Raw genomic sequence first — 49,609 nt, forward strand, 5'->3', positions numbered from 1 at the left:
TCACCTGAAAAGCACGAGCGTTGCAACGACCCTCAGAATCCGCCCTGCCCTGGGAATGGGCAAAAGGCCCCCGCTCCGGTGGATTCCGGTGCGGGGGCCTGGCTCAGACCGAGAAGGTCTTAGGCGTTGACGGTGGCCTTCTCGCCGACCTGGACGAGCTCAGCGGCGACAGCCTCGAGCAGCTCGGCGGTCTTCTCGTTCGGCGCGAACTGGAAGTCGACGAAGTGGTCCTCGAAGGAGAAGCTGGCCTGCGCATCGAGCGGCAGCATGCCCACGTTGGCCACGATGTCGCGCCAGTGGTTGACCGCCCGGACGCCACCGGCGGCACCGTAGGAGAGGAAACCGACCGGCTTACCCTCCCACTCCACCTTGAGCAGGTCGAAGGCGTTCTTCATGGTGCCCGGGACAGACGCGTTGTACTCCGGGGTGACGAAGACGAAGCCGTCGAAGGAAGTGATGGTCCCGGACCAGGAGGTGGTCTTGGTCTCGTCGTAGGTGCCGTTGGCCATGGCGGGCGGGACGGCAGCGGTCAGCTGGTCGAGGTCCTGCTCGATGAGGTCGACGAGCTCGTAGGTGTTGCCGTCGCCGCGGGCCTGGAGCTGCTCCAGGGCCCACTGGCCGATGGTGCGGCCGTGACGGCCGTTGCGGATGGAACCGACGAACACTGCGATCTTCATTACTGGTGTATCTCCTTCATTGCTGCCTTGATGACATGCACACATTAACCCGAACCTTGTGGATGCGTCAACATTGTGCGGGGCATTTGTGTCACGATCGCGCACGCACATGGCTATGTGAGCCGACACACGGTTGAATGGGGGCATGGCAAAGGTAGCGGACCATCCTGCTCTGACCCTGCTCGCGCGGGGCGGCTACATCGTACTGGGTCTCGTCCACATCCTCATCGGCTGGATCGCCGTTCAGATCGCCACGGGCTCCGGCGGTGGCGAGGCCTCCAACACCGGCGCACTGGCCACCATCGCGCAGGCCCCGGGAGGGCAGTTCCTGCTCTGGGCCGCGGTCCTCTGCCTGGCCGCCCTGGCCCTGTGGCGGGCCAGCCAGCTGTTCACCGGCAGGGATCTCAAGGAACGCGCCAAGGGCGGGGTCCTGGCGGTGGTCTACCTCTCGCTGGCGTTCACGACGGCCACCTTCGCCCGGGGCGGGAGCACCTCCGACAGTGAGACGGCCACGGATGTGACGGCCACGGCACTGGCCCAGCCCTGGGGCGAGATCGCCGTCATGATCGCCGGCGCCGTCGTGGTGGCCGTGGGGCTGTACAACATCTGGCGCGGGGCGACGAAGGGCTTCCGGGAGGACCTGGAGGCCGGCGCGGGTTCCGGCCAGGTCGGCTCGGCGATCATCATCGCCGGAATGGTCGGCTACATCGCCCGCGGCATCGCCTTCGCCGTCCTGGGCGGGCTGATCTTCTGGGCCGGTTGGGCCAACGACCCGGAACAGGCGGCGGGTCTCGACGCCGCGCTGCGCACCCTCGGCGAGCAGCCCGCCGGCAGCGTGCTGCTCATCGTCGTCGGTGCGGGCCTGACCCTCTACGGGTTGTACTCCATCGCCCGGGCCCGTTACATCCGGATGTGAGGCCCCGGTAGGGCCTCAGCACTCCTCGTGTGGGCTGTCGAGGAAGATGCTGCCCGGTTCGTGCAGCTCGCCGAGGTTGTAGGCCTCCCGCAGGTTCGCCTCGGTGAGGACCTGCTCCGGCGGGCCGTAGGCCACCACGCGCCCCGACATGAGGACCACGTGGTCTGCGGCGCGTGCCTCGTCGAGGTCGTGGGTGGTGTGCACGACGGTGCGTCCTGCATCGGTTTCGTCGTGGATGATGTCGTCGATGATGCGGGCGGAGACGATGTCCAGGCCGGTGAGGGGTTCGTCGAGAAGCAGGACGTCATGGTCCTGCGCGAGCCCCTGCGCGACGTAGACGCGTTGGCGCTGGCCACCGGAGAGCTCCTCGAGGTGGCGTCTGGCCAGCGCGGTGACGTTGAGGCGTTCCATGACCTCGTCGACGCGGCGCTTGTCGGCCGCGCGGAAACGCCCGAACCAGCCGGCCGAGGGGTAGCGGCCCATGCGCACGACCTCACGCACCGACAGGGGCACGCCCTCCGGGAAGCTGACCGACTGCATGACGTAGCTGATCCGGTGCCGGGCGGCGCTGGCCGGCCCGCCTGCGACGGTGAGCTGGCCGGCCTGCGGGGTGATCAACCCGCCGATGGCGTGCAGCAGCGTGGATTTTCCGGAGCCGTTCGGCCCGATGATGGCGGTGAGCTTGCCGGCAGGGATGGCCACGTCGCAGGGTGCGACGGCGACGACGCGTTCGTAGCCGAGCTGGAGCTGCCTGCCGACGGCGAGGTCCCCGGTCATTGCGGTGCTCATGCCGCCACCTCCTGACCGTTGGCGCGGTTGCCGCGGCGGCGGAACCGGCGGCTGAGGTACTGGTACTCCATGATCAGCAGGAAAGCGGCGATGGGCACCAGCGCCATGGTGGCGGCCGCGGCGGTGCCCAGGTGGAAGGACAGGATCAGGCCGATGACCACCGAGGAGGCGCCGATGAGCGCGGAGACCACGATCATCGTCGGGATGGAGCGGGTGAGCAGCGCCGCGGTGGCCGGCGGGGCCACGAGCAGACTGAAGACGAGCATGGTGCCCACGGCCTGGAAACTGCCGATGACGCTGGTGGCGATGAGCACCAGCAGCAGGGCGTGGGTCAGCTTGGGGCGCATGCCCAGGGACTCCGCCTTGACCGGGGAGAAGGACAGGGCCAGCAGCGGCCGGTAGAGCAGGAGCGAACCGGCGATGACGATGACCGCGAGGATGGCCTGCTGGCGGATCGCCTCCCAGGACACCCCGAGGGCGTCGCCGAAGAGGATGCTGGTCAGCGAGCCGCTGTAGGAGTCGGAGCGGGAGATGATCACCACGCCGAGGGCCATCATGCCGACAAACAGCAGGCCGATGGCGGTGTCCTCCTTGAGGTGGGTGTGCCGGTGGATCACCTCCACGGCCCCGACCATGACGGCGGCCGCGACGGCGGCGCCCAGCAGCGGATTGAAATCGAAGACGACGGCCGCGGCGATGCCGGGCAGCACGCCGTGGACGAAGGCGTCGCCGAAGAAGCTCATGCCGCGCAGCACGAGCCACACTCCGACGGTGGCGCTCATCACCGCGGCGATGAGCCCGCCGATGAGGGCCCGCTGCTGGAAACCCAGCAGGAACGGGTCAAGAATCCAGTCGATCACGGGTTAACTGTAGTCCTCGTCTGCTCAGGACAGGGCCTCGGTGACGAGGCGGGCGTTCTCCCGCATCATGCCCTGGTAGTCGGCTGCCGGGGAGTCCTCCGGGCCGACGGAACCCTCGTACAGTGCCACGACCTGCACGGATTCGCCGACCTCCGCGGCGAGCGCCTCGACCAGGCCGGGGTTGAGCGCGACGTTGGAGAAGATCACCGGCACACCCTCCTCCCGGATGGCCCCGGCCAGCTCCGCGAGGTCGCGGGAGGAGGGCTGCGCCTCCGTCGAGCCGCCGGGGACGACGACGCCGACGGAACGGAAGCCGTAGGCCTGGTTGAAGTAGCCGAAGGCCTCATGGTCGGTGACGATGGCGCGGCGTTCCTCCGGGATCACGGCGAGGGTCTCGCGGAGCTCCCCGTCGAGGGCGTCGAGTTCTTCAGCCAGCTCGGTGCCGCAGTCGGCCCATGCCCGGTCCCCCGCCTGTTCCGCGACCCGCTCACCGATGATGCGGGCGGCCTCGGCCATGCGGGCGGCGTCGAGCCAGAAATGCGGGTCGAGGTCGCCGTGGTCGTGGGCCTCGTGGTCCCCGTGTTCACCGTCGCCGTGCTCGTGGGCGTGGTCGCCGAAGGGCAGCGGATTGACGAGTTCGGCGACGTGGAGCACCTCGGTGCCGTCGGCCTTGACCTGGTCGAGGGCGGCGCCGAGCCCGGCCTCCAGACCGAGCCCGTTGGCGATGACCAGATCCGCCTTGACCATGTCGGCGACCTGCGCCGAGGAGGCGGAGAAGTCGTGGGGATCGGCGTTGACCGGCATGAGGGTGGTGGCGGTGCCCCCGGCACAGGTGGCGAGCTGGGAGGTGACGCTGCCGAGCGGGGTGGTGGTGACGACGAGGGAAACATCCCCCTCCCCCTCTGCGTTGCTGGCACTGTCGGCCGAGCAGGCCCCCAGGATCAGGGTGGTGGCGGCGGTCAGGGCGATGGTGGCGGCGAAACGAGCCCGCATGAGGGGCCTCCTGGTCTGTGGGGACGTTAATGAAAAACTATTGAAAACCATTGTCAATAATACTCCCGATTCCGGGGCCCGACAACACGGGAGAGAGCCCTGGCAGAATGGCTCCATGCATCTCCGACACGGCACCATCACCACATCTGACGGCACCGAACTCGCCTATTCCCGGGCAGGCGAGGGCCCTGCGATTGTCTTCGTCCACGGCTCAGTCTCCACCCGCCACCCCTGGTTCCCGGTCATCGAAGCACTCGCCGACAACTTCACCTGCCTCATCCATGACCGCCGCGGCCGCGGCGATACCCGGGAGAGTGATGCCTCCGTCGCCAGTTACGGTCCGGAGACGGAACTCACCGACATCGCCACCATGCTGGAGCTGGCCGGGCCCGGCGCCCACCTGTTCGGCCACTCCTACGGGGCGGTGTGCGCGCTGGAATTCGCCCTGCGCAACGAGCTGCCCGGCCACCTCATCGCCTTCGAACCACCCCTGCCGGTCTCCGGCCCGGTCGCCGGGGACACTCTTCCCCGCTACCGGCAGGCCATCGCGGAGGGTGACCCCGATGCCGCGCTCACCCTGGCCCTGCGCGAGATCGTCCGCAGCCCGGAGTCGGCCATCGGCGGGCTGCGCAACTCCCCCGCCTGGCCCGCACTCACCGCTCTGACCCCCACCTGGACCCGGGAGCTGGAGGCCATCGACTCGCTCGGCGCGGACGCCGGATCCATCGACCGCTTCCGCGCACTATCGGGCCGTCCCGTGGATATCCTGCTGGGCACCGCCACCACGCAACCACACATCGACGCAGCTCAACGGCTACACGAGACGATCAGGGGCTCCCGATTGCAGGAGATGGACGGCCTCGACCACTTCGGGCACGTGGCGGCGCCAGCGGTCGTCGCCAGGCACATCCGGGAAGCCCTCACCCAGGCCCCCGTTCAGGGGTAGCGGATCTGAAAACTTTCCCACCACCAGATTTTCCACACCTCACCTTGACTTATCCCTGATATCGCGGAGATTAATCACCCCATAAGCAGTGAATCCGCCCCGACCCGCAGGTTTTGCTTATGTATTCTCGTGGGTTGAAGACATCACCGCGCAAGATGCAGTTTCGGGTTTTAGGGCGGTCCCCGTCTTCAGGGCGCCGCCGTTGCGGCGTGCCCGGGAGCGTCACCTGAACCCGTTTGGAAAGGTATATGTGAGTTCTCCCTACGCAAACGCCCCCCGGATTGACGTCCTCTGGCTGTCCGAACAGGACATGATCGACGCGGGGGTGACGGATTCCGCCGCCTGCGTGGACACGATGGAGGAAACTCTCATCCTGCTCGCTGACGGTGACTACCGGATGGCGGGCGCGTCGGCGAACTCCCATGGCGCGCAGATCAACTTCCCGAAGAACCCCGAGCACGAGGGCATGCCCGCTGACGGCCCGGACCGTCGTTTCATGGCCATGCCCGCCTACCTCGGCGGACGTTTCCGCTCGGCCGGCGTGAAGTGGTACGGCTCCAACACGGAGAACCGCGACCATGAGCTGCCGCGTTCCATCCACGTCTTCGTGCTCAACGATGCCGTGACCGGTGCACCGCTGTCCATCATGTCGGCCAACCTGCTCTCCGCCTACCGCACGGGTGCGGTGCCGGGTGTGGGTGTCAAGCACCTGGCCATCCAGGACGCGGAGACCGTGGGCATCATCGGCCCCGGCGTGATGAGCCGCACGATCTTCGCCTCCGCCCTGTCCCAGCGACCGGGTATCAAAAACCTGAAGATCAAGGGCCGTTCCGCCGGTTCCACCCAGCGCGTGGTCGAGTGGTTCCGGGAGAATTACCCGCAGCTGGAGTCCGTCGAGGTCGTCGACACGGAGCGGGCCGCGATCGAGGGTTCGGACATTCTCATCGCCGGCACGTCCACCTCGCCGGACGGCCCCTCCGGTTTCCCGTACTTCAAGCGGGAGTGGATCAAGCCGGGTGCGCTCATCCTGTGCCCCGCCGCAGCGCGTTTCGACGATGACTTCATCACCTCCGAGGAGGCCAACCTCGTCGTGGACTACACCGGCCTGTACTCCGAGTGGTTCCACGAGAACGGCCCCGACGTCACCTACGAGCAGCTGCTAGGTATCCCCGGCAACCGCTGGTGGGACATGAGCGTCGAGGGCACCCTGGCCAGTGACCGCCTGGTCAACATCGGCGACATCGCCGCCGGGCGGGCCCCGGGCCGGGTCAACGACGAGCAGATCTTCTGCTACTCCATCGGCGGCATGCCCGTCGAGGACGTCGCCTGGGCCTATGACGTCTACCACAACGCCCTGGAGAAGGGCATCGGCACCTCGCTGAATCTGTGGGACGTCCCCGCCCTGAAATAACCACCATCCCCTTATTAGGAGCCCTGACACCTGTCGTGTCTTTCACATCCACCACTGACCTGATCACGTACATCCGCGATGAGGAGGTGGAATACCTGGACATCCGGTTCACCGATGTCCCCGGGATCGAACACGCACTGACCGTCCCCGCTTCAGCCTTCACAGAGGAGGCTGCGGCGGAGGGCTTCGCCTTCGACGGCTCGTCGATCGCGGGTTTCACCTCCGTCGACGAATCCGACATGACCCTGCTGCCGGACGTCTCCACGGCCTACCTCGACCCCTTCCGGCGCCGTAAGACGGTGAACATGCAGTTCTTCGTCCACGACCCCTTCACCCGGGAACCCTTCTCCCGGGACCCGCGCAACATCGCCCGCAAGGCCGAGGAGTACATGCGTGCCAGCGGCATCGCCGACGAATGCTTCATCGGCGCGGAGGCCGAGTTCTTCGTCTTCGACTCCGTGCGCTACTCCACCGACGTCCACCGCAGCTTCCACATGGTCGACTCGGATGAGGGCTGGTGGAACTCGGACGCCGAGACGATGATTGACGGTTCGCCCAACCTGGGTAACAAGATCCGCGTCAACGACGGTTACTTCCCCACCGCCCCCTACGACAAGACCATCCCGGTGCGCGACGAGATCGCCCACACGCTGGCGCAGACCGGTTTCGAGATCGAGCGTTTCCACCACGAGGTCTCCACCGGCGGTATCCAGGAGGTCAACTACAAATTCAACACCCTCCTGCATGCGGCGGATGACCTGCAGAAATTCAAGTACATCGTGAAGAACACCGCCGATGCCCACGGCAAGGTGGCCACCTTCATGCCGAAGCCGCTTCTCGACGACGGTGGTTGCGGCATGCATGCCCACCAGTCCCTGTGGAAGGACGGCAAGCCGCTGTTCTACGACGAGGAGGGTTACGCGGGTCTGTCCGACATGGCGCGCCACTACATCGGCGGCCTGCTGGCGCACGCCCCGGCGGTGCTGGCCTTCACCAACCCGACGGTGAACTCCTACCGCCGCCTGTACTCCGGTTTCGAGGCCCCGGTCAACCTGGTCTACTCGCAGCGCAACCGTTCCGCCGCGATCCGTATCCCGGTGACCGGGCCGTCGCCGGCGGCCAAGCGCATCGAGTTCCGCGCCCCGGATCCCTCCGGCAACCCCTACCTGGGTTTCGCGGCGCAGCTGCTCGCGGGCCTGGACGGCATCAAGAAGCGCATCGAGCCGGGCGAGCCGATGGACAAGGACCTCTATGAGCTGGAGCCGGAGGAGGCGGACAAGGTCCCGCGCGTGCCGTCCTCTCTGGAGGGCTCGCTCTTCGCCCTGGAGAATGACCACGATTTCCTCACCGAGGGCGATGTCTTCACCGAGGACCTCATCGAGGCCTACATCGGCTTGAAGTACGACAACGAGATCAACCCGATGCGCCAGGGCCCGACCCCGAAGGAATTCGAGCTCTACTTTAACTGCTGACGCCGAGCCCGGTAGGTGCCTGTTGTCCAGCAGGAGCAGCTCGTGGGTCTCCGATCCCCGCACCGCCCACATCTCCTGCGCTGTGGCGGTGAGCAGATTCACCGCGTAGACCGGCGCCTTCTCTGCCGGCCCGTGGAGTTTCCCCGGTGATCAGCGCGAAGACATGCTCGGAGTCGGTCTCCCCCTGCGCCCGGCCCAGGCCGGCGCCGAGGTGTTGCCGGAGCAGCGGCAGGTCACCCACGATCCCGTTGTGGGCACACAACCGGCCGTCAATCTCGAAGGTGCGGGTGGCCAGCGCCACGGGCGCGCCGGGGCCGTAGGGCAGATGCGCCCGGAAAGTGCTGCTGGAGGGGTGCCTGGTCTGCCGGGCGAAATCAGTGTCCCGGTAGGTCGCGACGGGGGCTTTCTCCGCGCGGGGGCAGCTGTCCTCATCGAATGTCCCCAGCCCTGTGCGCCGTCCGGGTCGCGGCAGGACTGCAGCAGAAGACTGCCAGGGGCGTCGAGCAGCCAGAACGACACGCGGATGCGCTGTCTCCCGCCTGCTCCCCTTCTCACCCGACCCCCGAATGATGCAGGTCATTGACCGGTGGGTGGGTTCATCCCCAGAGGCACAGGTGTGGTGTACATCATATTGGGGGGTTAGACTGGGTGGTGTCTCCACTGGGCATGCACTGCGGGTAATTCTCACCCGTCTTCCGTAGAGGAACATGAAACGCCCGGACGGCCCGGCGGGCCCGGACTGTCCCCCTAGCCAGGAGGAACTATGACCGCTGTGGCACCAAGGCTTGATGACTACGTCGAACCGACCCGTCCTCAACCGACAGGCAGGCCCCTCAAGGGTTCACGCGCCTGGGACATGCTGATCACCACCGACCACAAGCAGCTGGGCATCATGTACATCATCATGTCCTTCGGCTTCTTCGCTCTCGCCGGACTGATGGCCATGCTGTTCCGTGCGGAGCTGTTCACCCCGGGTCTGCAGTTCCTGTCCAACGAGCAGTTCAACCAGCTGTTCACCATCCACGGGACCATGATGCTGCTGGCCTTCGCCACCCCCATCGTGTGGGGCTTCGCCAACTACGTCCTCCCCCTGCAGATCGGCGCCCCGGATGTCGCCTTCCCCCGTCTGAACGCCTTCGGCTTCTGGATCACCACCGTCGGCGGCCTGACCATACTGGCGGGCTTCCTCACCCCGGGCGGGGCCGCCGACTTCGGCTGGACCATGTACTCCCCGCTGTCCGACGCCACCCACACGCCGGGCGTCGGCGCTGACCTGTGGATCATGGGCGTCGGCATGCTCGGCGTGGGCACCATCGCCGCCGCCATCAACATGCTCACCACTATCCTGACGATGCGCGCCCCGGGCATGACCATGTTCCGCATGCCGATCTTCACCTGGAACATCTTCATTACCGCGATCGTGGCACTGATGGCCTTCCCGGTACTCACCGCCGCGGCTCTCGGCGTGTTCTACGACCGGAATCTGGGCGGCCACATTTTCGACACCGCCAACGGCGGCGCCATCATGTGGCAGCACCTGTTCTGGTTCTTCGGCCACCCGGAGGTCTACATCATCGCCCTGCCGTTCTTCGGCATCGTCTCCGAGGTCATCCCGGTCTTCTCCCGTAAGCCGATGTTCGGCTACATCGGTCTGGTCTTCGCCACCCTGGCCATCGCCTCACTGTCCATGGCCGTGTGGGCCCACCATATGTTCGTCACCGGGGCCGTCCTGCTGCCGTTCTTCTCGTTTCTGTCGTACCTGATCGCTGTTCCCACCGGCGTGAAGTTCTTCAACTGGGTCGGCACCATGTGGAAGGGCCGCATCACCTGGGAGACCCCGATGATCTGGGCTCTGGGTTTCATGGCCACCTTCCTCTTCGGTGGCCTGACCGGTGTCATGCTGGCCTCCCCGCCGCTGGACTTCCACCTGGCCGACACCTACTTCCTGATCGCCCACTTCCACTACACCGTCTTCGGCACCGTGGTCTTCGCCACCTACTCCGGCATCTACTTCTGGTTCCCGAAGATGACCGGGCGCATGCTCGACGAGCGGCTGGGCAAGATCCACTTCTGGCTCACCTTCCTCGGTTTCCAGGGCACCTTCCTCATTCAGCACTGGCTGGGCAACATGGGTATGCCGCGCCGCTACGCCGACTACCTCGATTCTGACGGCTTCACCCTGCTCAACCAGATCTCCACGATCTTCTCCTTCCTGCTCGGCGCCTCCGTCATCCCGTTCGTCTGGAACGTGTTCAAGTCCTGGCGCTACGGTGAGATCGTCACCGTGGATGACCCGTGGGGTTACGGCAACTCACTTGAGTGGGCCACCTCCTGCCCACCACCGCGTCATAATTTCTTCTCCCTGCCGCGTATCCGCTCCGAGCGTCCCGCCTTCGAGCTGCACTACCCGCACATGGTTGAGCGCATGCGCCACGAGGCGCACGTGACCTCCACTGATGAGCGCTCCGAGATCCAGCAGTCCCCCTCCCCGGAGGAAATGCAGCGCGCTGAGGGGCAGCCGCAACGATGAGAACCTCAGGGGACCAGCAACCTGTCACCGTGCCGGAGGCGCTTCCTCAGAGCAGCTCCATCGCCCGGGCACGGTATTTCGGGCGGAAGGCGTAGACGCACACCAGTCTCACGGTGGTGGCGTACTGGTAGGCCTCGAGGGCCTGCTCATCGACGCCCACCCGGTCCAGCTCCTGGAGCACGGCCCGGGTCTGTTCTGCGTTCCACACCCCCTGCCGCTGACGCCAGAGCGCATGCGCCCGCAGGTTGCCCACATCGAGGGCCGGGTCTGCCCGGCAGGCGGTGTCGACGTCGAGCAGCCCGGGGCCGGCCTCCGGTGACCAGAGCAGCTGTTTGCTGTGCAGGTCGCGGTGGCAGGCCACCAGCTCCGGCTCCGGCAGGGCCATCAGTCCAGCGCAGGCCCGCTCCGTGGCGGCGAGCAGATCGCCGGGCTCATTGACGAATGCCAGTGCCTTCTCGGCCCAGCCCCGCAGAACCTCGCATTCAGTGGCGGCCGCATGCACCGGCCCCTCCCCTGCCCCGGTTGCCCAGGTGGCCTGCAGTCCGGCGCTCACCTCGGCCCAGGCCCGGTGCCATTCCTCCTCGCTGAACAACTCAGGTCGGTGCAGGCTGCGCCCTTCCAGGGCCGCCAGGGTGACGGTGTCCGCCGTCGAAGCGAGGATCTCCGGCATCCGGAAGCCGGCCCGGAAGGCCTCCGCCCGGCGGGTGCCCTCAAGGATCGCGGCGGCCTTCCCGGCGCGCACGATCTTGGTGTAACTCTGCCCGTCGGTCGAGCGGATCACCGCACGTTTGCGCAGCCGGTGGGAGACGATCTCCCCTTCCGGGATGGCCAGTTTCGGGTCGGTGCCCGGGGCCTGGGCGGTGAGTTCCCCCATCGACCAGCTGGCGGCGCGCAGTTGCCCGGTGGCCGGGTTCTTCAGCTCCACGGCCAGTCCGTGCCCGCTGTCCGGCCAGGCCCGGTTGACGGTCCAGTTCTGCCCGGCCAGTTCCACCTGCGCCGGTGGAGCCAGCTCGAGGGCGGCCTCGGCCAGGTCCAGGGTGTCCGCCAGCTGCTGTTCCCAGTCGTCCCGACCATGGCGCAGGGCATTGAGTGCCGAGCTGAGGTGGGCGTAGGCCTCCCATACGGCGACGTGCACCGGGTCGACCACCCCACCGGCCTGCCGGTAGCCGCGGAGGAATTCCTCCGCCTGCTGGCTCCGGCGGGCCCTGCGGCAGGCGGCGCGGAAACTGCCCAGGTCGCGGGAGGCTGGCCCGGCCCCGGCGCGGTCGAAGTCGATGAGGCGGATCTGACCGGCCTCGTCGACCAGCACCTGGTCCGGGGAGAGGTCCCCGTGCAGCTCGGTGGCCGGTTCGCGCCGGCTCAGCTCGGGCAGCAGCACCGCCAGGCGCTCGCCGAGCCTGCCCACCCGCCCGGCGAAGCGGGGGGCGGATTCGGCGACGGCGGCCACGGACGTCGATACGCTCACCGGGACCTCGGGCAGGCTCTCCGGTTGACCTGCGGCGTGCAGTTTCGCCACTGCCGCCCCGGCGGCGCGGGTCCCGGCCACGGAGGGGCGGGCCGCCAGGTCGGCGATGCCCCACCAGGGGCTGACGGCGACGTGCCCGTGGCCGAACATGCTGATCGCGGGCACGCCGTAACCCTGCCAGCGGGTGCTGATGGCACCGAGGTGTTCCGCGGAGGTGGCGTGCACGCGCACGACCAGGCCGTCCCCGGTGACGGCGACCAGGCGGCGCTGGGGGTTGTAGCGCAGCACCTGCCAGCCGGAGCCCGGGAGATCACGCAGTGGCCGGGCAAGTTTCCGGTCGGCGGCCACCGCCCCGGAGAAGACCATCACCTCACCCTGCTGGTGCACGGTGAGGGGATGACCCACCCGCTCGGCGCGGCGCAGCGCGTTGGCGAATTTATCGGGGTCCACGGTCGCTTCAGTCCAACCGTGCTCGCGGGTGTCCACATCCTGCCAGGCCACGAGCACGTTGTGGCCGGGTTTGATGCGCAGGTGGACGATCTCCACGCGGCGGCCGAGCAGACCGGTGAGGAAGGTGGCGTCGAGAAGCCCGTTATGGACGAGCAGGTGTTCAGGCAGGTTCAAGGCGGTGCTCCTGGGCGGTACGTTCGGCGGCCTCCTGGGCGCGTGCCCAGTGGGCGATGCGGCTGCCGGGGGTGGCCAGCAGCTCGTCGGGGTGGCCGTCCTCGACGATGCGGCCGTCCTCCAGCCACAGCAGGCGGTCCAGGCCGCGGATCATGGCGAGGTCGTGGGTGATGGCCAGGGTGGTGCGGCCATGGGTGAGGGTCTCCAGGGACTCCTGGACCAGTGCGCGGGCGGCGGGGTCCAGGCCGGTGGTCGGTTCGTCGAGGATGATCACCGGTGAGTTGCGGACCATGGCGCGCGCGATGGCGATGCGCTGGCGTTGGCCACCGGAGAGGGTGTCGCCGCGCGCACCGAGTTCGGTGTCGTAACCGTCGGGCAGAGCCATGATGAACTCATGCGCCCCCGCGGCGCGGGCCGCGGCCTCGACCTCCTCGTCGGTCGCGTCGAGGCGGCCGTAGCGGATGTTCTCGCGCACGGTGGTGGTGAACAGCACCGATTCCTGCAGGAGGATCGACACCTTGGCGCGCAGCTCCTCGAGTGCCACTTCGCGGGTGTCGTAGAACTCAATGCGCACGGTGCCCTCATCGACATCGGCCAGACGCAGCAGGTAGCTGGCCAGGGTGGATTTGCCGGCTCCGGAGGGGCCGAGCAGACCGACGCGTTGGCCCGCGGGGATGTGCAGGTTGAGGTCGCGGAACAGCGGGCGGCCGTGACCGTCGCGGGCGGAGATGTTCTGCAGGAAGACGTGCCCGCGGACATCGGTCATGGGTTTGGGCTCCGGCGGGTCGGCGATGGCGACGGGCACGTCCATGAGGTCGGCGATGCGCTCGCCGGAGGCGGAGGCACGTGCGATGCGGCCGGTGTATTTGGCCATGTCGCGCAGGGGTTTCATGGCGGTTTTCAGGTACATCATGAACAGGACGATGTCCCCGGGGGTCATGTGCCCGCGCAGCACCTGCCAGCCGCCGAAGCCCAGCACCACGGCGGTGGCCAGGCCGACGATGAGGTCGGTGGAGCGTTCCAGGCGGGCGGCCAGGCGCCGGGCCCGGATGCCGGCCTTGAGGGCCTTCTGGTTGCCGGCGGCGAAACCGGTGGCCACCACGTCCTGCAGTCCGTAGGCCTGGACGACGCGGATCGCACCCAGGGCCTCGGCGGCATCGCCGACCAGGCGCCCCTCCCCCTTGCGTGTGGAACGTGAGGCCGAGGTGATGGCAGGGGTGGCGAAGTGCGAGATGACCAGGTAGGCCGCACCGGTGCACAGCACCACCAGGGACAGCACCGGGTTGAGCCACATGACCACGCCGAAGAGCACGATGACGGTGGCGACGTTGCCCACCAGGGGCAGGCCGGCGGTGATGGCCACCTCCTGGAGGCGGCCCATGTCGCCGACGAGGCGCTGGGAGGTGTCGCCCACCGAGGCGGTGGAGTGGTATTTCAGCGACAGGGACTGCAGATGGTCGAAGACGCGGGTGCGCAGGCGGGTGACCACCTTGACGCCGGTCTTGGCGAAGGCGATCGTCGAGATGTAGTTGCAGCCCGCCCGCCCCGCGACGATGACCGCGAGGGCCACGGACCAGAAGACCAGCGTGGTGGTGATGTTCTCCGCCATGCCGGTGGCTCCGGCGAATTCCGCGCCGAGGGACTGCGTGACCGCATCCACGGCGACCTTGACGGGCCAGGGTTCCAGCACCCGGAAGATCACATCACCGGCCAGGGCCAGCAGACCGACGATGATGAGCAGGCGGTGCTCGCCCACATACGGCAGCACCAGTTTCAGGGTGCGTTTCAGCGCGGTCGCGTTGAGGGAGTCCTTGTTCTTCTTGGTCATGGGGATGGTCAGCTCCTGACGGTCACCGGCAGCTGGGCGAGCAGGTCGCCGCAGCGCTGGTTCCAGGTGTGGTGCTTGTCGACGTGCCCGCTGGCCGCCGCCCCCAGCTCTGCGCGCAGGGCAGGTTCTGCGGCCAGGCGGTCGAGTGCCCGGCTGAGCTGGCCGGTGTCGCCGGGCTCGACGAGCAGACCGCGCCCGCACAGCAGTGCGGGCAGCTCCCCGACCGCGGAGGCGATGACCGGCAGGCCCGCGGCCATGTACTCGTAGACCTTCAGGGGGGAGAAGTAGTGGCCGTCAGCCTGCGGGTAGGGCGCGCACGCCGCGTCCCAGCCGGCGAGCACCTGCGGGACATCCGCCGGGGCGACGGCGCCGTGGAAGCGCACGCGGTGGGCGATGCCCAGCTGCGCGGCCTGGAGCTCGAGTGCCTCCTGTTCGGGGCCGGTGCCGCAGAATTCCAGGCGCCAGGGGTGGGTGGCCCGGGCGACGGCGTCCAGAAGAATCCCGGTGCCGTGCCAGGGCTTGAGGGTGCCCACGAAACCGACGGTCAGCTCGCCCGCGCCCGGTTCAGCCGGGAGGAAGCGGGCGGTGTTCACGCCGTTGGGGATGACCGCGGTGCGTGCCTGCGGGGTCAGTCCGTGGACCCAGTCGGCGACGGGTCCGGAGACACAGGAGACCAGCTCGGCGGCCTCGAACATGGCGACGCTCAGGCGGTGCGCGGTGGCGACATCCGTGAGCGAGCGGTGTATGGCCTGCTCCTCGATGAGCGGGGCATTGACCTCCAGGATCAGCGGCAGACCGATGCGCACGCCGGCATCGGAGAACAGGGCATAACGCTCGTAGACCAGATCGAATTCGCGCGCCTGTACCGCCGCGACCAGGTCGTCGGAGACCCCGCGCAGCGCCTGCTCGCGCTCCGCTCCCCGGCCGCGTGGGCGGGGGACGTCGATGACCTCGAGATCGAGAAGATCCTCGGGGATCAGCTCGGTGCCGTCCTTCTCCCCGCGGCGTACACAGAAGACGGTGACGGTGTGGCCGTGGTGGCGCAGCGCCCGGATCATCTCCTGGACGTGCACGCTGGCACCCTTGGATCCGAAGACCCCGATGCCGGGGTCGGCGAGGATGTAGGCGATGTTCATGCGGGGGTTCTCCTTCAGTGGTTCTGCAGGTGCGCGAGCGCGGCAGCCTGGTGACGGGAGTCGAAATTCTCCTCGACCAGGCGGCGGGCAGTGGCGACCAGTTCGGCGGTGTCGGTGTGCAGGGCATCCTCAATGGCCTCGGCGAGCCTGCCGGCATCCCCGGTGGGCACCAGCCAGCCCGTGCGCCCGGTGATGATCACCTCGCCGACGGCGGTGACATCGCCTGCCACGCACGGGATGCCGCGGGCCATGGCCTCGAGCAGGACGGTGGGCAGGCCGTCGGCATTGCCGTCGGAACCGACGACGAAAGGCGCGACGAAAAGGCGGCGGGTGCCCAGCAGTTCGGCGACCTCGGCCTGGGTGAGCGGGCCGAGCAGGGTGACGGCGTCCCGGAGCCCGGCGGTGTTGATCTGGGCCTGCAGTTCCTCCCGCAGCGGTCCGTCCCCGGCGATCTCGGCGGTGACGTTGAGCCTGCGGGCGCGGAGGATGCGGACGGCGTCGACAAGGAGGGAAAAGCCCTTCTTCTCCACGAGGCGGCCGACGCCCAACAGCGTGAGCTCCGGTGCGCGTTCCGGCTGGAAGGGGAACCGCGCCAGCTCCAGGCCGTTGTAGACCAGCCTGATGCGCTCCGCGGATTCCGGGAAACGTGAGCAGAGATTGTCCAGGTTGTAGCGGCTGATGGTGATCGCGTGGTGGGCGTCGGCGAACTTCTCGCGCAGGTCCTCCTCCACCACCGATTCGTGGAAGATGTCCTTGGCGTGGGTGGTCATCGACCACGGCAACCCGGAGATCCGTCCCGCCAGACGCGCGACCGTGCTGGCCAGAGTGGCGAAATGCGCGTGCAGGTGGCTCACCCCGTGCTCAACGGCAAGCTGCGCCACCTGCACGGCCTGCGCGGCGTCATCATGACGGTGGCGCAACAGCTCCTCCAGGTGCGGCCCGGCCTCCGGGGTGAGCATCTCCCACAGGCGGGAGGCGCTGCCCGGACGCGGGACGTGGATGACCGGGGCCTGCACGCGCGCCAGCTCCGGATGGAAACGGGCATCGGTGCACGGACGCAGGGAGAAGATGACCACCTGCTCACCACGGGCCTCCCGCGCCAGGATCTCAGAGACGATGAAGGTCTCCGAGAACCGCGGGTACATCTTGAGCACATAACCGATGACGGACTTATCCTCAGGCATGCTGCTTGACCTCCAGGAGCTCGCCGGCCAGCGCACCGACCGTGGCCAGACCATCGAGATTGATGTGTCCGCGGCAGACACGGCGATGCACCGCCTCGTGCATCCAGGCCGACAGATCCGCCGAGGTCACCTCATGCGGGGAGATCACGTCGATCCCCCCGGCCCGCTCCACCGCCCGCGCCCGGATCTTCTGCTCCGCGCGCCGGGCATCCCGCGGCACGACGAGTGCCGGGGTGTCGGTGGCGAGCACCTCCGTGATTGAGTTGTAGCCGCCCATGCAGATCACTCCTTCGGTGTGCCCGATCAACTCGGTGAGTCCGGGCAGGAAACGTACGACAGTGGTGGTCACTGTATTGGCGGCCCGGTTGAGGCGCTCGACATGCGCATCCGGCATCTGGGGGCCGGCGACGATGAGGTGGCGGTGCCCGGGTGGGACGGTGGCCTCCGCCGCGGCCAGGGCCAGCCGGCCGCCGTCGGAACCGCCGCCGACCGTGGTGAGGAAGCAGGGCTTCTCCGGCAGGGCGGCGGGCACGGTGGTGCAGGTCGGGCGCGGGGCGAGGTAGCCGGTGAACACGGCCGTGCTGGCAAGCTCGGCCGGCACCTCGCCACTGGCGACGGGGTCGTGGACCTGCTGGTCGCCGTAGATCCAGGTGGCGTCGTAGTATCCGGCCACGCGTGCTCCCCCGCCGACGGCCTGCCATTCCCGGGCGACCACGGAGGGGGTGTCCAGGACCTCACGCAGACCCAGCACCGTGCGGCAGGGGGTCTCGCGCAGCATCTGCAGGGCGGGCAGCAGCTCCCCGCGCACGCCGAAGGGGTGGCGGTCGACGATGAACAGGTCCGGCCGCATCGCCTCGAGGGTGGCGGTGATGGTGCGGGACCGGATGTCGGCGAGTTCCTGCGGGCCCATGTCCAGGTGGCGGGCACCGTAGCCGTCGCTGGTGCGCGCGAAACCAGGCAGGACCAACCAGTCCCAGCCGTCGGGGAGATCAAAGGAGGTGGCGTGGCGGTGGCCGGCGATGAGGATGCCCTGCACCGGTTCCGGCAGGGCCTGGGCCAGCGCGAAGGCGATCGCCCGGTTGCGCCGGGTGTGCCCGAGCCCCACGGAGTCGTGGGAGTACATCGCCACCGTCAGTGTCATAATCAGCCGTCCTCGAATCAGTTCAACGTGTTAAACAGGAGTTTAGGAATCGTTTATGAGTCGTTCGTGAAACCGGAATGAGGACTTCTTCATGTTGGATCCGCGCCACTGGCTGGTGCTCGCCTCCGCGGAGGGCCCGGATGTGGCCGCGGTGCGTCGGCTGCGTGAGCTGCTGGAAAACCATGGCCTGGGCACGGATGCGGTGCAGGTGCCGGTCATCGGCGGCGAGGCCACCGCCATCGAATCCGCCTGGCTGGGTGAGGGCGCGCACACGCCTTATCTCCAGGTCCACAACATCAGCGCCAACCCGGAGCAGTGCCACCTGCTTTTCGATGCCGCCGTCACCGCACGTCTGCTCATCGGGGTCGAGCCCGGCCCACCGACGGCGATCATCTGCGCAGGTGTGCTCGATCCGGAGGATTATTTCGAGGATCCCGGAGAGTGCTGCATGGTGTCCACACCTGAGCAACTGCACGACTGCCTGCACGGTGGGGCGCACAGATACCGTTATGCCCGATAAGCCTGACATAATAGGCGGCATGAGCGAAGAGAATTTCCCGCCCTGCCCCGAGTGCGGCAGCGAGTACACCTACGAGATGGATCCCCTGCTGGTCTGCCCCGAGTGCGGCCACGAGTGGAACCCCTCCGCCCCGGTTGAGGATGAGACTGGCGCGGAGGCCCCGGCTATCAAGGATTCCGTCGGCAACGTGCTTGCCGACGGCGATTCAGTGACCATCGTCAAGACCCTCAAGGTCAAGGGTGCGAGCCAGCCCATCAAGGCCGGCACCACCGTGCGCAACATCCGGCTTGTCGACGCCGTCGACGGCCACGACATCGACGCCCGCGTCGACGGCTTCGGGCAGATGAAGCTGAAGTCGAGCATCGTCAAGAAGATCTAACCCCGCATAGATCCTTCGTTTAGCCACTTCAGCAGGGGGAAGTTAGCATGAGGGTATGGACTTCCTCTATACCCTATTCGTGTTCCTGCACATCGTGGGCGCCGCAGCCCTCGTCGGTGGCTGGCTCGCCACCTTCCGCAACCCCACCGTGCTGCAGTGGCAGCACATCGGTGCCTGGGTCCAGTTGGTCACCGGCCTGCTGCTCGTCGGCCTGGCCGAGATGGGTGACGGCACCGTCAACCACATGAAGATCGGCATCAAGCTGGTCATCCTCATCGGTGTGCTGGTCGCCGCCGTCATCGGCCGCCGCAAGGTGGCCCGCGACGAGCCGGTCTCCAAGGGCCTGGCCCATGCCGTCGGTGGCCTCTCCCTGATCAACATCGCCGTCGCCGTCTTCTGGTGATCCGCAGGTAGAACCCCGAAAGCCGGGACCCGTGATCGGGTCCCGGCTTTTTCACGCCTTAAAGTTCCATAGTCTCCGAGTCACCGCCGGTGGTGTCGCCGGTGACCTTCGACTTGACGATGCGCGCCAGCGCCGACATCTTCCCGCCCGGCAGTCCCCAGTACTGGGCGGACTCGGAATCCGCGCGGATCAGGCCGAGGGCGGGATCGTCCTTGCTTTCAAACCAGCCCTCGACGTCCTTGTTCCACAGCTCATCAACCTTGGCGCGGTCATTGACGAACTCAACCTCGGCGGCCACCGACAGCCAGGTGCCGGCCTCGGAGACGGCCAGGTTGACCTGCGGGCTGTGCTTGAGCGCATCGGCCTGGCCTCCACGCAGGGAGATGAAGAACCAGACGTCTGCATCATCGGTGACCTGCTGGGGAACCATCGGGTGGGACACCAGCTTGCCGTCGGCACCGGTGGTGGTCATCATGACCCAGTTCGCGTCCCGCAGCTTGGCGACGACGTCTTCCTTCGTGATCTCATCGGACATGGCGTGTACCTCCTGTGTGAGAGTTCGCGACGGGATGCCGCGTCGTGTGCGCCCCAGCGTATGTATCTGTGCGTCTGTGTGCCACGCCACTGGGCTGACCAGCGGTTCCGGCGTCCGGTGGCATCGCGGGCCGTCCGGGACCGTCCGGGGCCGTCCGGGGCCTGCGCAATATCTGACCGGAAAATCACTCCCGGCGCGCATTATCGCTGGTCGATCAAAGATATGACGTCAACCGTTGCGCAACCCGGCCCGGTTCGGCCCAGGACGGCGGTGAGCTTTCAGACGGCCTCAGGCCTGGCCGCGCTTGGTGTAGCCCATCCGCGGGCGGAAGCCACCGGGGTGCTTCATCTGGGCGACGGCATCGGAGATGACCATCCGGAAACGCGGGTTGATGGGCGGCAGCTGGGCGATGGAGAACCAACTGACGTCGACGGATTCGTCATCACCCACGGCCGGGGTGTCGTCGCCGACCACGCTCAGGCGCATGCTGGTGTCCATGTAGCGAGTGACATCACCGTTGTCGTAGGTGACCGGGCCGACGGCTCCGACACCGAGGAGTGCCTCGACGCGGGTCTCCAGGGTGGTCTCCTCGCGGGCCTCGCGCACGGCGGTGACGTGGGGTTCCTCACCGGGGTCGCTGATGCCGCAGACAGGGGTCCACTCGCCGTTGTCGGCACGTTTGACCAGCAGTACCTCGGGCACGGCCCAGATCGGGGCGCCCGGGGGCACGTCGCGGATGACCACGGCGGTGACAGCGGGCAGCCAGAGTTCGTCGGTGCCGATCTTCTCGCGCAGGCGGAGGATGAAATCAGGGATGGCCACGGGGAGGGTCCTTTCTAGAGGTCAGCGATGAGGTCGGCGATGTCGTCCTGGCGGCGGTACCGGAACCGGGAGACGGTGCGCCGGCGCGGTGCACCGGCATCCAGTCCGACAGCCTGGTTGATACGCGGCAGGACATCGGTCTCCGCCGGGTTGAGCCAGGTGTCCAGGCCGGTGGCGTTGAGGATCTCGGCGAGCCCGGTCAACCCCGTCCGGCGCGGGCTCGCGTGCTGGATGTCGAAGCCGCCCTCCTCGGTGAAGGTGAGCCAGATGCGTTCCCCTTCACCGATGCCGGCGGCCTCGAGGAAGCGGCGGATGGTGCTGATGGTGGCACCGGTGCGGGACTGGCCGATGGTCTGCTCGCCGAGCGGGCTGTTCAGCACGCGTTTGCCGAGCATGGGTACCTCGAGGGCGGCGGCGACCCCGCGTGGCAGGCCGGAGCCGGAACCGCGGAGGTGGTCGGCGGTGACGGTGGTGAGCAGGACCAGGGAGCCGTCGATACGGTACAGGCCCGGGGTTTCCCGGGGGTCGGTATCGGGTTCCTGGATCTCGTCGACGCGGCTGACCATGCCGTCGACGGTCTGGAAGTCGGCGGAGGCGGCGTAGGTGCGCACGCTGGATGCGGAGACGCCGAGGGTGAGGACGGCTTCCTCGATGAGGTGCTGGACACGTACAGGGCCGGCCTCGACGCGCCGGCCGATCCATTCGGCCAGGCCGGAGTATTCCTCCAGGCCCCAGTCGCGCAGGGCCCAGCGGTCGCGGCCGGTGCGGATGATGCGGTCGTCGGCGCCCATGGCGTTGCTCAGGGTCCGGGGGTTGGCCTCCCCGAGCCTGTCGATGATGTCCTGGCTGTTCAAGGGCTCTCCTTCGATGGCGAGCAGCGCGGCGGCGCGGTCCTGGGCGGAGCGGTCGCGGGTGAGGATGTGCCCGTCGTGGATGGTGGCCGTGGAAGCCAGCCGCGCCCCCAGCACGGTCGCGTCCACTCCGAGGTGTTCGGCCAGGGCCGGGAGGGGGACGACGCCGAAATCATCGGCGAAATCAGCCAGGGCCTGGGAGAGGTCGGCGTCGAAGCCGGTGCGCTGGAACCAGCCGTCGGTGATCTCCCAGTCGTCGGCAAGCCAGGCCAGGGCATCCAGCAGCGGGAAGGAATCGTCGGCCAGGGCCGGCAGGTCACGGACCAGGTCCGCTGCCGGGGCGAGGGGGCTGTAGCGGCGGCCGAGGGCGTCGAGAAGCAGGTGGAGGGTGTCGTCGGGTTCGACCAGGCGGCGTTTGAGTCCGGTCTCCAGCTGGCGGATGCGTTCGCGGGTCACACCGTGGCGGGCGCCGATCTCCTCGAGTGTCCCGGTGCCGAGGATGCGGCCGTGAAAGATCTCCGCGTCACGCGGGTCTGAGCCGATGCGGCCCGACAGCACAGCGCGGGCGCGGCCCACCACGGCCGCGGCAGGGTCGGACCAGTAGGGGTCCGCAGCCAACGTGTCCAGGGCGTGCGCCACCGCCGGCGGCACCTCCGCATGCGGCAGGACCGGCAGCTGACCGAGCAGGGCCAGCCATTCCGCGACGGTCTCCGCGTGGGGGCGGGGGTTGTCGTCGAGGTAGATGTCCTCGGTCTCCACGGCGAGGTAGTCGACCGTTTCCGGGGCGTCGATGGCCGAGTGGATGACGGCCACCAGCGTGCGGTGCAGGCGGAGGCGGCCGAAGCCGGGGACCTCCGACAGTTGGGTGGCGGAGGCCTCTAGCGGGCGCGGCCAGAGGTTGAGCCAGCGGGCCATGACGGCACCGGTGCGCGGGAGGGAGTCAGGCACCTCGGCGGGGTCGAGGCGCGGGGAGAGTTCATGCATGGGCACGTGCCGGTGGCGCTGCAGCCAGGCGTGGGCGATGTCATCCGCGCCGGCAGGTTCCACCCCGAGGGTGGTCAGCCAGGGGAAGATGCCCGCATAGGACACCGCCGGGGCCTCCTCCACCGTCTCCGGGGGCACGAGGTCGCGCAGCATGCGGGCGAAGGTGGTCTCGTCGACGATGGGCACGCCGTAGTCGCGGGCCTTGCGGGCCTTGCCGCTCATGGTGTCCGGCTCGGCGGTGACCAGCAACGCGCAGGTGCGGGTGACCCCACCGACATCGAGACCCGCCGCGCGGGCCCGGCGCTCCCAGGTGTCCCGGCCCAGGGTCAGGGCACCGGTGAAGCTCACGCGGTCGCCGGGGCGCAGGCCGACGTCCTCGGCCTCGCCGTAGACGGGTTCGGCCAGCAGCTCGTCGACGGCGTCCGCGTTGACGGCCAGCTGCACTGCGATGTCGTGGAGGCGCGCGCGGTCGGCGCCGGTGACCACCCCGTCGGCCCAGGCGGCCACGGCCAGCTGGCGCAGGTAGTCGAGGTGGATCTCACGCAGTTCGTCCTGGCCCAGGCCCCACTGCTCGGCAGCGGCGACCAGCTGCTCGATCTCGGAGACCGAGAGGTTGCCGTCCAGCAGGGCGCCGCGCAGCAGCTGGCGGTAGCCGTCGACCTCGGCGACACCGGTGGCGGGCACGCCCTCTGCGACCCGTTCCAGCCAGTGGTCGGATTCGACGCGGTCGCGCACGCGGACCGGCTCCCGGGGCAGGTCGACGGGCACGGGCCAGGCCAACGGGGCCAGCCCCTCCTGGGTGGCACCGAACTTCAGCACCAGCTCGCGGTAGAGCCCGGCGGTGGCCTGGGCGTCGGCGAGTGCGGCGTGCGGGCGTGCGTTATCCAGACCGGTGCAGGCCAGACAGTCGGCGAGCCGGCCCGGGGCGCCGGGCAGCAGGCCGCGGGAGAGCTGCTGGGTGCACGAGGACCAGGCGCCGGCCTCCGGCAGGTCCACATCCAGGCGGGCGTATTCGGCGGCCAGGAAGCGGGTGTCGAAGGGGGCGTTGTGGGCGATGATGAGGCGGCCGTCGATAAGCTCGGCGAGTTCGGCGGCGATCCCGGAGAACCGCGGGGCGCGCACGAGGTCAGTGGCGGTGACGCCGTGGATGTGCGAGTTGTCGAAGCCGCGTTCCGGTTGCACCAGCGTCTGCCAGGTGCCCTCCTGCTGCAGTTCGCGGTCGAGGAGGACCAGGCCGATCTCCAGGACCCGGTCGGCCGGTCCGAAGCCGGTGGTCTCCAGGTCGATGACGGCGACGGGGTGTGGCACAGGCGGCATGGAGGTCTTTCTCTAGGAGCTGGGCAGGTACTCGGCGTCGGGGATGACGCGGTCGAGGACGGTCTGGATGGCCGGCATGGAGGTGTAGGACATCGTCATGGGCCCGGCGCCGGGGTCGGCGCAGGGCAGGTTGCGGTCGGAGTCGCGGGTGCCGGAGACGAGCCCGATGATGACGCGGCGGCCGTCGAGGTCGGCGTAGACCGGTCCGCCGGAATCACCGGCGCGGGCGCAGACCTGGGCGGTGGCGGCGACGGCGCGCAGTTCCACACCCTTGTGGTCGGCGAGGATCTCCACACCGGTCTGGTTGATGGGCTCACCGCAGGTCTCGCCGGTGGTCTGCCCGAATTTGCAGATCACCTCGGGCAGGTCACCGACCAGCTCCGCGATGACTGTCGCGGCCCCCGGTTCCGGGGCGGGCATCGGCGACCAGGGGTCGGTGATCTCGATGACCCCGACATCCAGGCGGCTGCTGGCGTCGTCGTAGAGATCGGAGTAGATGAAGCTGCCCACGGGTGCGGTGAAGTCGGCCTCGACCCCGTCGACGGTGGCCCACACCTTATCGCCGGGCACGCCGCAGTGGGAGGCGGTGACGGCGTAGGCCTGTTCACCGGCGGTGAAGCTGTAGGCGACGGTGCACTGTCCGACCTCGATGGTCTCCCCCGGCACGGGCACCGCCTTGGTGATGGTCACCCCGGTACCCGGCGCCCAGGGGCTGGACGTGGGCGCGCGGAACTGCGCCGGCACCTGTTCAGGTGCGGCGGCGACGATCTCGGCGAGTGGGGTGGGGTTGCGCTCCTGTTCGGCGACCGACCATGCGATGAGCGTGCCGACGGACGCGGTGGTCACCGCGGCCAGGCCCGCCCAGAGGCGGATGTTCACTGCTGGTCTGCGCCGTCTTCCCCGGCGTCGTCCGCCTGCTCCGCCTTCGCGGCTGCTTCAGCTGCCTGGGCCTTGATCTGCTCGGCGAGGCGCTCGGGGTCGAATTCCTCGAAGTACTCCTGTCGGGCCTTGTAGTGCCTGGCCATGGTGCTACACCTCCGTGGTGCGGATGGAATCGGTGATGAACTTCTTGACGGTCTCCGCGTCGTTGGGCAGGTCGGTGACGTGGCGCTCGGCGTCGAGGACGTCGGCGAAACGCTCCGGGGTCTCCGGCTCCTGCCCGGTGGCCTCCTTGATGGTCTCCGCGAATTTCACCGGCAGGGCCGTCTCGAGGCAGACAATCGGGGTGTCGACCTGTCCGCGCCAGTCACGGGCGACCTTGACGCCGTCGGCGGTGTGCGGGTCGAGCATGACGCCGAGGCGCTCAAAGGTGTCGCGGATGGTGGCCACCCGGTCCTCGTGGGTGGAACGCCCCGAGGCGAAGCCGTAGGTTGCTGCCGCCTCCGGGAAGGTGTCGTCCTCGGCCAGCGAGAAACCGTCGGCGCGGACGTCGATGCCGAAGAACTGGGCGGTGCGCTCCGCGTCACGGCCGAGCAGGTCGAAGACGAAACGCTCGAAGTTGGAGGCGCGTGAGATGTCCATCGAGGGCGAGGAGGTGGCCAGGGTCTCCTCCGCCGGGCGCGGCCGGTAGCTGCCGGTGCGGAAGAACTCGTCGAGGACGTCGTTCTCGTTGGTGGCCACGATGAGGCGGTCGATGGGCAGGCCCATCTGGCGGGCGATGTGGCCGGCGCAGATGTCACCGAAGTTGCCGGTGGGCACGGAGAAGGAGACCTTCTGGTCGTTGCTGTCGGTGAGCTTGAGCCAGGAGGAGACGTAGTAGACGACCTGGGCCATCAGGCGCGCCCAGTTGATGGAGTTGACCGCGCCGATGCGGTTGTCCCGCTTGAAGTCCGCGTCCGCGGAGACGGCCTTGACCACGTCCTGGCAGTCATCGAAGACACCGTCAAGCGCAATGTTGAAGATGTTGGGGTCATCGAGACCGAACATCTGCGCCTGCTGGAACGGGGTCATCCGCCCGGCCGGGGTGAGCATGAAGACACGGATACCCTTGCGGCCGCGCATGGCGTATTCCGCCGAGGAGCCGGTGTCGCCGGAGGTCGCACCCAGGATGTTGAGGGTCTCACCGCGGCGGGCCAGCTCGTACTCGAAGAGCTCGCCGAGCAGCTGCATCGCCATGTCCTTGAAGGCGGCGGTCGGCCCCTCGGAGAGGTGCCCGATCCACAGGCCGTCCTCCAGTTCAGTGAGGGGAACGATCTCCTCGTGGGCGAACTTCCGCGTGGTGTAGGCACGGGCCGCGATCGCCTCGAGGTCCGCTGCCGGGATATCGTCGACGAAGAGCTTGAGCACCTCGGCGGCCAGGGCGGCGTAGCCCTGCTCCGCCAGGAGGTTCCGCCACTGTGTCAGCTGCTCATCGCTGAGCTGCGGGTACTCGGCGGGCAGGTAGAGCCCGCCGTCCGGGGCCAGACCACCGAGGAGGATGTCGGTGAACTTGGCGGGGGTACGGGAGGAGTCGCGCGTCGAAATGTATTCCACGCAGACAACCATACGTGGCCCCACCGGGTGATCGGGCATCAGCGGCGGAATTGGCGTCAGTGGGCAACAAGCCTGCACAGCCGGGTCTAAGGTACTTCGTATGACCACGTCGTTGCTGAATCCACACCCCCGCGAACAGGTGACGCGCAAGGCGCTCATCGTCTGGACCACCGCGGTACTGGTGTACGTGATCGCCATCACCGGGCGCACCTCTTTCGGTGTCGCCTCAGTCGACGCGATCGACCGCTTCGACGTCGACGCCTCCCGCATCGCCGTGTTCACCGCCGTGCAGCTCGGCGTCTACGCCGGCTCGCAGATCCCCGTGGGCATGCTCATCGACCGCTTCGGGCCCCGCAGACTCCTCATGATCGGCGCGCTGATCATGGCCGCCGGCCAGGTGCTGCTCGGCTTCACCGAGTCCTACTGGGTGGCCATCGCCGCCCGCGTGCTCATCGGCGGCGGTGACGCCACCGCCTTCCTGTCCGTCATGCGGATCCTGCCCTACTGGTTCCCACTGAAAAAGACCCCGCTGTTCACCCAGCTCACGGCCGCCTTCGGCCAGGCCGGGCAGTTCCTGTCCGCCGTCCCCTTCCTCGCCCTGCTGCAGGGCCCGGGTTGGACCACCGCCTTCATCAGCCTGGGCGCCGTCGGCGTGCTGGTGGCCATCGCGGCGGCCGTGGCCGTCGCCGACACACCTGAGTCCTGGGAGGCGTCGAAGCAGAACAAGGACCCTGACCACGTCCCGGAGAAGAAGGAACCGGCGGAGAAGATACCCGTCGGCCGGCTGCTGCTGATGGTGCTGCGCGACCCGCTGTGCTGGCAGGGCTTCTTCAACCACTACGCCGCGATGCTCCTGCAGATCCTGTTCACCCTGCTGTGGAACGCCCCGATGATCACCCTGGGCATGGGGTTGCCGACCTCCGCGATCGGGGTGGTGCTGACCATCAACGTCCTCACCTCGATCGTCGCCGGGCCCATCCTGGGACCGATCTCCGCACGCCTGGGCAAGAACCGCATCCTGGCGTCCACGCTGTTCGCCGGCATCATCGGCGTCACCTGGATCATCTTCTTCCTGCCCACCGAACCACGCGGCATGACGGCGCTGATCATCGTCAACATCATCATGGCCTTCTTCACCCCCTCCTCGAACTTCGGTTTCGATGACATCCGGGAGGAACTGGACCGCCGCATCGTCGCCACCGCCACCGGCCTGGCCAACATGGGTGGTTTCTTCGCCGGCATGATCGCCGCCCAGGCCATCGGCATCATGCTCGACTACTCCTCCCACGGGCAGGCCTACACCTGGACGGACTTCCGCTTCGCCTGGATCGCGGCCATCGTGGCGTGGGCCATCGGCATGACCGGCCTGGTCACCTTCCGAATCCTGGTCCAGCGCCGCCGCAGGGCCCGTCGGCAGGCCGGGGACGGTGTCGCCCGGGTGGTGGATGAGACGGACTGCGAATAGCTCCCTGCGGGACGACCTGGACCGCGACAACGACGGCATCGCCTGCAAGTAACCCCTTTTACTACCCCCGGAAACTCAGACGATTTCCAGAAAACTGACAGGCAACGGTTAAGTTCTGGGAATGCGTAAAACCATCATCGGTCTTGTGGCCGCCTTCGCCCTGACAACCGGCGCTGTTCAGCCGGTCCACGCCACTGAGCAGGATGCCGTCGCCGTCCTCGAGGACAGCGCCTCCCCGGAGCTGTCCTCCGGTTCCTCCGGCGACTCCCCCAGGGACGAGTCCAAGGGCGAGGATGACACCGACGGCATCGCCCTTGTTGTCGGCATCATCGCGGTGACCGGTCTCATTGCCGGTGGCGTCTACTGGGCAGTCCAGGAGCGTCTGATCGCCAACCCGCTGCCGGGTATTATCCCGAACCCGCCGGCACCGCCAGCCCCGGCCCCGGCTGCAGCCCCGGCACCCGCGCCCGCTCCTGCTCCCGCTCCGGCGAAGGCTAAGGCTAAGGCTCCCGCCCCGGCCCCGGTGAACACGGCGCCCTACTACAAGAACTGCGCCGCAGTCCGCGCCGCTGGTAAGGCCCCGCTGTACCGGAACCAGCCGGGTTATGCCCGCCACCTGGACCGCGACAACGACGGCATCGCCTGCGAATAGACTCCGATCGTCCCCAGAAGCCGATTCTGAGTCTGCCGCCATGCCCCCGCATGGCGGCATCGGCATTTTCTGCACCCTGTTATCCCGGGTAAGGGTGGACTCCCGCAGCCCGCTGCCTGAATGCACCCTGGGGTATTCTCGGCGGTAGGCCCGCCCCATCGGACGTCAGGTGAGATGCCATGCAGCAGCCTTATCCCGGATCCCCGTTCCCGCCCCGGCCCGCCACGCCGCGCAACCGCGACCGGAAGAAGATCTTCGCCATCGTGGCCATCGTCGCCGGCCTGGCGATGTGGGTGGCCTCCGTCGAGGCGGAATCAGGCCGGCAGATCGCCTTCAACCTGATCGCCTCCCTCATCCTCCTCCTGCCGGGTGCGTGGTGGTTCCTGCAGGAGAAACGGGACCGGAAAGTCGCGGCGGAATTCGACGAGAAACTCCAGCAGCACGAGTACTACTCCACCCTGCTGGGCCCCACTGATCCAGACGTCGTGGCGGGCATGGGCCTGCCGGATCCTCCGAAACCGGTCAACCGCTGGTGGCCGATCATCGGCGCAGTCTGCTTCCTGCTCTTCCTCACCGCGATCTGGGTGCAGCCGGAGGACACCACCGGTACCGGGGGTGCCTACCGGGACACCGTCACCGAGAACACGGGGAACTAGTAATTCCGCCCGAGGATGTAGCGGATCGTCTCTTTGGGGTCGTCGAGGAATTCCCGCATGGCCAGCACTGCCTCGGCCTCCTCGAAGACGGTCTCGGAGATGCCGTCCTCGGTGATCTGGATGATCCCGGCGTTCGGGATGGCCATCATGATCGGTGAGTGGGTGGCGATGATGAACTGCCCGCCGCGGAGCACCGCCTGGTCGATCTCGGCGACCAGCGCCATCTGGCGGATCACTGACAGCCCTGATTCGGGTTCGTCGAAGACGTAGAGGCCGGCGCCGCCCATCTGCTCCCCCAGGACGGACAGGACGGATTCGCCGTGGGACATCTCGTGGCGTCGCCGCCCGGTGGCGGGCAGGGTGTCCATGATGGTCACGGTGTCGTAGTGGGTCTCGGCGCGCAGAAAATAACCCCGCGGGGGGATGTTCTTCCCCCGCAGGGTCAACCACCGGGACAGGGTGGATTCGGTGCGGTGGCCCTGCCCGCGGAATTCCGGGGCGCGCAGTGGGCCGCCGGCGGCGTCGAAACCCGCGGCGACGGCGATGGCCTCGACGAGGGTGGATTTCCCGGCGCCGTTGTCACCGACCAGCAGGGTGACGGGTGCGGTCAGGCGGAGGCGTCCGTGCTTCGCCAGGTGGCGCACCACGGGCAGATCACGGACGTAGGTGTCGTCCCTGATCGGTTCCAGCCCTACCGATTTAATGAACATGAGCCAAGTTTAATCCCCTGTCTCCGCGGCGAGCTGCGCCCCGAGGGCGACCCCCGGCGGGTCGACCCTGTCGGGGGCCAGCCCGCGGACCTCGTTGATGGAGTGGTCCAGGGAATGGGTCACCGCCACCCCGCTGAACAGCGGTAGAGCGGCGAGGGCGGTGGTGGCGATGAGCTGGCGGATTCGTGTGGTGTTCATGCCCGCGAGGTTAGGGGGCGGAACTGACCATGCCGTGGCAGCAGCCTGGCAGGCCACTATCACTCGTTGCGGCGCGGCGGCTCCTGGCGGCCGGTGAGGATGTCGATGACGCTGCGGATCGCGGCGTCACCGATGGGGCCGCTGTGCGCACCCCAGTTGCCGGTGCTGAAGGGGCCGCGCGGGGGCTCGGGGCGGGTGCGCTCCTCACGTGGTGCGTCGACGACCTCGACGCGTTCGGCGGTGTTGTCGACGGTGACGATGAGGGTGGTGTCCTCGAGTTCGAGGGTGACGCCGTCGGCGACGCCGGCGGTGCGGGCGGCGTCGACAAGCGCACGCAGGTCGGCGAAGCTGGCGTCGGAGAGGTCGATGGACAGGGAAACAGCCATGGTGTCGGCTCCTCGGGGTAGGTGTCCGGGTGGTTCAAGGCCCACAGTAGGCCTCGGCCCCTGCCGGTGTCACCACCCTTAGGGGACGCACCTGACCCCACCTGACCCTGCCCGGGCCCGGCTCAGGGGGCCATGGTGTTCTCACCCCAGAAGACCTCGTCGACCACCCGGCGCGCCTTGCGGGTCAGGCGCAGGTAGCGCTCGAGGTAGCCCTGGTAGTCCTCCGGGTTCCAGCCGGCGGCACCGGCGACCTGCGCCAGCGCCGGTCCGGGGCCGGGGAGCTGGTCGCTGCGTCTGCCCTTGACCAGCACGAGGGCGTTGCGGGCGTTGGTGGCGAACAGCCATGCCTCGCGCAGGATGCGCACGTCCGGGACGGGGATGATCTCCTCCTGTTCGAGGACGTCGAGGATCTCCAGGGTGGAGGTGTTGTGCAGTCCCGGGTAGTCGTGGGCGTGCATCATGGTCAGCAGCTGGACGGTCCACTCGATGTCGGTGAGCGCCCCGCGGCCGAGTTTGGTGTGGGTGTTGCGGTCGGCGCCGTAGGGCAGGCGTTCGTCGTCGATACGCGCCTTCATGCGGCGGATCTCGCGGATCTCGCTTTCCGAGGCCCCCTGCTCCGGGTAGCGGAACTTGTCGATCATCCGCAGGAAGCGGGTGCCCAGTTCCTCATCGCCGGCGACGACGGTGGCGCGCAGCAGGGCCTGGATCTCCCAGACCTCGCCCCATTCGCGGTAGTAGCGCGCGTAGGAGTCGAGGGTGCGCACCACGGCCCCGGAGCGGCCCTCGGGGCGCAGGCCGAGGTCGACCTCCAGCGGCGGGTCGCCGGAGGGTTTGGCCAGGCGGGTGCGCATGCCGTCGACGATGCCGATGGCCCACTTCACGGCCTCGTTGTCCGCCACACCTTCGGCGGGTTCGCAGACGAACATGACGTCGGCGTCCGAACCGTAGCCGAGTTCCGCGCCCCCGAGGCGGCCCATGCCAATGATGGCGATGCGTGCCGGGGGTTCGTCGAGGTCGTTTTGTTCCAGGCTCCAGCGGACCTCGGCCAGCAGGCTGGCCTGCAGTACCGCGTCCCACACCAGTGAGAGTTCCATGCAGACCCGGTCGACGGGCATGAAGTCCAGCAGGTCGGCGGAGGCGATACGCGCCAGTTCCACCCGGCGCAGGGAGCGGGCCACGGTGACGGCCCGGTCGGGGTCGGCGTGGCGTTTGGAGGAGGCCACCAGGGCCTTGTTCACCTGGTCGGGTGCCGGGTCCAGCACCCGCGGCCCGACGGCGCCGTCGCCGAGCTGTTTGACGAAGTCGGGTGAGGAGATGATCAGGTCGGAGGTGAACGGCGAGGTGCCGAGGATCCGCATCAGGCGCTGGCCGACCACGCCCTCGTCACGCAGCAGGCGCAGGAACCACACGCGGTCATAGGCGGCGTCGGAGAGTTTGCGGTAGTTGAGCAGCCCGGCGTCCGGGTCCGCGGTCTCCGCCAGCCAGGTCATCAGCGTGGGCAGGAGCATGGCCTGGAGCTTGGATTTGCGCGTCCCGCCGGCGGCCAGGGCGGTGAGGTGCTCGAAGGCACGCGTCGGGTGGCGGTAGCCCAGGGCCGCGAGCTGGAGTTTCGCGGCCTCCGGGGACAGGGCGATCTCCGCGACGGAGAGGTTGACCACGGTGTGCAGCAACGGGCGGTAGAACAGCCGCGAATGCAGGTCGGCGATGAGCAGGCGGATACGCCGCAGCTGGCGCTGGAGGGCCTCGACGGCGGATTTCTTCCCTGAGGCGGAGAAACCGGCGGTGCGCGCCAACCAGGCGAGGTTGCGGGCGTCATCGTCCGCGGGCATCGTGTGCGTGCGCCGCAGCCGGTGCAGCTGCAGGCGGTGTTCCAGCAGGCGGAGGAATTCATAGGCCTCGATGAGCTGGTGGCCGTCCTCCCGCCCGATGTAACCGCCGTGGACCAGTGCCGCCAGCGCATCGACCGTGGCCAGTACGCGCAGCGACTCATCGCCGCGGCCGTGGACCAGCTGGAGCAGCTGCACGGCGAACTCCACGTCCCGCAGCCCGCCGACGCCGAGTTTGAGTTCGCGTTCGCGCATGGCCTCGGGCACGTTCTCCAGCACGCGGCGGCGCATGGCCTGCACATCATCGACGAAGGACTCGCGTTGCGAGGCCGCCCACACCATCGGTGCCAGCGCCGCCAGGTAGTCGTGGCCGAGTGCCATGTCCCCGGTCATGGGCCGGGCCTTGAGCAGGGCCTGGAACTCCCAGGTCTCCGCCCAACGTTTGTAGTAGGCGATGTGGCTGTCCAGGGTGCGTACCAGTGCCCCGGATTTGCCCTCCGGGCGCAGATTCGCGTCAACGTCGAAGAAGGCCTTCGAACCGATGCGCATGAACTCCCCCGCCAGGCGCGTGGCCTTCGGGGTGGGCGGCTCAGCGATGAAGATGACGTCCACATCGGAGATGTAGTTGAGCTCCCCCGCCCCGCATTTACCCATCGCCATGATCGCCAGCCGCGTATCCACACCCCGTTCCTCCCCGTAGACACCCGCCACGGCGAGCGCGAGGGCGGCGGTGAGGGCGGCGTCGGCAAGCGCGGTGAGCAGCCCGGTCACGGCGCTGAACTCGAGCACCGGCTGCTCGGCGGATTCCCCGCGGCGGGCGACGAAGGTGCCGGCCAGGTCGTGGGCGGCGATCCGCATGATCAGGGTGCGGTAGGTCAGCTTCAGGGTGGTCGCCGCCTCCGGGCCGGTCAGCCGCGCCCGGTAGGTGCCCGGTGTGCCCAGGTCGGCGGTGGCGGTGTCTGCGGGGAGGTCCGCGGCGGCGTCCTCGATCTCGAAGTCGGCGGGCACCGCATCGATGCAGCCCAGCATCGTCTGCATGAGTTCCTCGCGTGTGGGCAGCCCGCCGCGCAGCTCGGTCCACAGGTGCGGGTTGGCCGCGAGGTGGTCACCCAGGGCGGTGGAGCCGCCGAGCAGGGCGAAGAGACGGGTGCGGAAGGCGGCGTCGTCACGCAGGGCGCGGTCGAGCTCACTACGGTCATCCTCCAGCGCCGTCATGACGCGGATGAGGGTGTTCAGCGCCAGATCCGCATCCCCGGATCCGCTCAACGCCCACAGCAGGTCCACGGATTCCGGGTTGTCCCAGCCCAACCAGGCCAGGTCCTCCGCGGCACGCGGACCGGTGAGACTGAGAACGGCCGGGGACGGGACAGGGGTGCGGCCAAGAGGCAGGGTCATGGGGTGTTCAGGCTCCTCAGGCGGGTGCTAGTAGTCCAGGTTGGAACGCAGCTCCCAGGGCGTGATCTGCTCCTGGTAGCTGTGCCACTCGCTCCACTTGGACCGCAGGAAATACTCGTAGACGTGCTCGCCCAGGATATCGGCCACGAAATCAGATTTCTCCAGGATCCGCAGCGCCTGGTCCAGCGACGGCGGCAGATCCTTATAACCCATGGCCATCCGCTCGCGCCGGGTCAGCCGCGAGATGTCGTCCTCCGCGGGTTCCTTGAGCTCGCGTTCCTCGCGGATGCCCTCCAGGCCGGCGCCGAGCAGGACGGAAAATGCCAGGTAGGGGTTGCAGGCCGAGTCCAGGGAACGGACCTCCACCCGCCGCGATTCCGCCTTGGACAGCCGGTAGGTGGGCACGCGCACCAGGGCGGAACGGTTGGACACGCCCCAGGTGGCGGCGGTGGGGGCCTCGTTGCCGAAGACGATGCGTTTATAGGAGTTGGGCCACTGGTTGGTCACCGCGGAGATCTCCGGGGCGCGGTGGAGGATGCCGGCGATGAAGTGCTTCGCGGTCGTGGACAGGGAGATCTCGTCGTCCGGGTCGTGGAAGGCGTTGGTGTCGCCCTCGAACAGCGAAATGTGCGAGTGCATCGCGGAACCGGCGTGCTCGGTGAAGGGTTTGGGCATGAACGTGGCGCGCACGTCATTGGCCGCCGCGACCTGCTTGATCAGGTAGCGGAAGGTCATGATGTTGTCCGCCATCGTCAGCGCGTCGGCGTGGCGCAGGTCGATCTCCTGCTGGCCCGGCGCGGTCTCGTGGTGGGAGAACTCTGTGACGATGCCCATCGCATCCAGCGCGGTCATTGCTTCTCTGCGAAAGCGTGGCGCAATGTTGTGCGAGGCCTGGTCGAAGTAACCGCCGTTGTCCGTCGGTTCGATGGGTCCGCCGCCTGTGCCCTGTCTGAACAGGTAGAACTCCACCTCCGGGGAGATCATGCAGGTGAAGCCGTCGTCGGCGGCCAGCTGCACCTGGCGGCGCAGGATCTGCCGCGGATCCGACCAGGAGGGTTGGCCGTCGGGCATGGTGATGTCGCAGAACATCCGCGCCGTCTGCAGCTCCGGGTTGTCCGTGTCAAAGGGCAGGACCTGGAAGGTGGAGGGATCCGGTAGCGCGATGGTGTCGGACTCGGAGATCCGGGAGAGCCCCTCGATGGAGGAACCGTCGAAGCCCACGCCCTCCTCGAAGGCGCCCTCAAGTTCCGAGGGGCTCATCATGACGGACTTGAGGTACCCGAGCATGTCGGTGAACCACAGCCGGATGAAGCGGATGTCCCGTTCCTCGACGGCGCGCAGCACGAATTCCTGTTGGCGATTCATGGGTCCAACTCTAATTGGGTGTTCCGGATGGCGGGTGGGGGTGCTTTCCGCTGCGTATCGCCGCTGTTCGCCGGGGCTCGCACAGATGGGCGGGGGTGGCTGTGTCGGGATGGCGTGGTGCACTGTCAGCACACGGGGAGATCGAACAGGCTTTCCCCGGAACGAACCCCTGAAACGAACGGAGCCGTCACCATGACCGCCATCATCCATCCCACCTTCAACGACCACACCGCCGCTCACGCGGGCGATCCGGAGCAGGTCTTCCGCGAGCAACTCGAATGCACCATCACCACCCGGCTCGTTGCGGCCGCCCGCGCCGGTTGGACACCCGACGACATCCGCCACCTCATCGGCTCCGCCGCCGACCTCTTCCTGCACGCCGCCCTGCCGGAGGTGGAGGAATTCGCCCCCACGACCGTCCGCGCCGCCTGGCTGCGCCAGATCCACGGGCCCCGCAGCGGAGAGGCCACCATCAGCGAACTGGAGACCATCAGCGGGAGGCTCTCCGCCCTGCCGGGCTTCCAGGACACCGACCTGCTCACCGACCTGCACCTCCTCCACGACCGCGACCTCGAGGCCGGGGACTTGAGCGCCGAGCAGCGCCGCGCCCAGCAGCGGATCACCGGGCTGCTGAAGAAGGCCGAATCCACCACCTTCGCCGCCGAGGCCGAGACCCTGGTGGCCAAGGCCCAGCAACTGCGCCAGCGTTACCGCATCGACCACCTCGACCTGGAGGACCCCGGCCCCGGTGAGGTGGTCAGCGTGCGGATGCGGCTGCGCGCCCCGTGGGTGCGCCAGCAGTTCCTCCTCCTCGGCCGGGTCGCCCACGCCAATTCCTGCCGCACCGTGCTGGAGCGCTCGGTGGACATCGCCAGCCTCATCGGCCACCCGGACGATGTCCGCCACACCGCCGAACTCTTCGCCAGCCTCAACCACCAGCGCGACTACTTCATGCGCACCTCCCCCGGCGCGCACGAGGCCACCCGCACCGGCCAGACCTCCGCCTACCGGCGTTCCTTCCTCTACAGCTACGCCGTACGCATCGGCGACCTGCTTCTCGACGCCGCCGCCGACACCCCCGTCACCCCGACCGAGCAACGCGACATCCTACCCGTCCTGGCCTCCCGCGCGGACGCCGCCCGCGAGGCCACCGACCAGCTCTTCCGCCACACCCGCAGCATGTCCTTCCGGCACGGCCACCACGCCCGAGGTGCCGTCGACGGTGTCCGGGCGGCCGAACGCGCACATCTGGGCCCGGATGCCCCGGGCGTGGAGGATAGTGCTGCAGGTGACGGAACAAACCCGTCACGGGCGCAGTCACACCGGTAGATTGGAGATACCAGACCCAGCGCAGATCCCGGAGGAACCCACCCATGTCCACCCGCATTTTCCTCGAGGTAGAAGCCAAATTCGCCGTGGTCGACACCGCCGTGGTGCCGGACCTGACCCGCATCACCGGGGTGGCCGCCATCGCCGCCACCCGCACCCACCGGATGTCCGCCATCTACTACGACACCGCGGATCTGCGCCTGACCCGCTCCCACATCACCCTGCGCCGCCGCGAAGGCGGCTCCGATGACGGCTGGCACCTCAAACTCCCCGGTGTCGGCGGCCGCCTGGAGATCCACGCCGACATCGGTGAACCGGTCGACGGCCTCTACCAGATACCCGAGGAGATCCTCGCCCAGGTCCGCGCCCTGGTCCGGCGCGAACAGCTCAACCCCATCGCCCAGGTGGACAACGAGCGGGTGGAATCCATCCTCGCCGGCGCCGACGGCAGCCGGCTGGCGGAGTTCTGCGATGACCACGTCTCCGCCTGGTCCCTGCTGCCGGGTGGTGTGCACACCTCCTGGCGCGAATGGGAGCTGGAACTGGCCGGGGAAACCGCCGGCACCGAAGCAGGTGACACCCTCATCCACTCCGCCACCCAGCTCTTCCTCCGCGCCGGAGCACGCGTGTCCTCCTCCCCCGCCAAACTGGTCATGGCCCTGGGGGACTCCATCCACCACGCTCCCCTGCCGCCCTTCCTGGTCAACGCCGACATCGACCCGGACTCCCCCGCCGCGGCCGTCATCGCAGCACTCAAGCTCAACCGGGACAAGCTGCTCGAATACGACCCGAAGGTACGCCGCGACGAATGGGACTCCATCCACCAGATGCGGGTGGCCACCCGGGAGCTGCGCAGCCACATGGAGACCTTCAACGGTATCCTCGGCGGCGAGGAACTCGAGCACATCGAGGCCGAGCTGAAGCTGCTGGCCGGCATGCTCGGTCATGCCCGCGACGCGGAGGTCGTTGAGGAACGCTTCCTGCGCCTGCTCGACTCGGAGGACTCCGATGTCCTCGACGAAACCACCCGTGAGCACCTGCGCCACGACATGGGTGAGGAGTACCGGCGTGCCCACCGCCGAGCGGTACTCACCCTCGACTCCGACCGCTACCTGGAGCTGCTCGACGCCATCGACAGCCTGCTGGCTGACCCGCCGGTCGTCGGCGCGCACGCCGCCGCCGAACAGGACGTCGAGGAGAGGCCCGCCGCCCCGCAGGCCCAGTCCGCCGAGGAGGTCGAGGCGATCCTCTCCCAGCATCTTGAGGAGGCGTACAAGAAGCTGATGAAACGGCACCGCAGGGCCGTGGAGAACCGGGACAACCCCGAGCTCACGCTGCACCAGCGGGAGGAGTACTTCCATGACATGCGCAAGTCCGCGAAGAAGCTGCGCTACGCCGCGGAGGCGGTCGGTGCGGCGACCTCACTGAAGACGAAGCGCCTGTACAACGCGTGCAAGCAGATGCAGTCCAGCCTGGGGGATTTCCAGGATGCGGTCACCTCCCGCGACAGGCTCGTCCACATGGCGCAGGCCGCCCAGCGCCGCGGGGAGGACACCTTCGGTTACGGCCTGCTCTACCAGCGGGAACGCTTCAGCGGACTGAAGTCGCTGGAGGAGTACTCCGACGAGGTCAAGTCGATCCGCGCGGCCTACAAGCAGCTGCGTAAATCCGTGGAGGAGGCGGCTGGGGAGAGGGCGAAGCAGGAGGAGAAGCGTCGGAAGAAGGAAGAGAAGAAACAGCAGAAGGCGCAGGATGAGGCGCCTGTGCCTAAGGCTTGAGCACTACCTTGATGCAGCCGTCCTGCTTCTTCTGGAACTTCTCGTACATCTCCGGTGCCGCATCCAGCGGGGCGGTGTGTGTCTTGAGGTCGAGGACGCCGAGGGGGTCCGAGGGATCATCCACCAGCGGCAGCAGCGTATCGGTCCAGGACCTGACGTTGCACTGACCCATCCGCAACTGGATCTGCTTGTCGAACATCGTCAGCATCGGCAGGGGATCCTTCATACCGCCGTAGACCCCGCTGATCGAGATCGTGCCACCCCGCCGGACCGCGTCGATGGCGGTGTACAAGGCGCTGAGCCGGTCCACCCCGGCCACCTCCATGGCCTGGCGCCCCACCGGGGAGGGCAGCAGTCCCACCGCCTTCTGGGCTGCCCCGGCCACATGCGAACCGTGGCCTTCCATGCCCACCGCGTCCACCACGGAGTCCGGCCCACGCCCACCGGTGAGATCCTTGAGCTGCTCGACCACACCCTCGGAGGAATCCAGGGTCTCGATGCCGTGACGCTCGGCCATGGCCCGGCGCTCCGCCACCGGGTCCACGGCAATCACCCGGTACCCCAGGTGCCTGCCGATCCGGGCGGACATCTGGCCGATCGGTCCCAGGCCGAGCACAGCGAGGGACCCACCCTCCGGGGGTGCGGCGTAGTGCACCGCCTGCCAGGCGGTGGGCACCACGTCGGAAAGGTAGAGGTAGCGCTCGTCCTCCCCGGTGTGGGGGACCTTGATGGGGCCGTAGTCCGCATGCGGTACACGCATGTACTCCGCCTGCCCACCGGACACCGAGCCGTAGAGGCGGGAGTAACCGAGGAACTGGGCACCGGTGTTGTACTCACGGACCTGGGTGGTCTCGCACTGTGACTGCAGGCCCTGGCGGCACATGAAGCAGTGGCCGCAGGAGACGTTAAAGGGGATGACCACGCGATCCCCCGGTTTGATGTGGGCGACCGCGGAGCCGACCTCCTCGACGATGCCCATGGGTTCATGGCCGATGATGTCGCCCTTGTCCATGAACGGGGTCAGTACCTCATACAGGTGCAGGTCGGAACCACAGATGGCGGTCGAGGTGATCCGCACGATCGCGTCTGTCGGCTCCTGGATCTGCGGATCCGGGACCTCCTCGATGCTGACCGAGCGCTTTCCCTGCCACGTCAATGCCTTCATTTTTCCTCCTTCCCAGGGGTGCCGCCCCGGGACGGAGCAACAACGCTGAGCTGTCGGGTTTCCCCGACCCTACCGACGAAATATCGCGCCAGCTACCGCGTTCCGGAGGCCAGCTTGTCCCCAGGCCAGACAGACGGCCACGGCCCCGCCACCTGAGCAGGTGGCGGGGCCGTTTCGCGTGCGGGGTTACTTCTCCCAGGCCGGGGGCTTGCCCCAGTCGTCCTCGGCAGCGTCCTCGGCATCGGCGGCAGCTCTACGGGCGGCGGCGATCTCCAGGGCGGCAGCCGCCTCCTCACGGGTGTCGTAGGGGCCCATGCGATCCTCCCACGCACCCTCCTTGCCCTGGGTGACCTCGTGGGTCTTCGGGTCGAAGTACCATTTCTCGTCTTCCGGGGTCATGTTCTCCTCCTGCGTTTTCATGGTTCGGGGCCACGGCGGGGTTGTCCGTTTTATGGCCCCAGGCTACCCGTGCCCGGCACGGCACGGCGGGGACTACTGTGGGAATCACAAGAGTGTAAGGAGAACAACCACCATGCCGATGTGGCCCGCCCCCGAGCTTCCCACCACCGACCGCGTGACCAGCGCCCACCGGGAGAAGGTGGGCGTCGAGCCCCTCCATGTGGCCCACGCCCCGGCCACGTGGCTGCTCATCGGTGAGCACGTCGACCATTCCGGTGGCGTGGTACTGGCCACCCTGACGGATCTGGAGGTCGCGGTCGCGCTCTCCCAGCGCAGCGACGACCTGCTCAAGGTCACCCTCCACGAGACCACCCCACGCGGTGTGAAGATCATCGAGGACCAGATCAGCTCCGGGGTCGTCGCCGAGCGTGCCGCGGCCCAGCAGCCGACCATCGACGAACGCGGCCGCCCCGTCGACCCACCCACCCCGGAGGGTGGCCTGGCCGCGCGGCTGGGCGGGATCGTGTGGACGATGATCCAGCGCCAGCTGCTCTCCCGCGACACCGCCGGCCTGGACGTCACCGTGGTCACCGACATCCCCGACGGTGTCGGCCTCGGCGACGAGGCGGCCCTGGAGTCGGCCTTCGTGCTCGCCCTGCTTGGCGACGCCCCCGACCTCGACGACGCCCCCATGCGCACCCGCCTCGCCGAGGTCTGCCACCAGTCCGCCGAGATGTTCTCCCCCGCCCCGCCGCTGCGCGCCCGCCACACCGTGGCCCTGCGCGGGGTCAGTGACTCGGTCTCCGTCATCGACTACGCCGACGGCTCCGTCACCCAGGCACCCCACCCGCAGTCCGCTGACCTGGAGTTCTTCGCCATCACGGTGGAGCACGCCCGCACGGACCGCTCCGCTGAGATCCGCCGCCGCCAGCGTTTCGTCGCCGACGCCTGCCGCGCCTTCGGCACCGAGTCTCTGCGCTTGCTTCCCGACGCCCGCCAGCGCGTCGTCGAATGGCTCTCGGCCGTGCACAAGGTCCACGGCACCGACGACACCCCCTCCGTGGGTGAAGCCGCCGCCTGGCTCGCCTTCGAGGAGAAGGAGACCGAACGCGCCCAGCAGATGGCCCGCGCCCTACGTGCCCGCCGCAGCGAGGACATCTGGCCCCTGCTCGCCCAGTCCCAGTCCGGACTGACCGGCCCCTACGGCCTGCTCGGTTCCGAGGCGATGGTCCAGCTCTGCCTGGTCCGCGGTGCACTCGGCGCCCGTGCCGCCTCGGCCGGCAACATCGAGGGCGTCATCGCCGGGGTCAGCACCCGCCGCGCCCCGAACTTCGCCCGGGACCTCGCCGACGACGGCCTCGTGGTCGTACCGCTGGGCCGGGGACGCGTGGCCGGGGTGCTTCCCCAGGAGGGTTGAGGCTTTCCGCACGGCACCGGGAATCCAGGCGTGCTCTGGGTCCCGTGAAAGGCGGGGAGGATCTTCGTGCCGACTGAGGCCCTGCCTCTCAGCTACGGTCTCATCCTCCGTCTCCTCGTTTTCTTCAGTGGTGGCGCCGAGGATGGTCCCGGCGCGGCCCCTCGCCTAGCGGACGAACGTACGCGGGGCGTCCCGGGAGATTCCGGGTTCCTCACCGAGCACGGCCCGGACTGTGGGACTCCAGGGCCGTGCGCGGGGCTCGGTGGTGATGCTTGCCCTGGAAGGCGGTGCATGCGGCACTGTTATGGCTATCGTGGGGGTCACCCAGGACCACCAGGTCTGACCTGACCTGGCGGGTACGAGGAGAAAGGTGGGCAACCACGTGGAGATCAATCTGGTCTTGACCTTGTTCGCCGGGGCGTTGCTGACGTTCGCTGCGTTTTCCACCCTGCTGCAACGGATCAGCCTGCCTGGCCCCCTGCTGTGTCTGGCTTTCGGGGTACTGATCGGACCCTATGCCCTGGATCTACTGCGGATGGAGGACTTCCAGGTGTCCACCGGCACACTGCTGGAACAGGCGGCCCGAATCACCCTGGCCATGGGTCTGGCCGGGGTGGCCCTACGGTTGCCGCACGGCTACTGGCGGGCCAACATGCGGTGGATTGCAGTGATCATCGGCCTGGGCATGGCGCTGATGCTTGTGGTCGCGACAGGGGTCCTGTGGTGGGGGCTGGGCATTTCCTTCCTCCTCGCACTGGTGCTGGGCGCGATCGTCACCCCCACGGATCCGGTGGTCACCACCCCGATCGTCACCGGTTCCCTGGCTGAGGAAAAGGTTCCGGAGCGGGTCCGGCACAACCTCTCGGCCGAGAGCGGGATCAATGACGGACTGGGGTACCTGTTCGTCATGCTGCCTATGCTCCTGATGACCACGCCTGATCAGGCCTGGCAGGAGTTTCTCACCACGGTTCTCCTGTGGGAGGTGCTCGGTGCCGTCCTCGTCGGCGCCCTGGCAGGCTTCGTGTTCGGGAAGGTCTTCGTGCTCGTGCAGGAGCACGACCTCATGGAGGAAAGCTCCTACCTCGCCTTCATCGTGCCGCTGGCGCTGCTGCTGCTCGGGGCCGGCAAACTTCTGGGCACCGATGGCCTTCTCGTCGTGTTCATCGGGGTGGCCGTCTTCGGCCAGGTCATCCCCCAGCGGGAGGAATCCGAGGAGGACAAGGTCCAGGACGCCATCGCACGCCTATTCCTGCTACCTGCCTTCGTGCTGCTGGGAATCGCCCTGCCGATCAGTGACTGGGCCGGACTGGGTGGGGCCGCCCTCGCCGTGGTGGCCACGGCCGTCCTGCTGCGCCGGCTCGTCACGCTGTGGACGCTGCGACCGTTGCTGAAAGGTGTGCACGACCGGTCCGAAACGTTTTTCCTCAGCTGGTTCGGCCCGATCGGGATCTCGGCGTTGTTCTACGCGACACTGGCCGAACGCCACACCGGCAATCACGAGATTTTCGTGTTGGCCACCCTCGCTATCACCTGTTCGGTGCTCCTCCACGGGTTGACTGCGGCACCGTTGAGTGCCTGGTTGAAAAAGCGGGAGCCACAGGACAAACAGCAGGAGGAGGTGAGCGCCTGAAGCCCTGCCCTCCTTCCCGTGACCGCTGCTCGATTGAGGTGCCTTCGGAGACCTACGCCTGTCGTCCCACATCTCCCGGGGTCAAGGGGTCAGGAGCGGAGTTTTGTCCATGGTCGGCGGCGTAGGCGGCGAAAACCTCCTCCACGGATTCCCCGGTGTGCAGGAAATCCTTCTTGAGCTTGTCCCCGAGTTGCTGGAGCGCCAGGGAGAGCCGTTGAGCGCTCAGGCGCACCCCCGGGTGGTCGGCTTTCAGAGCGGCGTCGCGCAGCTGCAGGGCGTAGGGCAGCTGGCGGGGCAGGGCGAGATCCTGGTCCGGTTCCAGAAAGTAGAAACCTTCAGTGTGCTGGGTGAAGTCGACGCGGACCTTCCCCACATCGCTCGTCAGGGTGTCCAGGACCCGGGTGACGGCCGCCGCGTCCAACTCGTGGATAGTCTCCGCGTAGGCGACATCAGCCAGACCCTTCAGCTCAAGGGCCAATGACCGACGCCTTAATAAAGGCGGGTGGACCTGCGTGAACCACGTCAAGGCCGCGGTGATCAGGGCGAACCCGGTGAGAGCCTCCAGCGGAGAAGCCAGCCGGATCCACGGATCGGTGGCCACCATATCGCCGTAGCCCAGAGTGCCGAGCGTCAGCAGGGAAACATAGAGGGCTTCGACAGCGTCGGGATAAACAGCAGGATCAATTCCACTGGAGTAGGTGAACCCGCCCGGGATATGCGGGTAGTAGATCAGGGCCCACCCCACTGACTGCAACATCACCCACAGAATGATCACAGCGACCATGGCTGCGGGCCCGACACCCGACCCGAGACGATGCCCGATCGCCTTCGATGCCTTCCACATCCCACGGAGCACCCATTGGCTGAGATCCCCTTTGCCGCTGGGGTGCAGCAACGTGTGGAACATGTCCCGCAACCCGACGACGATGAGTACGATTCCCGCGACCGTCAGTGCTACATCCATCGGTGCCCCTCTGCGACAACTGTCTTTCATAAGCGGCCCGCGTCTGCCGGAGCCCCGCGGACAATCCCCACCGTACTGTCTCCTGGGCCGGGACTGACCGGGGCAGTCAGTCTCCCCAGCCACGCCCGTCATCGACGGTGTCTAAAGATTCGGTGACGATCGCGTCCACGGGAGGTATATCTGATCGAGGGTGGCTAGCCTCGGGGGCAGAGACCGGATCGATGCGATCAAGGAGGATGCATGACCACCAACGCGATGATCACCGCCCACCCCAATCCTGCCGGTGACCTGGACGTCGACAAGCTCACCGAGGCCATCGACGCCGCCCTGGCCTGCGCTCAGACCTGCACCGCCTGCGCTGATGCCTGCCTGGCCGAGGAGATGGTCGCGGAGCTGCGCGACTGCATCCGCACCGACCTGGACTGCGCCGACATCTGCGCGACCACCGCCGCCGTGCTCAGCCGGCGCACCGGCAGCAACCTGACCGTGGTCAAGGCCCAGCTCGAAGCATGCCGAATCGCATGTTCCACCTGCGCCGAGGACTGCGAAAGCCATGCTGAGATGCACGAACACTGCCGCATCTGCGCCGAGGCATGTCGCCGCTGCGAGCAGGCCTGCGCTGACCTGCTGGCTGCCATCGGCTGATTCGCCGCCCGCTCCCCCGGCAGGACCAGGGCCGGGTTGCCCCGCAGGGAGACACAGACGCAGAAGGGCGACCCGGTCCGACGAGCTCGCTACTCGTCTGGGGGTCGCCCTCTGTGTCACGCCGCTGGCTAGGCTGATTCGCGGATCTTCCGGGGGATGAGGAGCATGCTGACCAGACCGAGGAAAGCTGCCCCGGCGAAGAGATAGAAGCCCCAGGGGTAGGCCAGGTTGGCGGTGACGAGAATTCCCGCGCCCAGGGGACCGACAATGGCCCCGAGCCGGCCGATGGCGTTCTCCAACCCCATGGCTGTCGCGCGCGAGTTCCCCTGATAGACCTTGGAGGTGAAGGCGTAGACCATCACCTGGGCGGAGAAGACGAACACGCCGGCGAAGAAGACCAGGGTACCCAGCAGGAAGGCGCTGTTCATCCTGACGGAGAGCAGGACCAGCAGAATGGCGGCCATCAGGAACCAGAGGGTGGAGATGGCGGAGGGCTTCCACTTGTCACCGATCCAACCGGCGAAGATCAGGCCGACGATGGCCCCGAGGTTCAGGACGAAGAGCTGGATGATCGAGTCGGTGACGGCATAGCCGGCCTTGCTCATGATCTGCGGGAGCCAGGTGTTGAGCCCGAAGACGATGATCAGCCCCATGAAGCAGGCCACCCAGGTAGCCAAGGTGGTGGTGGTCCAGGAACGGTCCTTGAAGAGCTCAGCGAATCCGCTGTCCACCCGCTTCTTCCCGTCCCTCTGGGGAACTGTGTTCTCACGGGTGAGGAGGAAGACAGGTGACTCCGGAAGCTTGAAGAAAAGGACGGGAACCAGCAGGAGGCCGAAGAATCCGCCGATGGCGAAAGGGGCCTGCCAGAAGGGGAGGAAGGCCAGGGTGAGCAGCGTCGTCAGGACAGCTCCCACGTGATATCCGGTCATGGTGATGGTGGTGACCCGGGCGGTGCGGGTGGCTCGGTTGATCTCGCCCATGTAGGCCAGACAGGTGGGCACCACGGCACCCAGCCCCAGTCCGGCCACCATCCGCAGAACCGCGAAGACCGCGACATTAGGCGAGAGCGGCAGCAGAAGGGTCAGGACGCTGAAGAGGGCGACGCAGCCGATGATGACTTTCCGCCGCCCGAAGCGGGAAGTGAGCAGACCCACCCCAGCGGCACCGACAGCAGCACCGACATAGGTGAGGGAGGAGGCCCAGGTGGCCCCCGAGTTGGTGAAACCGATGGCACCGGTTCCTGTCAGGGTCGGAATCGCCGCCCCTAACACCACCAGGTCGAAACCGTCCAGCATGACCACAACCCAGCACAGGACCATGGGCCAGACAAGTGGCGAGGAGGATTGTGACGCCGGGGAAGCCGTCGTCTGTCCGCTCTGTTCACGGACGGAAGGTAGAGCCGTCATAAATTTTCCTTCTTGAGCTGGGTTCCCATTAGGTGTGCGGAACCGAGGCGGGCAACAGTCGGCTGAGCTCGGAGGAACCCGCTGCCCGAGGGGGATGATCCGGACACCATGATGCTGGATGCCGGTGCGTACCACCTGTTATTCGGCCGGGGCGGGGGTTCCTGGGGAAATAGGCCCCCGGTCAGGGGGACGGTTGGCGCTGGCCGGGCGACACCGGGGTCACCGCGGCGGGGTGGTGTTAGAGCATTGAATAGGCGGCTGATGCCGGCGAGAGGACCTCGTGGGAGGCACCGTTTCCGAAGTAGATCTTCTCCCCGTCGTCCGGGATGAGCACTCCGGCGGGGAAATGCTCTTCCGCTGCCGCGGTGATGTGGTCGCCGATGGTGCCGGGGACCAGGTGGTGCAGCGCCAGTTTCTTGGCGCCGGCCCGGGCAGCGATCTTGGCTGCATCCCCCGGAGTCGTGTGAGCCTGGCGGTGGTGCTGCATGGAGGCGTCCATGCTCTCCCCACCGGGGCTGCTCTGGTACATCTTCTTCATGCCCTCCAGGTCAATCGCTTCGTGGAGGAGAAGGTCCGTGCCTTCTGCCAGGCGGACCATGTTCTCGCACGGGGCAGTGTCACCGGAGATGGTGACGGAACCGGCATCAGTGTCGAAGCGGAAACCGAAGGCCGGGGCGAGCGGGGGATGTTCCACGAGCGTGGCCGTGACACGCACGCGGTCGTCCTCGAACACCGTGAAGGGTTCCATACCGGCGGGAGAGACGTTCGTGTTGGGGTGGTATCCGGTACCCGCCGGGATCTCGATGTCGTGCGGTTCCCAGAGGGAGTAGGGGGTGGGCATCAGCAGGTCGTACATGCGGTCGGTGACATCGGTGGAATGGGACCTCAGCAGGAGGGAGACCATGTCCACAGTTCCGGCCGTGGGGAGATCATCAAAGATGGGCGTGACCTCTTCGGTGGCCACCGGGCTGAGGAGGGGGAGCATACCCCGGTCACCCGGTCCGTAGATGGGCAACGGTTTGGTGCGCTTGTCCGTCATCATCCAGCCGAAGAGCATGAATCCGATCAGGTCAACCGTGTGATCGGAATGGAGGTGGGTGATGAAGGTGGCTTCCACATCGTCGATGTTGAGGCCGGCCTTCTGGAACTGGGTTGCTGCACCGCGGCCGAAGTCCACGATGTACGACTTGCCTTCGACGACCACCGCTGTCGAGATACCGCTGCGGACAACGCCGGTGGGTGTGGCGCCCCACCAACGGGGACCACCGGCCGTTCCGAGTGTGAGGACGTGCGGCTGTTCATGCATGGGAAGCTCCTTCTGCTGAAAGGTGGTGCGGACCTGTCGACCGCCCGTAGGGGTTCATTTCTTCTGACCTGTGGAGGCCGGGGCAGGGAATGGAGTGATCCTCAGACGCCGGCCGGGGACGATGGACAGGCCCGGTCAGACCACACAGTGCGCTTCTCTCCTGCGCGGCAGGGAGGTGATGCGGCTCATATTGTGGTGAACTTCACGCTAAAGCTCACACTAGGCATTGGCAAATACTAATTCTCTCTGTCGCGCATAGAATGGATCTATGGAAAGTAGACAACTGCAGCTTTTTCGCGCCATTGTGGACCACGGCAGCTTCACCGCGGCCGCCGAAGCCCTGCTGATGACCCAGCCCTCCCTGTCCACCGCGGTCAAGAACCTGGAGAAGGAGCTGGGGACCCAGCTGCTGATCCGGACACGGTCCGGAGTGGTGCTCACCGAGTCCGGACAGGAGGTCTACCACCTGGCCGTCCAGGTCCTGGACCAGATGGAGTATGCCGCCGCACGGGTGAAAGGCTTCTCCTCCGGGAATGTGGGGCGGGTGGTGATGAACGTGGCGCCCACCTTCAACTGGGAGTTCCTCCCCCAGCTCGTACGGCACTTCCGGACCGAGACCCCCGGCGTGGATTTCGTCCTGGAGGACCCGGACCCGGGGACCACGCTCTCCCATCTCCGCGAAGGGCAGGCGGACATCGGGATCGTGCCCACCGGCGACGTGGAGGCCCTCCGGGCCATCCACCCGGACCTCCGCTTCGAGGTGGTCACCCACGTCGACCTCGTCCTGGCGCTCCCCACCGAGGAGCCGGACCCGGAGAAGAAGGGACCCATCCGCCTCGAGGAAGTGTCCCACCTCGACTGGTTCATCCCCCGCGTCCGACAGGAGCTGCCCGGCCTCCCGGAGATCCTGGAGAATCACTGGCGCCACCACCCCGAGACCCGGCCGAAGCGCATCCAGCACGTGGCCACGATCCAGACCGCCCTGCCACTGGTCGCCGGCGGGGCGGGCGTCACGCTGGTCCCCCGCTCCCTGAGTTCTCTCATTCACGGAGTGGTCACCTACCGGGAGGTGGAGGACGCCATCCCGCCGCTGATCCTGGTGGCCCTGTGGCACCCCACCCGGTATCAGCCGCCCGCTGTCACACGGGTCCTGGAGAGGATCCTCGCCGCCGCCACCCCCACGGCCCCCACCGACACCCCGGACCGGTGAAGCCAGGGACCGTCACCCATCTCCGACCGGCCTGGCAGTCCGTCCTGTCAGGTCCCACCGCCCCACATTTACCCATTACTGCCAGGTGAAATAAATTACATCTATGCAAAGCAAAGATAATTAGTATTTGAGCTATACATGCCCCCTCCTTAAGCTCAATTCCGTCAGCACCTGTGGCACACGACACAGATATCCGGGAGCTAGACGTACCTCACCTCCGAAGGTGCAGGTGCGGGAAGGACGAGGGAATGGGCAGCTTGAGATTCACCCACGACACTCTCGCGCAGAGAGTGGTTTTCAGTACCGGCCAAGCAGTCGATGCCGCTGCCGAAGAAATCACGCGGCTGGGCGCCGGCAGGCCGATGATCATCTCCGCCGAGGGTACCCACCACGTGGCGGAGAAGCTGGCTGCGGTGCTGCCACCGGTCCAGCACTGGCGCGACGCCGTCCAGCACGTCCCCCGCTCGGTGGCCGACGCCGCCACCGCCGCGGCCCGGGCGGACGAAGCGGACATTATCATCAGCATCGGGGGCGGCTCGGCGACCGGCCTGGCCAAGGCCATTGCCCTGGACACCGGCCTGCCGATCATCGCGGTACCCACCACCTACGCGGCGTCTGAGGCCACCCCGGTGTGGGGTATCACCGAGCAACGCACCAAAACCACCGGCACCGACGCAGGCGTCCTACCCCGCGTGGTCATCTACGACGCGGACCTGGTGGCCACCCTGCCACAGCCCATGGCCATCGCCTCCGGCCTCAACGCCATGGCCCACAGCATCGACTCACTGTGGGCACCCAAGGCCGATCCCATCAACCGGGCCCTGGCACTGGAATCCGCCCGCGCACTCGCAACGGCCCTGCGCGGACTGGCCACCGGACAGGGGCAGGCCGCACGGGAGCAGGCCCTCTACGGCTGCTACCTCTCCGGCGTGACGTTTGCCTCCGCGGGCTCGGGCCTGCACCACAAGATCTGCCACGTCCTCGGCGGCACCTTCAACCTCCCGCACGCCGAGACCCATGCGGTGGTGCTGCGGTACGTCGCCGCCCTCAACCTCCCGACGGTGCCGGCCACGGCTGCCGACCTGGCCGCCGCCCTGGGCAGCGAGGACGCCCTGGACGGCCTCAACCGCCTCTACCAGCAGGTCGGGGCCCCGGCCTCGCTGGCAGAACTGGACATGCCCGAGGACGGTATCACCGAGGCCGTCGACCGGGTACTCAAGGCGGTGCCCGCCGGCAACCCGGTAGAGGTCACCGCAGACAACCTCACCATGCTGCTCACCGCCGCCTACCACGGCCATGACCCGGCCCGTATCACCGACTTCGCCGAAGGAACAACCCGATGACACAGACCATCCCCACCTCCCACATCTCCGATGCCCAGCGCCAGGTCGAAGACGACCTCGTCACCCGGGTCCTGGCCTCCTTCGACAACTGCGACAACCCGCGGCTGAA

45 protein-coding genes are annotated in these 49,609 nt (G+C 67.7%); 19 read left to right on the top strand and 26 right to left on the bottom strand.

Annotation, left to right across the window (positions count from 1 at the left end):
• Positions 1–119: 119 nt before the first annotated feature.
• Positions 120–677 carry an NADPH-dependent FMN reductase gene (locus NYP18_RS13845; protein ID WP_259428782.1) on the bottom strand — a complete coding sequence of 186 codons (558 nt, stop codon included), beginning with the start codon at positions 675–677 and terminating at the stop codon, positions 120–122.
• A gap of 145 nt (positions 678–822) precedes the next feature.
• On the opposite strand from NYP18_RS13845, the gene NYP18_RS13850 reads away from it, so the two are divergent.
• Positions 823–1,593 carry a DUF1206 domain-containing protein gene (locus NYP18_RS13850; protein WP_259428783.1) on the top strand — a complete coding sequence of 257 codons (771 nt, stop codon included), beginning with the start codon at positions 823–825 and terminating at the stop codon, positions 1,591–1,593.
• Positions 1,594–1,608: 15 nt separating this feature from the next.
• Here the strand turns inward: NYP18_RS13850 and NYP18_RS13855 are convergent, their stop codons facing one another.
• Genes NYP18_RS13855 through NYP18_RS13865 form a run of 3 tightly spaced genes read right to left on the bottom strand, consistent with a single transcriptional unit; the run spans position 1,609 to position 4,235 of the window.
• Positions 1,609–2,382 (bottom strand): metal ABC transporter ATP-binding protein, encoded by a 774-nt coding sequence (locus NYP18_RS13855; RefSeq protein WP_259428784.1) that lies wholly within the window; start codon positions 2,380–2,382, stop codon positions 1,609–1,611.
• On the bottom strand, positions 2,379–3,242 hold the full coding sequence (locus tag NYP18_RS13860) for an iron chelate uptake ABC transporter family permease subunit (protein ID WP_259428785.1): 864 nt from the start codon (positions 3,240–3,242) through the stop codon (positions 2,379–2,381). The genes NYP18_RS13855 and NYP18_RS13860 overlap by 4 nt, the downstream gene beginning before the upstream one ends.
• Before the next feature lie 24 nt (positions 3,243–3,266).
• A complete protein-coding gene (locus NYP18_RS13865) occupies positions 3,267–4,235 on the bottom strand; it encodes a metal ABC transporter substrate-binding protein (protein ID WP_259428786.1) in 969 nt (322 codons plus the stop codon).
• A gap of 115 nt (positions 4,236–4,350) precedes the next feature.
• On the opposite strand from NYP18_RS13865, the gene NYP18_RS13870 reads away from it, so the two are divergent.
• The 3 genes from NYP18_RS13870 to glnA all read left to right on the top strand — a co-directional run bounded on the left by NYP18_RS13870 (position 4,351) and on the right by glnA (position 8,064).
• Entirely contained in the window at positions 4,351–5,181 is an 831-nt protein-coding gene (locus NYP18_RS13870) for an alpha/beta fold hydrolase (protein ID WP_259428787.1), read from the top strand.
• Between the two features lie 310 nt (positions 5,182–5,491).
• Positions 5,492–6,592, top strand: a complete 1,101-nt coding sequence (locus tag NYP18_RS13875; RefSeq protein ID WP_439648104.1) for an ornithine cyclodeaminase family protein — start codon at positions 5,492–5,494, stop codon at positions 6,590–6,592.
• Between the two features lie 35 nt (positions 6,593–6,627).
• Positions 6,628–8,064, top strand: a complete 1,437-nt coding sequence (gene glnA / locus NYP18_RS13880; protein WP_259428789.1) for a type I glutamate--ammonia ligase — start codon at positions 6,628–6,630, stop codon at positions 8,062–8,064.
• Here the strand turns inward: glnA and NYP18_RS13885 are convergent.
• Positions 8,054–8,644, bottom strand: coding sequence for a class II glutamine amidotransferase (locus NYP18_RS13885; protein ID WP_259428790.1), 591 nt, complete (start codon positions 8,642–8,644; stop codon positions 8,054–8,056). The genes glnA and NYP18_RS13885 overlap by 11 nt on opposite strands.
• 183 nt (positions 8,645–8,827) lie before the next feature.
• On the opposite strand from NYP18_RS13885, the gene ctaD reads away from it, so the two are divergent.
• Positions 8,828–10,594, top strand: a complete 1,767-nt coding sequence (gene ctaD, locus NYP18_RS13890; RefSeq protein WP_259428791.1) for an aa3-type cytochrome oxidase subunit I — start codon at positions 8,828–8,830, stop codon at positions 10,592–10,594.
• A 46-nt stretch (positions 10,595–10,640) separates the two neighbouring features.
• Here the strand turns inward: ctaD and NYP18_RS13895 are convergent, their stop codons facing one another.
• Genes NYP18_RS13895 through NYP18_RS13915 form a run of 5 tightly spaced genes read right to left on the bottom strand, consistent with a single transcriptional unit; the run spans position 10,641 to position 17,972 of the window.
• A complete protein-coding gene (locus NYP18_RS13895; protein WP_259428792.1) occupies positions 10,641–12,683 on the bottom strand; it encodes a phosphotransferase in 2,043 nt (680 codons plus the stop codon).
• Positions 12,670–14,511 (bottom strand): ABC transporter ATP-binding protein, encoded by a 1,842-nt coding sequence (locus tag NYP18_RS13900; protein ID WP_259428793.1) that lies wholly within the window; start codon positions 14,509–14,511, stop codon positions 12,670–12,672. Before NYP18_RS13900 ends, NYP18_RS13895 begins: the two co-directional genes overlap by 14 nt.
• Before the next feature lie 8 nt (positions 14,512–14,519).
• Positions 14,520–15,647, bottom strand: a complete 1,128-nt coding sequence (locus NYP18_RS13905; protein ID WP_259428794.1) for a glycosyltransferase family 4 protein — start codon at positions 15,645–15,647, stop codon at positions 14,520–14,522.
• Between the two features lie 14 nt (positions 15,648–15,661).
• A complete protein-coding gene (locus NYP18_RS13910; RefSeq protein WP_259428795.1) occupies positions 15,662–16,831 on the bottom strand; it encodes a glycosyltransferase in 1,170 nt (389 codons plus the stop codon).
• Positions 16,824–17,972 (bottom strand): glycosyltransferase family protein, encoded by a 1,149-nt coding sequence (locus NYP18_RS13915; protein WP_259428797.1) that lies wholly within the window; start codon positions 17,970–17,972, stop codon positions 16,824–16,826. Before NYP18_RS13915 ends, NYP18_RS13910 begins: the two co-directional genes overlap by 8 nt.
• Before the next feature lie 91 nt (positions 17,973–18,063).
• Here NYP18_RS13915 and NYP18_RS13920 point away from each other — a divergent pair, with 91 nt between their 5' ends.
• The 3 genes from NYP18_RS13920 to NYP18_RS13930 are packed head-to-tail and all read left to right on the top strand — an operon-like array spanning position 18,064 to position 19,274.
• Positions 18,064–18,492: a hypothetical protein gene (locus tag NYP18_RS13920; protein WP_259428798.1), complete on the top strand. Its 429-nt coding sequence runs from the start codon at positions 18,064–18,066 to the stop codon at positions 18,490–18,492.
• A gap of 19 nt (positions 18,493–18,511) precedes the next feature.
• Positions 18,512–18,871: a zinc ribbon domain-containing protein YjdM gene (locus NYP18_RS13925; RefSeq protein ID WP_259428799.1), complete on the top strand. Its 360-nt coding sequence runs from the start codon at positions 18,512–18,514 to the stop codon at positions 18,869–18,871.
• Between the two features lie 55 nt (positions 18,872–18,926).
• A complete protein-coding gene (locus NYP18_RS13930; RefSeq protein WP_259428800.1) occupies positions 18,927–19,274 on the top strand; it encodes a hypothetical protein in 348 nt (115 codons plus the stop codon).
• A gap of 58 nt (positions 19,275–19,332) precedes the next feature.
• Here the strand turns inward: NYP18_RS13930 and NYP18_RS13935 are convergent, their stop codons facing one another.
• The 6 genes from NYP18_RS13935 to thrC all read right to left on the bottom strand — a co-directional run bounded on the left by NYP18_RS13935 (position 19,333) and on the right by thrC (position 26,255).
• Entirely contained in the window at positions 19,333–19,809 is a 477-nt protein-coding gene (locus NYP18_RS13935) for a pyridoxamine 5'-phosphate oxidase family protein (protein WP_259428801.1), read from the bottom strand.
• A gap of 288 nt (positions 19,810–20,097) precedes the next feature.
• Positions 20,098–20,631 carry an NUDIX hydrolase gene (locus NYP18_RS13940; RefSeq protein WP_259428802.1) on the bottom strand — a complete coding sequence of 178 codons (534 nt, stop codon included), beginning with the start codon at positions 20,629–20,631 and terminating at the stop codon, positions 20,098–20,100.
• Positions 20,632–20,645: 14 nt separating this feature from the next.
• On the bottom strand, positions 20,646–23,783 hold the full coding sequence (locus NYP18_RS13945) for an exonuclease domain-containing protein (RefSeq protein WP_259428803.1): 3,138 nt from the start codon (positions 23,781–23,783) through the stop codon (positions 20,646–20,648).
• Between the two features lie 12 nt (positions 23,784–23,795).
• On the bottom strand, positions 23,796–24,662 hold the full coding sequence (locus tag NYP18_RS13950; protein ID WP_259428804.1) for a trypsin-like serine protease: 867 nt from the start codon (positions 24,660–24,662) through the stop codon (positions 23,796–23,798).
• On the bottom strand, positions 24,659–24,808 hold the full coding sequence (locus tag NYP18_RS13955) for a hypothetical protein (protein ID WP_259428805.1): 150 nt from the start codon (positions 24,806–24,808) through the stop codon (positions 24,659–24,661). The genes NYP18_RS13950 and NYP18_RS13955 overlap by 4 nt, the downstream gene beginning before the upstream one ends.
• Before the next feature lie 4 nt (positions 24,809–24,812).
• The gene (gene thrC, locus NYP18_RS13960) at positions 24,813–26,255 is read right to left on the bottom strand and encodes a threonine synthase (RefSeq protein ID WP_259428806.1); all 1,443 of its coding nucleotides are present in this window, start codon (positions 26,253–26,255) and stop codon (positions 24,813–24,815) included.
• A gap of 100 nt (positions 26,256–26,355) precedes the next feature.
• On the opposite strand from thrC, the gene NYP18_RS13965 reads away from it, so the two are divergent.
• The 4 genes from NYP18_RS13965 (at position 26,356) to NYP18_RS13975 (ending at position 29,028) form a co-directional block, all read left to right on the top strand.
• Entirely contained in the window at positions 26,356–27,720 is a 1,365-nt protein-coding gene (locus NYP18_RS13965) for an MFS transporter (RefSeq protein ID WP_259428807.1), read from the top strand.
• Complete coding sequence (locus NYP18_RS15565) at positions 27,683–27,772, top strand: excalibur calcium-binding domain-containing protein (protein ID WP_369415258.1); 90 nt, start codon at positions 27,683–27,685, stop codon at positions 27,770–27,772. The genes NYP18_RS13965 and NYP18_RS15565 overlap by 38 nt, the downstream gene beginning before the upstream one ends.
• A gap of 69 nt (positions 27,773–27,841) precedes the next feature.
• Positions 27,842–28,372: an excalibur calcium-binding domain-containing protein gene (locus NYP18_RS13970; RefSeq protein ID WP_259428808.1), complete on the top strand. Its 531-nt coding sequence runs from the start codon at positions 27,842–27,844 to the stop codon at positions 28,370–28,372.
• Positions 28,373–28,551: 179 nt separating this feature from the next.
• A complete protein-coding gene (locus tag NYP18_RS13975) occupies positions 28,552–29,028 on the top strand; it encodes a hypothetical protein (protein ID WP_259428809.1) in 477 nt (158 codons plus the stop codon).
• On the opposite strand, the gene NYP18_RS13980 is transcribed toward NYP18_RS13975, so the two are convergent.
• The 5 genes from NYP18_RS13980 to NYP18_RS14000 form a co-directional block, all read right to left on the bottom strand.
• Complete coding sequence (locus NYP18_RS13980; RefSeq protein WP_259428810.1) at positions 29,025–29,738, bottom strand: AAA family ATPase; 714 nt, start codon at positions 29,736–29,738, stop codon at positions 29,025–29,027. The genes NYP18_RS13975 and NYP18_RS13980 overlap by 4 nt on opposite strands.
• Before the next feature lie 9 nt (positions 29,739–29,747).
• Complete coding sequence (locus NYP18_RS13985) at positions 29,748–29,936, bottom strand: hypothetical protein (RefSeq protein ID WP_259428811.1); 189 nt, start codon at positions 29,934–29,936, stop codon at positions 29,748–29,750.
• A gap of 59 nt (positions 29,937–29,995) precedes the next feature.
• The gene (locus NYP18_RS13990) at positions 29,996–30,322 is read right to left on the bottom strand and encodes a Cgl2226 family protein (RefSeq protein ID WP_259428812.1); all 327 of its coding nucleotides are present in this window, start codon (positions 30,320–30,322) and stop codon (positions 29,996–29,998) included.
• A 122-nt stretch (positions 30,323–30,444) separates the two neighbouring features.
• On the bottom strand, positions 30,445–33,543 hold the full coding sequence (locus NYP18_RS13995) for a bifunctional [glutamine synthetase] adenylyltransferase/[glutamine synthetase]-adenylyl-L-tyrosine phosphorylase (RefSeq protein WP_259428813.1): 3,099 nt from the start codon (positions 33,541–33,543) through the stop codon (positions 30,445–30,447).
• A gap of 27 nt (positions 33,544–33,570) precedes the next feature.
• Positions 33,571–34,908 carry a glutamine synthetase family protein gene (locus NYP18_RS14000; RefSeq protein WP_259428814.1) on the bottom strand — a complete coding sequence of 446 codons (1,338 nt, stop codon included), beginning with the start codon at positions 34,906–34,908 and terminating at the stop codon, positions 33,571–33,573.
• Between the two features lie 192 nt (positions 34,909–35,100).
• Between NYP18_RS14000 and NYP18_RS14005 the strand changes: the two genes are divergently transcribed.
• Together NYP18_RS14005 and NYP18_RS14010 are read left to right on the top strand one after the other, a co-directional pair.
• The gene (locus tag NYP18_RS14005; protein ID WP_259428815.1) at positions 35,101–36,237 is read left to right on the top strand and encodes a DUF2786 domain-containing protein; all 1,137 of its coding nucleotides are present in this window, start codon (positions 35,101–35,103) and stop codon (positions 36,235–36,237) included.
• Between the two features lie 44 nt (positions 36,238–36,281).
• The gene (locus NYP18_RS14010; protein ID WP_259428816.1) at positions 36,282–38,015 is read left to right on the top strand and encodes a CYTH and CHAD domain-containing protein; all 1,734 of its coding nucleotides are present in this window, start codon (positions 36,282–36,284) and stop codon (positions 38,013–38,015) included.
• Here the strand turns inward: NYP18_RS14010 and NYP18_RS14015 are convergent.
• Positions 38,005–39,180, bottom strand: a complete 1,176-nt coding sequence (locus NYP18_RS14015) for a zinc-dependent alcohol dehydrogenase (RefSeq protein ID WP_259428817.1) — start codon at positions 39,178–39,180, stop codon at positions 38,005–38,007. The genes NYP18_RS14010 and NYP18_RS14015 overlap by 11 nt on opposite strands.
• 186 nt (positions 39,181–39,366) lie before the next feature.
• A complete protein-coding gene (locus NYP18_RS14020; protein WP_126120947.1) occupies positions 39,367–39,579 on the bottom strand; it encodes a hypothetical protein in 213 nt (70 codons plus the stop codon).
• 133 nt (positions 39,580–39,712) lie between these two features.
• On the opposite strand from NYP18_RS14020, the gene NYP18_RS14025 reads away from it, so the two are divergent.
• On the top strand, positions 39,713–40,996 hold the full coding sequence (locus NYP18_RS14025; RefSeq protein ID WP_259428818.1) for a galactokinase family protein: 1,284 nt from the start codon (positions 39,713–39,715) through the stop codon (positions 40,994–40,996).
• A gap of 370 nt (positions 40,997–41,366) precedes the next feature.
• Positions 41,367–42,626: a cation:proton antiporter gene (locus tag NYP18_RS14030; protein WP_259428819.1), complete on the top strand. Its 1,260-nt coding sequence runs from the start codon at positions 41,367–41,369 to the stop codon at positions 42,624–42,626.
• A 52-nt stretch (positions 42,627–42,678) separates the two neighbouring features.
• Here the strand turns inward: NYP18_RS14030 and NYP18_RS14035 are convergent, their stop codons facing one another.
• Positions 42,679–43,590, bottom strand: a complete 912-nt coding sequence (locus tag NYP18_RS14035) for a potassium channel family protein (RefSeq protein WP_259428820.1) — start codon at positions 43,588–43,590, stop codon at positions 42,679–42,681.
• 240 nt (positions 43,591–43,830) lie between these two features.
• On the opposite strand from NYP18_RS14035, the gene NYP18_RS14040 reads away from it, so the two are divergent.
• Positions 43,831–44,235, top strand: a complete 405-nt coding sequence (locus NYP18_RS14040) for a four-helix bundle copper-binding protein (RefSeq protein ID WP_259428821.1) — start codon at positions 43,831–43,833, stop codon at positions 44,233–44,235.
• A 128-nt stretch (positions 44,236–44,363) separates the two neighbouring features.
• Here NYP18_RS14040 and NYP18_RS14045 read toward each other — a convergent pair whose 3' ends face one another.
• Both NYP18_RS14045 and NYP18_RS14050 read right to left on the bottom strand, forming a co-directional pair.
• Positions 44,364–45,641, bottom strand: coding sequence for an MFS transporter (locus NYP18_RS14045; protein ID WP_259428822.1), 1,278 nt, complete (start codon positions 45,639–45,641; stop codon positions 44,364–44,366).
• A 238-nt stretch (positions 45,642–45,879) separates the two neighbouring features.
• A complete protein-coding gene (locus NYP18_RS14050; RefSeq protein WP_259428823.1) occupies positions 45,880–46,947 on the bottom strand; it encodes an MBL fold metallo-hydrolase in 1,068 nt (355 codons plus the stop codon).
• A gap of 268 nt (positions 46,948–47,215) precedes the next feature.
• Between NYP18_RS14050 and NYP18_RS14055 the strand changes: the two genes are divergently transcribed.
• Together NYP18_RS14055 and NYP18_RS14060 are read left to right on the top strand one after the other, a co-directional pair.
• Positions 47,216–48,157, top strand: coding sequence for a LysR family transcriptional regulator (locus NYP18_RS14055; RefSeq protein ID WP_259428824.1), 942 nt, complete (start codon positions 47,216–47,218; stop codon positions 48,155–48,157).
• Between the two features lie 248 nt (positions 48,158–48,405).
• Positions 48,406–49,500, top strand: coding sequence for a maleylacetate reductase (locus NYP18_RS14060; RefSeq protein ID WP_259428825.1), 1,095 nt, complete (start codon positions 48,406–48,408; stop codon positions 49,498–49,500).
• Positions 49,501–49,609: the final 109 nt, after the last annotated feature.

Source organism: Corynebacterium lemuris (genome assembly GCF_024919295.1).
GTDB lineage: Bacteria > Actinomycetota > Actinomycetes > Mycobacteriales > Mycobacteriaceae > Corynebacterium > Corynebacterium lemuris.

Bases quoted from the DNA above. Each gene is read 5' to 3' on its own strand.
- NYP18_RS13845 (WP_259428782.1), bottom strand. From the start codon at position 677: ATGAAGATCGCAGTGTTCGTCGGTTCCATCCGCAACGGCCGTCACGGC.
- NYP18_RS13850 (WP_259428783.1), top strand. From the start codon at position 823: ATGGCAAAGGTAGCGGACCATCCTGCTCTGACCCTGCTCGCGCGGGGC.
- NYP18_RS13855 (WP_259428784.1), bottom strand. From the start codon at position 2,382: ATGAGCACCGCAATGACCGGGGACCTCGCCGTCGGCAGGCAGCTCCAG.
- NYP18_RS13865 (WP_259428786.1), bottom strand. From the start codon at position 4,235: ATGCGGGCTCGTTTCGCCGCCACCATCGCCCTGACCGCCGCCACCACC.
- NYP18_RS13870 (WP_259428787.1), top strand. From the start codon at position 4,351: ATGCATCTCCGACACGGCACCATCACCACATCTGACGGCACCGAACTC.
- NYP18_RS13875 (WP_439648104.1), top strand. From the start codon at position 5,492: ATGATCGACGCGGGGGTGACGGATTCCGCCGCCTGCGTGGACACGATG.
- NYP18_RS13885 (WP_259428790.1), bottom strand. From the start codon at position 8,644: ATGACCTGCATCATTCGGGGGTCGGGTGAGAAGGGGAGCAGGCGGGAG.
- ctaD (WP_259428791.1), top strand. From the start codon at position 8,828: ATGACCGCTGTGGCACCAAGGCTTGATGACTACGTCGAACCGACCCGT.
- NYP18_RS13900 (WP_259428793.1), bottom strand. From the start codon at position 14,511: ATGACCAAGAAGAACAAGGACTCCCTCAACGCGACCGCGCTGAAACGC.
- NYP18_RS13905 (WP_259428794.1), bottom strand. From the start codon at position 15,647: ATGAACATCGCCTACATCCTCGCCGACCCCGGCATCGGGGTCTTCGGA.
- NYP18_RS13910 (WP_259428795.1), bottom strand. From the start codon at position 16,831: ATGCCTGAGGATAAGTCCGTCATCGGTTATGTGCTCAAGATGTACCCG.
- NYP18_RS13915 (WP_259428797.1), bottom strand. From the start codon at position 17,972: ATGACACTGACGGTGGCGATGTACTCCCACGACTCCGTGGGGCTCGGG.
- NYP18_RS13920 (WP_259428798.1), top strand. From the start codon at position 18,064: ATGTTGGATCCGCGCCACTGGCTGGTGCTCGCCTCCGCGGAGGGCCCG.
- NYP18_RS13925 (WP_259428799.1), top strand. From the start codon at position 18,512: ATGAGCGAAGAGAATTTCCCGCCCTGCCCCGAGTGCGGCAGCGAGTAC.
- NYP18_RS13930 (WP_259428800.1), top strand. From the start codon at position 18,927: ATGGACTTCCTCTATACCCTATTCGTGTTCCTGCACATCGTGGGCGCC.
- NYP18_RS13935 (WP_259428801.1), bottom strand. From the start codon at position 19,809: ATGTCCGATGAGATCACGAAGGAAGACGTCGTCGCCAAGCTGCGGGAC.
- NYP18_RS13945 (WP_259428803.1), bottom strand. From the start codon at position 23,783: ATGCCGCCTGTGCCACACCCCGTCGCCGTCATCGACCTGGAGACCACC.
- NYP18_RS13955 (WP_259428805.1), bottom strand. From the start codon at position 24,808: ATGGCCAGGCACTACAAGGCCCGACAGGAGTACTTCGAGGAATTCGAC.
- NYP18_RS13965 (WP_259428807.1), top strand. From the start codon at position 26,356: ATGACCACGTCGTTGCTGAATCCACACCCCCGCGAACAGGTGACGCGC.
- NYP18_RS13970 (WP_259428808.1), top strand. From the start codon at position 27,842: ATGCGTAAAACCATCATCGGTCTTGTGGCCGCCTTCGCCCTGACAACC.
- NYP18_RS13975 (WP_259428809.1), top strand. From the start codon at position 28,552: ATGCAGCAGCCTTATCCCGGATCCCCGTTCCCGCCCCGGCCCGCCACG.
- NYP18_RS13980 (WP_259428810.1), bottom strand. From the start codon at position 29,738: ATGTTCATTAAATCGGTAGGGCTGGAACCGATCAGGGACGACACCTAC.
- NYP18_RS13985 (WP_259428811.1), bottom strand. From the start codon at position 29,936: ATGAACACCACACGAATCCGCCAGCTCATCGCCACCACCGCCCTCGCC.
- NYP18_RS13990 (WP_259428812.1), bottom strand. From the start codon at position 30,322: ATGGCTGTTTCCCTGTCCATCGACCTCTCCGACGCCAGCTTCGCCGAC.
- NYP18_RS13995 (WP_259428813.1), bottom strand. From the start codon at position 33,543: ATGACCCTGCCTCTTGGCCGCACCCCTGTCCCGTCCCCGGCCGTTCTC.
- NYP18_RS14000 (WP_259428814.1), bottom strand. From the start codon at position 34,908: ATGAATCGCCAACAGGAATTCGTGCTGCGCGCCGTCGAGGAACGGGAC.
- NYP18_RS14005 (WP_259428815.1), top strand. From the start codon at position 35,101: ATGACCGCCATCATCCATCCCACCTTCAACGACCACACCGCCGCTCAC.
- NYP18_RS14010 (WP_259428816.1), top strand. From the start codon at position 36,282: ATGTCCACCCGCATTTTCCTCGAGGTAGAAGCCAAATTCGCCGTGGTC.
- NYP18_RS14015 (WP_259428817.1), bottom strand. From the start codon at position 39,180: ATGAAGGCATTGACGTGGCAGGGAAAGCGCTCGGTCAGCATCGAGGAG.
- NYP18_RS14020 (WP_126120947.1), bottom strand. From the start codon at position 39,579: ATGACCCCGGAAGACGAGAAATGGTACTTCGACCCGAAGACCCACGAG.
- NYP18_RS14025 (WP_259428818.1), top strand. From the start codon at position 39,713: ATGCCGATGTGGCCCGCCCCCGAGCTTCCCACCACCGACCGCGTGACC.
- NYP18_RS14035 (WP_259428820.1), bottom strand. From the start codon at position 43,590: ATGGATGTAGCACTGACGGTCGCGGGAATCGTACTCATCGTCGTCGGG.
- NYP18_RS14040 (WP_259428821.1), top strand. From the start codon at position 43,831: ATGACCACCAACGCGATGATCACCGCCCACCCCAATCCTGCCGGTGAC.
- NYP18_RS14045 (WP_259428822.1), bottom strand. From the start codon at position 45,641: ATGACGGCTCTACCTTCCGTCCGTGAACAGAGCGGACAGACGACGGCT.
- NYP18_RS14050 (WP_259428823.1), bottom strand. From the start codon at position 46,947: ATGCATGAACAGCCGCACGTCCTCACACTCGGAACGGCCGGTGGTCCC.
- NYP18_RS14055 (WP_259428824.1), top strand. From the start codon at position 47,216: ATGGAAAGTAGACAACTGCAGCTTTTTCGCGCCATTGTGGACCACGGC.
- NYP18_RS14060 (WP_259428825.1), top strand. From the start codon at position 48,406: ATGGGCAGCTTGAGATTCACCCACGACACTCTCGCGCAGAGAGTGGTT.